The following is a 51,523-nucleotide window of genomic DNA, read 5'->3' on the forward strand; positions in this document are numbered from 1 at the left end:
TGGTCGTGCCACTTTCAGCACCCAGTGTCCCATTGCCGGAAACAGCCAGCGTGCCGCTCGTCACGGTTGTGCCACCGGTATGTGTGTTTTTACCCGTAAGAATAACTGTGCCGTCTCCGCCCGAGGAACTGTCAGCAAACGTTATTTTGCCGGCTTGCGCTGAATTGGCATCCGAGAATTCGCCCGTAAAGGTGTTATTGTTACCATTTGCGTCGAGCGTGTTGGTTGCTGAAGAATCAAGCGTAAAGTCATTTGAGTATGTCTTATCATTCTCGTTTGCAACTAACGTCCCGCCAGTAAAAACAGGATTTACACTGTCTCCCAATTTACTGGCATCATATTCCGTTCCCGCACCCGCAATATCTGTTGCTGTTCCTGGAACGATAATCCCGCCATCAGCTGTTATAGTGAACTTTCCCTGGCTGATCGCAGACCCTGCCGGCGTCCAGTTCGCAGAAAGACCAGAGGTCGATGCGTATCCAAATGTGTAAGTTCCTGGTTGAAGATCGAGGAATTCGGCATACTGAAAATTATAAACGCCGCTCGGATGCGGTGTATCTGTCAAGGTCTGTCCATCAGAACTTGCGTAAAAATAATTCTGCCCGAGGATAAGGCCTTCCGGCATGTTACCGTTGGTATAAGGTCCGGGGTACATCACAAAATTCTGGGTTCCGACTTCACTTTCATCTTTGGAAAGTTTCGCAGCTCCTTCTGCCGCGATTGTACCGGTGTGCCAACTGCCATAGACAATTCGGGCAGTATAGAGACCATCTGAGCTACCGGGGGAAAGTATATATCCCAGAGAATCGGTGTGTGCATGCGCGGCCATTGGCGCAGCCATTAAACCCAGAGTTACCAATCCAACCTTGTTGAAATACCTGTATTGCTGATTAAAACTTGCAACAGAGGCGAGAATATTGATTGAAACAGAGGCGAGCAAACTCGTCCTGCGTCGTTTCGCTCCACTCAGGTCCTCGCCACAAGCGATTGCATCCCGACCAATCAGGAAATTTTCGATATTTGAAGACATTTTTTCCCCACCGCCGCACAGAAGAATGCTAGCTAAAAATTACTGTAACTTCTCGTGTAGCGGGCTGTTACCAAGGGAACAATACTTGCGAATGTAACGAAAGTTGCTCAATGTAACGAAATGCAACGAATAGTGTAGGATTCTGGTTACACGTCACTTAGAATCTAACTATTTAGCCTTCGTGGGATAAGCATTCGAATTTGAGTTCCGTGAGATGGAGCGCTTTCTGACTCGATGGTCCCGCGATGTATGGCCACAATTTTGGACACAAGGTATAACCCCAAGCCAGAACCTTCAACTGTATCCGCGTTACTGCCTCTGGTAAATTTGTTAAATATATCGGGCAGTTCATCAGTAAGAATACCTTTTCCCTCATCTGAAACTTCGATCACCACGTCCTGTTCTCGTGAGAACACTGATAGCTGGATCACTGGCACTTCACCCGTGACGCTATATTTAACAGAATTATCGACTAAATTGGTCAAAGCGAGGTCAAGCATGCCTGGGTCTGCTTTAATTTCAGCATCCCCAAGTTCTTCGCTTATAATCAAATGGATCTCCGCACCGTGCATATCAGCAACGCGTCGATGAGATTTTCGAATAAACTCGCCAACGTGAATAATTCTCATTTTTGGCTTGTAAGATGGTCCCTGAATCCGACTCCGAACTAAATTTGCTTCTAGTAAGTCGATCAGTCTGACAATTGAGCGTCGAATGCGGGATATGCGTGTGCGGTTCTCCACGTCGTTTACTGGCAATGCCAATTCAATACTGTCTACGCTTGAACGAATTGCGGCGAGCGGTGTTCTGTATTGATGTGAAACCACTTCCAAAAATCTTATCTGAGATGTTTGAGACTGAATTTCGGCGCGCAATGCATTCTCCGCAGTGGTTCGCGCTTCCACAAGCTCTTTCGTTCTTTCCTCGACAAGCATCCCGGCCAAGCGCTCTGCTGATCTCGCCTGCCTCAGGGCGTCTTTGTGCATTTTGTGGTTCTTAATTTCCAAATCACGCAATCTGACGGCGAGTGAACCCGTGAGCAAAAGTGTCTGGACAAGGATGGCCGCTCCATAGGCATGTAAAGTCCAGTTTGGAAGCCCTTGTATACCGAGCCTTTGAAGCATTGTGAGAGTAGCACCAACTCCCATGCTGCAGAACGCAGCGGTTCGCAATTTACTAGCAGTTCCCTCTTTATTAACTAAATATAAACTGCACAAAACAGTTACAAATACACCGCTAATACTCAAAATCGATCCGAAGGGACCAAACACAACAGTATTGCCGGTTAGAGCAAAGCCAACACCAACAAGGCCACAAAAAGCGGTAAACAAGTAGAAAAAGCGTACTTTCGGTGCGTAACGCCTGAGGTTAAGTATTTTCATATATGCGAGAGCGCTTGCTGCTAGTCCCGCCCACGCACTAAACCCTATAAATGCATCATTGCCTGCACCCCATCGACTGAATAAATATATATGACTTAAACCGAGATTACCGAAGTAAATCATTATGACGCCCAGAGTGCTAAGCGCGAGCAGTGGATATTCCGACTTACGTGAAAAGAAATAAAAAACAAGCTGCGTAAGCAGCAAGATAAACATTCCTCCAAACCATGTCCCATATAAAAGTCCCCGTGTCGCAGAATACTGACTACTTTTCTCTAGAAGTCCCAGATTCAGGCTTAACTGAGTGGCAGAGTTCAGATTAACGACATGAACATAAACGGTAGTGATTTTTCCCGGAGCATGCGATACTGCAACGGCAGGATCAATGCCGGATATGCCATTATTCAGCAAGGGGCGATGATCACCTGTTTCAAATTTAACAAAGTCGGAAACGTCTTGGTCAAACCCAGGCCTCCCCACATAAACATCGACAAAATCGAGGTAATTCGGCGAAATCGATAAAACGCCCTCGCCCTGCGTTACGCTCGGAATAGACAATTTTAGCCATAGCGCAGCTTCTAAGAAGCCACTGTTAAACGTCGATCCGGCAATCGGCATGAACTCGCCGGCGAATTCGCCTCGAAGAATATCCTCGAATTGCACATTAAAACTTCTGTCAATCAGAACAGAAACACTACCAGGTAGTTGAGGCTCTTTGTCCATTTCTTGTGCAGCGAGCTTGCTTGTACCAGTAAAGTGCACTAGCAATAAAAGGAGAATAGAACCTAAAAGACTCCTAAGAGAAGCAACCGGCATCATAATTTTGGTCTTATTAACGTTCAGTTGTTGATCTCTAATGCTCCCCATTGCCTTGCCCATCGAAGCTCCCGAACTTTCATCTGAAAAAATTAAATCGTCAAACTGATACACGCGAATGAACCTATCCGCACCAGATAAACCACCCCTTCAAATTATTCTCGTAGAGGATGACTTCGATTTGAGGCAAAGTCTCGCAGATTATCTGAGGCTACGGGAAATGATCGTGACAGAAGCAGCCTCGGGACTGGAGTTTTACAAAGAACTAAACAAAGGAACCTTTGATGTGGCGGTTGTCGACATTAATCTTCCCGACACCACCGGATACGAAATAGTCCGAGAGCTTTCATCGCTCAATTCCATTGGAATCATTATGTTGACAGCCCGTACCGCACGCCAGGATCGAGTGGATGGGTATAGTACGGGCGCTGACTTGTACATGACTAAGCCCGTCGATGGCGAGGAACTAGGACTGGCTATTACTAATCTGGCAAAGAGAACTCGCGCAAACAAAAAGATTGTTAGCACAAATAAAGACGATACACTCCGGTTTAATCGTCATGAGCGAGCTGTTTACAATTCGGACAACCAAAAGGTACTACTTTCAGTCAGAGAATCGTTGATCTTTGATTATCTAACATTGAACTCCGAGAGGACGGTTAAAAGAGATGAGATCAGTAAACTATTATTCGATGACACTATAAAGCCGGAGAGCAGAAGCCTCGATGCAGCATTAGCACGTCTACGTTTTAAATTTAAGAATTCAGGAATTCGCTTTCCCATTCAAATTGTACATGGTTTGGGAATAAAGATAGACAAAACTGTCATTTTTTAGATCAGGACTATTATTCAATTTGCTCCTCTCGACGTGCTCCCGTTAATTAGGCCATTCAGAACTGGAATTTCCAGTTATGTTCCCTTATCTGCGAGAAGGAAACTCCCGTGAAAGCATCGAAGTTTTGAGGTGCGCAGATTGGCATTACGGTCACCATACTTAGATGGCCTGAAATCGTTAATTTGGCAGCTCGGTGCAATCCAGCTTGGTTTTGGTCACGTGGACAACTGAAATAAGGCGCTTCCAATGAAACTGGAGCGCACGGACGGAAAGATGGAGGCTTAGCCGAGAATGCAAGCTTGAGGTGGAGACTTGGGGCCGCCGCGATTCCGAAGGACCCGATCTGTAGTTCGCGTCCATTGCGAAGCACCTGTCAATCGGCGTTTAAAGGGACCCTTATTGGTGTCCCAAAAGGTGTCCGTCTCCTACTTGATGATTTCGCGGTCGAAACTGACGCGGTTATCGGACAGGAATCAGCTCATGGAGACCAAGTGAACCAAGTTTCGTCCGTCGTTCCTGATCCCGGCCGGACTGATTGCTTAACGTCCGGACGAGGAAAACGTGATTATCATTTTTTCCGAGCTGAATGCCGCGGATCGACGTTTCTGCCCTTTTATGCAACCGAACGTCAGATCCTGCTCATCGCGGCTACGTTCGGATAGTTGCTGCTTTGCCTTGCAGCGGCACCAAAGTCCAACTGGGAATATCAGCAAGGCGCTTTATCTGTGAAATGACACTTTTTCGTCGACGGATATTCGTCGAAAGGTTTGGAGAGCTTATCATTCCGGAGCGCAGCCATTGGAGCTGACGCTGTATGAACCGTTTTGAAGCCTAATATGTATTTCTCTTCCACTTGATGAGCCTATGATCATGCGGTCAGCAACATGGCAACCGCAACAATGGACGCAAGCGAGATCACACCCCAATAATATTCCCTGCGGAGTACCCCAACAGTCACCAGGCAAAGGCGGTATTATTGCTTCGTCAGTGCTTCAAAAGAACCGCAACGGTCTGCAACTGTCATTCCAGTTCCCTGTGCGATGGCTTCCATCGAAACGCTAGAGCTGCCGTCAAAGCTGTTTCCCTTTGCACCCTCCGCTTCGTACTCGTCCCCTTCCGTGGTGCTAGCAGATGTGGGCAAAATGCTTACGATATTCTGATAAGTCTTGATAGTATCGTCGTTCAGGTGGCCCTGCTCAACACAATACTTGATCAGGCCGAGCTGGTTTCTCGAATTGTTGTACAATTGTTGGGTTTCATCCGCAGAAGCAACCGATGCCACGATCATGAGCGATACAGTTGCTGCCGAGTAAAGTGCTAGGTGACAGTTTTTCATCGTATTTCCATTCTATGGCGATTATTCGCCGGCCTTGTTTTTCGCCATCATGCGGCCAAGCGTTACTTGCGATTTGTACTGCTCACAAACTGCTTTCACATCGACATCGTTTGCCGCAGCAAGGTCTTCGAGGGACTGCTCGTCACCCTGAAGATAGGAAATGCCTTCACGACCCTTTTGGACATGAAGCTCGGCTTCAGGCGAAGGGGCAACTTCGCCAAAAATTGCGACTGTTCCAACGTGGAAAAACTCTTCGGAATCGGACTCAAGAAACCCGTGTGCGATGCAATATGCGACAATGCCCTGATCATTTTGGCGTTCCAAATAGGCTTCGTCGGCGCTGGTTTGAGATAAGGCCGATATGGAAGATAACAATAGAATTGTTAAAGTAGAAATTGCACGAGATAGGGTTGTACGCGCCAATTCAGATCACCTAAGATTGATTTATATTTATATTACCGGCTCAATTACACTTAATAGTGCCAAGTCACGAGCCTCAACATCATCGACATTGGTATAAGGCTTCCAATTTATAGTCAAAACACCAGCATTCATGTTTACACCATCTTTGTAATTGCTCGATGGTGCGCTCGTTTCATCATAGTGGATGACGATCGTTTTAAGTCCGTCTTTGAGCGCGGCTCTCCCAATTTCAGTTGCTGTGATTGCTCCAATTGCCTGAAGTATCGGGTCAATTATTGGCTTACGCAGATAGTCATCGTCTGCATATGAATCTGCAAGGCCAGGTAAGGCTAAGCTTTTGCTATCGAGATTGATGGTAACCGGAAATCCGGCAAGATCCTGAATTTCTAACTCGTATTTCGGCCAGATATCCGTTGAATAGGCCGCAATGGCGCGACGCTCAGCAAGACCTAAGTTTTGGGCAAGCGCTGCAACAGGTGCAGACGAACAGAAAATGCCAACCAATGCCACACAAAACAGTTTCTTCAAGATATACTCTTTTCGCGGTTTATTCGTAAGTTTTGGATATTTTCGGCCAAATAATGCGCGAGTTGTTATCATTCTGGGGTTTGTTTGGAACCATCCAATTGCAGTTAGTGGCTCAGACCAATTCTTCTCCTAAAACTCGTTTAAGGCAGTCAGAATTTTGCGATTCCGTGAGGTGTTGCTTATAAAAAATTGCGATAATTGTAAAATTGGTCTGGTATGATCGGCTTTATTGGAGGGAAACTATCCATCCAATATTGGCTAAAGGCTTCGTCAACCCGTGGATAAATTTCTGCGCGAATAAGGGAGACTTGCCAATGACCAAACCAACATTCAACGATAGTGATGTGCGATTTTCGGAGGAAATTAAAGTCCGTGCTGTGGGACCAGCGGATAAAACACACTGGAAAAAACTCTATCGAGCCTATGCCGCTTTCTACAAGGTACCCATGAATGACGATATACTTGATCGCACATGGGCCTGGTTGCAAGACGCATCGCATCCAGTGGAAGGGCTGGTGGCTCAAGCAGGCGAAAGCATTATCGGTTTTGCCCACTACTGGCCTCAACCAAGGCCTTTGCAAGGCCAATATGCTGGGTTTCTTGATGACCTTTTTGTCGATCCATCTCACCGCAGTCGCGGTGTTGGGCGTATGCTTATTGGGGCGCTCAGCGATATTGCAAGCATGCGCGGCTGGACGATGCTGAGTTGGGTGACTGCGCAGGACAATGTAACTGCGCGTCGTCTTTATGACGACATTGCAAAAGCAGCCAACTGGGTCACTTACGAGCGTTCATTTTGATGATTTTCCAGCCTGCGGCGTTAATACGCTGCAGGCTTTTACACGTAGCTAAAACTTTTTGGGTTTAACTACATTTTAATGACGGAACGACCTTAAGTGTGTGGAATATCTTTTCAAGTTTCCTGACCGCGATCTCGAGTTCGATCGGCGTATAAGCTGCGAAACCGAGCAGAAACCCAGCTTCGCCTTCACCTGTGGCATGGAGTGCTGATAGCCCTAACAGCTCAATTTGAGAACGACGAGCGGCTTCCAAAACCATTTGCTCGGAGATGTCGCATGTCAATAGGCACGGCATTTGCAAGCCCCCCACCGGAACGCGCGGCTCGACAAATCCCGCAAGATGTTTGCGAACCAAACTGCTCAATATTTCAAGGCGCTGGGCATAGATACCGCGCATGGTGCGAATATAGGCTCCGAAATGTCCGCCTTCTATAAAGCGGGCAAGCGTATATTGTGAAAGGGACGCGGTATGGCCATCGAGAAGCGTGCGGGCCGTGGTCATCGGTTTGACCAGCTGTTCCGGCAAAACTACATAGCCTATTCGTAGCCCCGGAAAGAGCGACTTTGTAAAAGTGCCGATATATATGGTTCTTTGATGCTGATCGAGGCCTTGCATACAGGCGGTAGGCCGACCTGCATAATGAAACTCACTGTCGTAATCATCCTCTATTATCCATCCCCGATGACGTTTTGCCCATTCAATCAATGTAAGCCGACGGTCCAGGGCCAAGGTCGATCCCGTCGGGAATTGGTGTGAGGGCGTGAGGAACACAGCGCGTGCCGGATGGGGGTCATTAAGGATTGGCTCGACGTTTACTCCTTGCTGATCCACCGCAACGGGCACGCAATTCAACCCAGCAGCATCAAATGCCTTGCGGGCTCCATAATAGGCAGGATCTTCGATATAGATGCGCTCACCCGGATCAAACAAAACATTCGCACAGAGCGTCAGGGCCTGTTGCGACGATGTGAGGATTAGCACGCAATCCGCAGTGGCACGCGCGCCACGCTCGAGATTGATGTAATCAGCTATCGCTTGCCGCAAGGCTTGAACACCTTGCGGATCTCCATGCAAAAGCATTTGCTGTCCGATCTCTTTGAGAACTTGTCTTTGCAAACGCTCCCAAAGCGCGAGCGGAAAATTTCGTGTTTCGGGTATGCCAGGAGCAAAAGCACGCGGGGCCAAGCTCTCGCGCACGCCACCGCTGTGAATCATCGCATTGCCACGCTTGCTGAGTTCAGGCGACTGATCTTTCAGCTCTGTATTATATCGTGCGCGCCGATGACCAAGTGAAAGTTCTGGAATCTGTGCCACGAAGCTACCGCTGCCGACGCGACGGTCGATGAAGCCTTCTGCATGAAGCTGCGCATAAGCTGCTTCAACCGTATCGCGTGAGACACCGAGTGACTTCGAGAGCACGCGCGACGCCGGCAATGGTTTTCCGCGGCTGAGTGTTCCGTCCACGATGAGTTGTCGGATCGCACGTTGAATGCGCGCATGGAGTGGCATCGCCGTATGCGCTGGGTGATTGAGCCATGCTTTTACAGATTCGAGTTGCGAGTGCTTGAACAAATGGACGGTATCTCTTGCTGTAATCGAGGGGCATATCAGGCAACTGTGCGTGTAAAAGTCAAGCCGTTCTATTGACCTCTCGGAGAAGCCTTCCGCACGCACCGCTACAGCTGCTCGGATAGATGATATATTACACCCTGTTGTTGCGTAATTGATCACAGTTATCGTCAATTATGGCGGCACGCTTATTCTCTTTTTCAGGCTGCCGCGTAGCCAATCTTAAGCCAGATTTGACAGCATCTGGGTCTGGTCGATTTCGATTGGTGTCGGGCTTTCTGGTTTGCTGCTGAGCTGATGTTATCCTGAACCAATCATAACGGCATAATCCACGCCAGCCGCACCTTTCCTCATCACTGCGCGTCACAACATCTCGCCTGGCCTTATTGGATGCTTTGAAGAAGCTATCCGGTTGATACCACCTGGCATAACTTCACGATTGCTTGCAGGTATATCATTGCAATTCGGGATAGGTGCATTCAAAAGTATGAGCGTCGATCCCGTTTTGGTTAGAACTCCGCTCGCTTCCTATGTCGTTTTAAAGCGCGTTTCCGCACTATACGCAGTCTTTGGTGTTATGAAGATTGGGCTTTTTCTCTTTCTGATGCAGGGGCATGTTGACCTGTCTAACCTGCAGTTGAAATTGGCTGCTCCAGTTTTTTAGCATGCAGGATTTTAGCCTAAAAGCCACGCTCAGTGTCGCACTGCTGCGGTCAATACATCCCCGGTATGTTGGCGCTGCGAAATGATCGGTCTCAGACACGTTCTAATCCTATCGTGACCGGCATAGGTTCGCTTATTATGGAACCATTTCGCATTTACCTCTTCAACATTGCAGCAATTACCGCAGTCATTGCCACAGAATGACAAGCGCATGAAGATCCGTCAGAATGCTGGATGCCGGTATAGCTGCAGGTTGCTTTCATATCTGGTGGGGGTTTTTGGTGTAACACTCCCGGCAGTATCTAGGGGCTTCCTTGCGAACCCTTGCGGGGCTTACATCGTCGCGATGCAATCGGGCTGTTTGACAACGAATGGCAGCAATTGCTGTCGTCTTATTTTCCTGAGCAACCCAAGTCATATTGTAATGTTGCTAGAATGGACGCCCCTCAGACGGCCGTGATGTTGCAGATTCGATGCGCTGAGTACTATTCAGGAGGATGGGCCACAACCCTGCCGCCTGGATAGCGGCGACATCACGGCGAATTCCTTGCCCAGAGTATCTGGCTCGTTGCCCCTGGCCTCTCTGCCCTCACTGATCTGGCGCCGCTACGGCATTGCATCTGAGAATGGCGAACAGAAGACGTGCTAATTCCCCAACAACCTGGACCGTTGGTGCACACCTGGACAGATAAGAAGGAAGCTCAGAGTCCGGCTGTCGAGTTGACCTGATTTCTCACCCAAAAGCCACGCACACGAACGACGAGAAGGCGGGCAGGTCGGCTTCCACATATTCTCTTTCGAGCCTTGCTCACGATTCACTCGCGTTACGGCCCATTGGATTGCTCAACCGCCCAGTCCACCTTATTCACGTGGCTTCAGCGCGTCCAGTGACCCGACAAAGCCGCTCATCCGCTACCAAATCTATCAACGACTATCTGGTCAGCCCCCTCTCCCCCTGAGGGCACGCTGGTTGGTCTAGTCTAGCTTCCGTTTCTACCTCACTATCTGATGCGGGTTCCACGGTTCAGATAGAAGCAAGCTAGAGATTGCGACACGTCCTTTACGATTGAACACGTCTTAACAAGTTTGTTACTTTAGCAATCTGTATATCCAGAATGGCTCTCCCTGCTCGACCAACTCTTTGAGTTTAGCGGGTGGCAGGCCGGTAACCCGCCGAACCTCCCTCCCAAGATGGGATTGATCGGAAAATCCGCTCTCTGCCGCGACAGCTGCAAAGTTGCAGCGTTCCCCATTTGGCAACTTGCCGCCATGTGAGAACGCAGTTTCAGCGCGGGCGTAGAGTTGAAGGTCTCTTAGACTCTGCCCTGTCCAGTATTTGACGAAACGCTGTGCCGACCTTCGCCCGGTTATCCCGGCAACCTATGCACTCCGCGTGGCCAGCCGTGCCAGCCAGCTTCGGATATCGGAATGTTGCTGCGCGGGTTCTTCATCCCAAAGGCAGTTCAGCAAATCCCGAACTTGTGCGAACGGGTCCCGGCCCAATTGGACGGTCGCCAGATGACCCAATCTACCCACGGATATCACTTTTTCTAGCGGAAGAACGGTGCCGACGTATTGTTCGATCTTCGACCCGAGCAGACGGGCCAAAGCTTCTGGATAAAAGCTTATGGTCAGCACGCGAATTTCCCCGGGAGACCAACTCACCGAGGGTTTTCTTGTCGGACCCGATAAAATGGCGTTGGGAAGCGGGTTTCCAAGGGTTGAAACATCCTTTGCAGAACTTTCGACCATGTGCAATTGGCCGTCCAGTATCCAGGTCATGGAAGGGAATGGCGTAGCCGGAAAATAGTTGAACCGGTCCGCATCGCTCAAATGAACACCGCGCGTATCGCGCTCCACTGCGAGAAAAACGCAATTACCGAGACGGTGCCCGGGGCTATGCAGTGTGGCGTATTCAACTCGTCTCATCAATCGTGTCGTTTCGGTTCTATACGTCTCTACCTCTTCTGCTCCATACGGATTGAATAACCGGACTATTAACGAGGCAGTCAATGACGCTCAAGCAACAATTGTTTCAACGCTTCCCTCTCGACGGCTCCGTTTTCGTTGCTGGCGAGAAGTTAACAACTCCATATCACATTTACGACGGAACGATGCTATCGCTTGGAGGTACCGTAGACGGCGAGGTCGCTACCAGATTTCTGAAAGCTGAAGATCTTAAGCCTGTGCTGGACACAAACGGTCGTGCAATAGCCGCCATATGGATTTGCGATTTCATCAAAGCCAATCTTGATACTCATCACGAGCTGCAAATCTCTCTTTTCGCGACTCGTTGCCAAGTGAAACCGGTGCGAGCGAATGAGTTCTCCTTCTATAGCGCTCTTAAAGACATCCCGGGTCTCGTGATGGTCTGTCATGGTTTGTGGAACAACACGGAACGCGTCGTTCGATACAACCAAGAACATCTGTTGCTCAACGCACGCCTCACGAAGAGCAAGTTGGATTTCTCAGGCGACAACTGGACCTTTGAGTTCCGGGATGTGGATGGCGGGTTGATTGCAGACGGGTCGGTACCGGCCATACGACGCCAGCCAGCGCGTGTGAGGTGGAAAATCGAGAGGCAGATGGGCGTTCGCGGACTGCTAAATTACCTGAGAACACCTTTTTTCAGGGTGACCGTTATGAACACAAGACGCCAGAATGAAGGCCGCAATCATGTTTGCGCGACATATACAACTTGCAAAACCCCCCTTATAAGGTATTCCACCAATCAAGACCTGGTCTTTATCAAAGAGCCCCGCTACGCAGAACTCGGCTTCAGGATCAGCTTCGTGCAAGTGCTGAACGATATTGGGTTTATCTTCATGCGACCAACGTCGTTTTGAGAAGTCAGGTTACCCCAGCCGAGCGAAACACCGAAGTGAGGATTACAAAACCTTGTCCAGCAGAATGAATTACTATCGCGTGGCACCAGAAGCGATGAACGCGATGATAGCTCTCGAGGAGGCTACCCAAAGCCTCTCAATTCCGCAGTCCATACGTGAAATCGTGAAAATGCGTGTGTCACAGATCAACGGTTGCGCATATTGTCTCAACCTTCATGCTACGGAAGCGCGCACCGCAGGAATATCGCAGCAAAAGCTCGACGTATTGGCTGCGTGGAGGGAAAGCCCCGCTTTCGATGAAAAAGAGCGTGCTGCACTTGCTTGGGCCGAAGCGCTGACACGCCTGGATACATCAGGCGCATCGGATCCCGATTACAGCAAATTGGCCGCAGCTTTCAGCGAGCGTGAAATGGTGGAACTTACCCTTGTCATCACAACAATTAGTGCATGGAACCGCTTTGCTGTTGGTTTCCGGTCACAACATCCTGTTGATCAGCCATGACACCTTATGCGTCTAAGAGATACTATAACGTCCTCATCGCGGATCCTGCCCAAGCGGTAGCAGTTGATCATACGAATCCCCCATTCCCCAAGGGTTTCGCATTCATCCACGCCCTGATCTTATTTGCGATCTTCCACAATTTGGGAATTTGGAAGGTAATTTGATTGTCTTTGAGTGGTAATGTGGAAGAAGCCAATGTCACGACGCTTGTTCAACGCAAGAGCCTTTTATTACGTCATTATCAAAAACAACAGTCGGCACTCACGACTATTATGAAAAAAAACAATGACACCTTTGCTGCACTGACCTATCACGCGCGCGCAACTTTATCTTTGATCGTCGTTCTAAGTTAAAGGGGTTTAGAGCTTTTAAGGATGGAATGGAGCAAGAGGCTGGCTTTGCGATCCATTCGCCTCATGGTAAAAGGTGCTGTTGCAAACTTCAACAAGCGCATTTGACCTTATTTGCCCAGCTACACTTCGCTGACGCTGGTCAACCAAATGCGTGTTACTGCCCTTGTCCATGATCTCAGCGCAACCCCATCCAAGTGCCTTGGATTTAAAAAAACGTTGGAGTATTCGCCTCCCTTTTGCGCGACGCAGCATGATCAGATACTATACATTGGAAAGACGCCCCTGGACCAGCTTTCCAAGCCGACGACGAATTATCCAGTCGAATGACTGGATAGCCCATAAGCCAGTTTGGGATTAAATTCAGACCACGAGCCTAGCCCCATTGTCGTAACATTCGATACAGCGCTCAACCCTGTTGCAATGAGAAAATCAGTGTAACGTCCAAAAGTAGCTCTTGTATCGGATCGAATAAAATGACCGCTTAATCCTTTCATGAGAGAACCGGTTAGCGAAATTGCATCGTCATCAGTGAAAGCTATTACGGGACCGATTAAATACCCTCTGCCAAACTGTCTCCGCATAGAGAAACCGACTATTTTTCCTCCACGATCAACAACACGAACTTCAGATATACCAGCAAGATAACGCAGAAGATGTCCTCGATCAGCAGCATAAGCCTCCGCATCGCAATTGCAGATTCCTTTAAGATCGTTCTTATCTGCAAGACGGCACGTCACTTTAAAATCTGGCAGATCGATGATGTATCCTTGATACTGAAAAACATAACTGGCTTTGCTGGCACCTATAGATTGATAGGAGTTAATTGAATTATTACAAGCATTGAGGAACGTGGGCTTTCCACCTGTTTTTTTGACAATATGTCGAATTAACCGCCCTTCTAGTCCTGAGTTTTCAAGTTTCGGATGCGCGATAGTCATACCTATGGAAAACTTTTCGTCACCAAAAGCGAAGTACATTGCGGAGCCGTGAATTCTATCAATCTGATCGATAGCTACAACACCGTTTCCTAGGGCCAAATTAGTAGCCCAGTCTCGCTTTCTCTGTGGCCAGCCGACACTTGCCGAAAGAGCTTGCAGTCCATAAAGGTGTTGCGGTTCTATGCATACAAGTGAAAGTTCATAGCTATCGAGGCTCTTTTTTTGAGAATAATTGGCCATGAAATCTACCTGAACTGCGAAATGCTCCGTGGGTAGCAAGATTTTAACCCACGCCTTTTTAGGAGGCAATCGAATTTATGTATGCGACTTGGCTTCGAAACACGTCGGTTAGAGAAATTGGGACAACGACGCCTGCGGAGCCGATGACCTGCTACCGTGAAGCACCCATTGAGGGCTCGGATCGGCGGCCAAATGCGGTGAGCAAAGCCGCACCAATCAAGCCTGATGTCAGTGAAGCTAGCAGAATGCCGATTTTCACGTGATCTTGCACGTATGGATCGTCGAATGCCAGCGACCCGATAAACAGAGACATGGTGAAACCCATCCCGCACAAGAGTGCTACGCCGGTCATCTGTCCCCAGCTCGCTTGTGCAGGAAGCTTGGCGAGTTTGAATTTTACCAGACTGCAACCGTGCCAAGGACGCCGACCAGTTTTCCGAGCAACAGCCCGGCGGCGACACCCACGGCCAGCGGCTCGGTAACGACCGACATGGATACCCCGGCAAACGAGACGCCCGCATTGGCAAACCCGAAGATCGGCACGATGACAAACGCCACTGGTTTGTGAAGATGGTGCTCCAGTTTATGGAGAGGAGATTCTGCATGAGTGGCTTCCGGAGTGCCCGGCGTGAATTTCAGCGGAACCGTCAGCGCCAGTACGACACCCGCAAGCATAGCATGGACTCAAAATGAGAATACCAGAACCCAGAGCACTGCACCCAGTACGATGTAGGGCCACAATGCATTCACGCCCAAGCGGTTAAAGATTATCAAGTTGCCGACGACAATAGCCACCCCCGCTAGTGCCAGAAGGTTGAGGTCGGCGGTATAGAACAGAGCAATGACGATGACTGCGCCTAGATCATCGATGATAGCCAGCGCGGCAAGAAATATTTTCAGCGATGACGGAACTCGTTTCCCGAGCAGCGACAGAACGCCGCGCGCAAACGCGATGTCGGTCGCCGTCGGAACCGCCCATCCCCTGAGCGCGGACTAATCGTTGCAGTTAAAGTAGATATAGAACACCGCTGGAAACACCATCCCTCCGGCGGCGGCGGTTCCCGGAAGGATACGTCTGCTCCAGCTCGAGGGCCGCGATAAAGTGTGGCAATGGAAACAATTTGATGTTGAAACCGGCTGCGCCGAGCTGAAACGCAAATGCGCGATGATAATTGCCGGTTGCTTCAAATGCGACACGGACGGGGCGCTGAAAACTACGCAGCAGTTTGATCAGGCGCTCAAACTCATCAAGAGTGTTCAGCACGCTAACCCGACGACAACGCTTTTTGTCCGGTACTTCGATAAGCACCTCATGGCGTCCTTTCGATATATCAATCGCTACCAGTAATGGGGTAGACGCTGTGATATTGCACTCGATCATAGCGTGCGGTGCACCCGTTGCAGTGTGGCTTTGCAGAAACACTGTGAGACCTGAGGCTGGCTGTGGCCAACCTGCTCACGCAATTTGAAAGGCGTCACAAATGGCCCTAGCCTAAAAACTGACGTTATTCCGGAGATGTTACGGCCCGGAATATGACAGTGGCAAGGTGATGGAATGGGCTGAGAAGCAGGGGATTGCTTTTAGCTACATCCAGCCAGACAAGCCCAGCAGAATGCTTATTTCGAACGATACAACTGCACGGTTCGGCATGAATGGTTAGACCAGCACATCGTCGAAACCATTGAGGACCCCCGAGAGTTTTCCACGCAGTGGTTATGGACGTAAAACAACGAACGGCCCAATATTGGCATCGGCATCACACCCGCACAGAAACTAAAAATGGCTGCTTAAATTCTACTGTCGCACCCCGTTAAAAATGGCTATGCGATTCACACAATTCCCGCCGATATTCGTGCACCGTATTTCATCTCATAGTAACGCCTGAGGCCACGTGCGAGCGTTGCAGGACCGGGCTTGCCGTAGTAGCCGGTCCAGGCACCAAGCCTTGCGATGACCCAGGTAGCAAAAGCCAAGGTGTTCGGCGGATGAGGATTTTTCTGGCGCGTGGTTGGAGCCTCGCCTTCGTAGTCCTTGCAGATGGCGAGAAGCAAACGCCTGTCATCGGGATCAAAGGCATCAGCGAGTGTCTGACCGGAAGGATTGTCACGGGCGCGCAGCATCTGGGTGACCGTGACTGCTGCAATGGCTGCAAGGGCAGTGAAGTTCATGAAGGCTTTCGGATCGCTCATCCTGGCATCTTCTATCTTGAACCCTGCTGACTTCAGTGTGCGGAAGTATTCTTCAATGATCCAGCGTTTACGGTAAAAATCCAGCATAAGGTGCGCGGCACCGAAGTCTTCAATTTCATGGCTGGTGAGCAAGCGCCAGTGGATGGGCTCCACGCCTCTCGCAGCATCAACTTCACAGATATCAACCAGATGAAGCTCGACCGTCTCAGGCAGACGCTTGAGGTCAGGACTTGGCATGCCGCGTTGCGGTCGCTTAATCCTCACAGGACCAAACCGCAACACCAGGTGCGCCTGGCGGGCGGGCCTGCCCGGACTGGCCGGGATCGTGACGCTTATACGTCCGGCCTCCGGTAAGCTGGCAGCATAGTCAAACAGTTTCTGGCCATTACCAAGGTTGCGGTTGGAGCTGGCCCGGATCAGAACATGCACATTCTCGGGTTTAAGAGCAAAATTCTCATAGAGATCGCTTTCACGGTCTGAAACAACCGTGATGCGCGAAGCCTTGGCCAATACTTCGCTGACCCGTCTTGCGCCATGGAGCCATTTCCGGGATTCTTTTTGGTCCAGAGGCCTGCGGGCATGATGTAAATCACTGCGCTTGCTGCGGTTCCAAACCGCAATGTCAGCAAGGCCAATCAACTCACCACTCATTGCATCGACCGCCAGCACAGGATGCAGCAGAACCCCGCCCAGAAAGCCGCCACGACCGACCGGTCCAAAGCCTGCCTTGCGCAGCTTCGGCCCGCCCAGCACAATCTCGCTGGTGTCTTGGATAGCCAGAATATCGCGGCCTGCGACACGCTCCCCAGTTCTATTGCCTTCCGCTTCGCTCAACGCAGCAACTGTCACCGAGGGATTGCGTAAAAAGCGCCCAAAGCCGACCTCACCGCGCCGATGACCTTTGGCAAGCTCATGAATACAGGAACCGGGCCGGGCCACCAACGCCTCATGGCACCAGGCCCCCTTTTTTCCAAGCGCAGATCGCCAAATCTACCGACTGAAAATCGCTCCAATTCAATACCGTTGATCACCATCTCAACCTCCTGAACAAATCAGCACTCAGTGAATCAGTCTCTTACAAGAAATGATAGTTGGTCAGAGATGTGTGCATTAGATAGGCTAAGAACGGGGGGATTACACTGGATCTGAGCTTCGGTAATGACGCCATACCATTTGTCGACGCAACCGTGACTGTCGAAATGAGGTTTTGCGCGGCTGACCATCCACTGAAACTCATCCCGTCTAAGTCGCAGTCGGAACTGCGTTTCAAATGGCATCTGGGACGGTAGCCAATCCAGCCATTCCTGCCTCACTCTAACGTGATCGTCCGGATGCATTCTCGACATCCAATCGCTAATTCGGTCAGTAACTGAAATTTTGGTCACATCGGGTGTCGGCCCCATGAAATAAACATTCCCTTGCGGATCGCTTGCCCATGGAATGTTGGGACTCGAATCAATTGTCCACCGGGCATGATCTTCAGTCTGCGTCAAAACGTCTTCAACGCGAAGATGGGCCGTTACGTCAATCGAAGTAACGGATACTCCTATTGGCTTGCCGTCGCCATCAATGACTCGTTGGTTGACAACGAGGAAAGACTGATCCGAACGCGGAGGCTTGTAGGCCTCCCTTATGATCGTCTCACCTGTAAGCACGCGTCTAAGGTCTTGTGTAACACTTTCTGCGTCGGTAGCGGGCATAAACGAGTGAACCGTACGACCGATCATGTCCTCTGGAGAAAGAGCGAACATCTTTGCAAAGCGCATATTGACACTCGTATGTACGAACGTCGTATCAAGAAAGCATAGACCGATCGGAGCAGCATGATAAAGCGCTTCCAACTGGTGAACCCGCTGGAATGAAGGGGCAGTGGTTTTGTGCCCCGTCAACGGTTTTTGGAGGTGGTGGTCGAGCAGGCTTGCGGTTTGCGCTGCATTAAGAGGTTTCCCGAACAGCCAGCCCTGGCCTAAATCGCAGCCTAGCAAACGGAGCATATCGGCCTGTTGTCGGGTCTCAACGCCCTCGGCAACGACAGCCATCCCGAGGCTTTGGCCAAGGCCTATAACAGACTCCACGATCTTCCTGCTTCCACTGTCAGTTACGATGTTGGTTACAAAACTCTTGTCGATCTTTAATTTGTCAAATGGAAAGGCATGAAGTTGAGTAAGGCTGGCAAAGCCTGTGCCGAAATCATCCAAAGCGACGCCCATACCCGCAGCTTTAAAGGCCGAAATATTCGACTGCACCGTCTCATTATTCTCCAACAATAACCCTTCAGTAATTTCGATGTGGATACGTGTTGGTGGGAATGAGGTTGAATTCACTATCATCCGAATTGTTTGAAAGAGATCAGAATCCCGAAACTGGCCCGGCGAAAGGTTAAATGCGAGAATAAACTCTCCCTGCCATCGGCTTGCCTCAGAGCAGGCCCTGCGCACCAAGTTATCTGTCAAAGAATCAATCAGCCCGGACTTTTCTGCCAGCGGAATAAACTCCGTTGGTGAGAATGCACCGTGCGTTGTATCCTTCCACCTTGCAAGCACTTCAAAGCCAACTATTGCTTCGGTACCTAATTCCACAATAGGTTGGAAGGATGGCCAGATGTCACCGCATCGGATCGCTTCATCCAGTTTAAGCGCCGCTATTCTCACGGTATCAGAAGTAAACTGGTCGAAGTCCACCACGACTGACTCCTGCGGATAATGCACTGCGAATTTGCATGATAGGTCAGCTTAACTGCTTAGGAAAGTGTAACACTTTAAAACGAGAAACAACAAAGAAAACCGTTTAAGACATGATTCTATTAAAAGTGTATTCGCTCACTTTACTGGAAGGGATTACGCCGCCCGGACAGTCGGAGAACGCCTAAATATGCTCGACAAGTTGCTTTCTGATGTTGCATCAGGCACCACCTGCCGTCCTGCAATTTCATCCCTTCGTCCTAATGGGCGACGAACAGGGCATCCTGAGTTGGGCAAATGTTGAATCGCGGCTTCGTGTTGCGTGCTTTATCATCAGTCAGTGTCAGATTGTACAGCCGATGTATCTCCGACCAAGATAGGTAAAGAGTGTATCGGCCGCACATTGCCTGCACCTCCACTTAGCTAAGCGGTTTCACTTGATTTGTTGACTATAGCGCGAACGGCACGCGTTGAAATCTTGTATTTCTTGGCAATTTCAGAGATAGGTGTTTTTCTCATAAACGCGCTTTCTATTGCTTTTCTCTCATTGATTTTCACCTTTCGCGGGCGTCCGATATGCTTTCCCTTCAATCGGGCTGCTTCCATACCAGCTCTGGTTCGTTCACTAATCAGAGAACGCTCAAACTCGGCTAAGGCCGCCATAATGTGAAATATAAGCCGACCTCCAGACGACCTCGTATCGATACTCTCCGTTAATGACTGAAATTCGACACCTTGCATCCCAAGATTATTAACAAGTTCAACGAGGTTAACGAGAGACCTACCGAGTCGGTCAAGTCGCCAAACTACTAACGTATCTCCATTGGAAAGGTGATCCAGTGCAGCCTGAAGTCCTGGTCGGTTAGATACTTTCCCAGAAACGCCTTGATCTGTATATATTTTGCTACAACCTCCTAAGCGAAGCGCATTTAGCTGCAAATCAAGGTGTTGGTCGTCTGTGGAAACCCTCGCATAACCAATGCGTTCTATTTCTTTTTTTGGTTTTACGGTATCGGCGTTCTTCTTATCTGTTCGTGGGCGCATAGTAAATATTCTGAAGTTTGCCATTTATCTTAACGCCATTCTTGTTCTCGCGAACCCCCTTAGCGTTGACATAAAGGGAACCGTTCGCGTCACCTTTTGGGGCGCATTGGCGATGGCAATCACGGCTGGTATTGGGGCCCTGGTCGGCACAGCGGTCTGACCGTCGATCTGAGTTTTTAGGGAATACATATGTAAAGAAAAATTAAAGTAGTCGGTGAGAGGCATGGCTCTAGAATTTGCTCATTCTATAGCTCGGGGAGACTGAAGATGCGGTTCTCGGTTGAAGATCGATCAAAAACAATCCTGCTGATTTTTGCCTTGTGCGGACTTGTGATGGGGCTCGGCCTGCACTTTTCCGGCTATTCATCGGGAGCACGGATAATCTGGGCAATTGCCACTTTGCCTGTGCTGGCAACTTTGTTTGTCGAGATTTTCAGGAGTTTATGGCGAACAGAGTTCGGGTTGGATATCGTCGCGGCGTTGTCAATGTCGGCCGCACTGGCATTTGGGGAAATGCTGGCGGCTTCGATTGTCGCCCTCATGTACACCGGCGGAGCCTTCCTTGAAAGCTTCGCCGAAGGACGAGCACGTCGTGAGATTCACGCTTTGCTGTCCCGTGCACCGCGAACAACAATGCGTTATATCGACGACAATCTCGAAGAGATTGCCGTTGATACTGTTCGTCCGGGTGACCGCCTGCTAATTCGTCAGGGGGATGTCATCCCTGTCGACGGAAGTATTGCGTCTGCAAAGGCCTTTGTGAACACGTCTGCGCTGACGGGAGAATCCCTTCCGGTCTCGCTTGCGGCCGGAGCCGATGTATTGAGCGGATCAATGAATGCTGGTAATGCATTCGATATCGTTGCCAGACACGAAGCGAAAGACAGTACCTACGCTGGCATTGTTCGCCTCGTTGAAGAGGCCCAGCATTCGAAGGCTCCAATGTCGAGACTGGCGGATCGGTGGTCTGTCGGTTTTTTGATCGTGACAGTCGTGATTGCCTTCGGTGCATGGTGGTTCACGGCAGACCCGATAAGGTCGGTTGCCGTCCTCGTCGTGGCGACGCCATGTCCTCTCATCCTGGCGGTACCTGTCGCTCTTGTTGCCGGTCTATCGCGCACCGCCCATTTCGGCGTGCTGGTGAAGGGTGCTGGTCCCTTGGAAAACATGGCTCGTATCAACACGTTGGTGCTGGACAAGACTGGAACACTGACAGATGGTCGCCCACAAATTACTTCGATCCACCCGCAGCCTGGATTGAGCGAAAATGATCTACTGCGTTTCGCCGCCTCCCTTGACCAGGTGTCCAAACATCCGATGGCGCAGGCTCTTGTACTAGCCGCTCAGCGGCGCGGTATAAATCTTGTATTGCCGACCGATGTGAGCGAACTGGCAGGAGATGGCGTGGCGGGCTGGGTCGATGGCAAAAGCGTCGTTGTCGGCGGACACAGCTTCGTTGAGAGGCAGGTCAACGCAATACTGAGTGAAATCCCCCATACAGAAGCTGGAGCGGCCCTGGTTGCAGTCGCGATAGACGGTAGCATCACGGGTTATATCATTATGGCCGATCCCTTGCGCGGCGAAGTGGTCGATACGTTACGGGGCTTACGCAAAGATGGCGTCAAGCGAATAGTGCTGGCGACAGGTGATCGTGCTGCAGTGGCCAAACGCATCACTAAGGGTTTGGGATTTGATGCCATCTACTCCGAACTTTCACCCGATCAAAAGGTGCTGACCGTGCTCAGCGAGCGTAAGAACGGCCCCGTGATGATGGTCGGAGATGGGGTCAACGACGCGCCCGCACTTGCAGCGGCTGATGTTGGCGTTGCCATGGGTGCGAGGGGAGCGGCGGCTTCGGCAGAGGCGGCCGATGTCGTTCTTCTCGTAGATAGAATAGACAGACTTCGCACCGGGATAGAAATTGCCAAGCGATCAAGACGCATTGCTGTCGAAAGTGTTGTGGTTGGGATTGGTCTTTCAGTTATCGCCATGATCGCAGCAGCGTTGGGTTATCTGTTGCCTGTCCAGGGCGCATTGCTCCAGGAAGCGATTGATGTCACCGTCATTGTTAATGCGCTGCGAGTGTTGAGAATCTCACCAACCGCCAGCTGATGGTCGCGGTGGTTTTGTTGCGCCACAGCTCACCCTTTGACGCGTACAGTTTTCTATCGCCAAAACGCGATTTTCGGTCGGTTCCGCCGCTTCAAAAGCCACTGAATGAAATGATTGTCAGTCAGGTTTTTGAAGCCGCTCTCTGTTTCTTTTTCCGCAGCCTAAGTGCTGGTGTTTATCGGCGATTATGAGGGCACCACCCGTCACCACTACCTGGGCCTTCAGCACTAGGCATCGTGACGCTCAACAGGCCGGTGTGTTTGTAACCCGGCAGCTAAGTTAGCAGATAGTAGTTTTAGTGTGCCAGTCAGAGACATTGGTTCCTTTAAAGCGGGCATGAACTGGTAGCACGAACTGATCCGTTATGTGTGTTTTCCGGAAGATTTTTACGTAGAGTCAAGAACACCCGGTGTGTCTCGGGCGGTTTTGGCCTGTTGTGTGCTTTTGTTCGAAGTCGCGCGTCATGATCGTTAGAGTGAGCAAACCGAATCGTGTTGATATCGGCATCATTTGGTGATACTTATGACGCTTCAGCTAGGAGTCAAATTATGCGCTCAACCATCAATCTTGATGACAATCTTTTAGAAAAAGCCAGATTGTTGACCGGAACGAAAGAGACAGCCGCTTTAGTCCGACAAGCGCTAGAAACACTTGTGCGACTAGAGACTGGTAAACGCCTTATCGCCCTTGGAGGCACGATGCCGAACGTTGAAGCAGCTCCTCGCCGCCGGAGCTCAGTGAAGAAGTGATATTGGCAGACACTTCAATTTGGATTGACCATTTCCGCAGCGGCGATAATGAGCTCATTAAAATTATCGCTGATGATCTTTTGCTTTGCCATCCAGCGATTATAGGCGAACTTGCGTTGGGCAGTCTCCGAGACAGGACGAGTGTATTGGCTTTTTTGAATGTGCAGCGTGAAGCTCAAGTCGCAACACATGACGAAGTCATGACCATGGTTGAAATGCACTGCATTTTTAGCATGGGCATTGGCTATACTGATGCCCAATTGCTGGCATCAGTTCTTCTCGACCGGCGAGCTTCACTGTGGACCCGAGACAAGCGCTTAAAGGTTACGGCTGAAAAAGCCGGTGCACGGCTTTACGAGCCGCTGCACAATTAATTATTAAATGACATTATCCATTTCACGGTTTGTTTTGAGAAAAAGATATTGCGATCAACATTTCAAATGATCAATCCAATCATCTGATTGCCAGTCAAGAACGCATCAAGCGCACAACCGCGAACATCGCTGTTGTGCGCTTTCGCCATTAGTCATCGAGCGTGCTGGCAAAAAGCGAAAGCGGCGGGTGTACTTCAGGATCCGTGATTACTTCAATCAATGTAGAACGAGAGCCGGACTCGGCATTTCGTAGTGCTAGAGGAAGATCCGCCTGATCATCCACCCTTAAACCTTCACATCCACACGCACGGGCAATAGCGGCGTGATCGACTACTGAAAAATGGCAAGTGTGGTGTATCGGTTGAACTTGACCGTCTCAGCGTCTTTCTGGAAACCTAGGATACCGTCGTTTAAGACTATAACAGTCACGGGGATTTCCACTCGGACCATGGTTTCAAGCTCCGCCGAGGAAAGAGCGAAGCCTCGGTCACCTTTATGGTCTTCAACTTTAACGGTGGAACTGCCCATCAACGTGGCTGAAATCATGGCTTGAGAGCGCGGAACAGCTCCAGCAACCCAGCTTTCAATCCAGCGACATCATCGTCTTCCGCGCGCAATGCTATCTCGTTCATTGCCCCGTTGAGCAGCACAGCCAATGCTGTGGGGCCAGACGAGAAGCGGATGGCACCTTCGCTGATGGCCTCCTCCACGCCGATCCTTAGAAGATCAAAAGAAAGCTCGCGATCGAGCGCTTCCCACTGCTCTCGTCCGAGTACACCTGGTGCATCGACAACGAGTATACGGCGGTTTTCGGGTTTAACCATAAAATCGATCCAAGCCGTCGAGCCCTTTTCCAACGCCTCAATAGAAGTGACCACATCCCTCGTTGCGATTTGGATCGCCTCTGCCGCCCCGGAGGCAAGGTCGCGGCATACAGCTTCAAACAAGTCTGCTTTATCGCGATAATGATGATAGAGTGCGCCGCGTGTTACTCCCGCCTCGTCTATGATCGCATCCGTGCTGGTCATGGCATAGCCATTGCGGGCAAATAATGTCCGCGCAGCTGCAACCAATCGCCCTCTTGTTTGGATGGTACGCAGTTCGTTTTTGCTCATAATCGCCCTTCTATAAGATATTGACAGACAGTCTGTATGTTTATATGATCATAAACATACCGATAATCTGTTTGTTTAAATCTGGCAAGGAGTCCTATCATCCGATTTTTCGATCGCTACCCGATAATCGTCACCGATAAAAAAGACGAAGCGCGCGACTTCTGGCTTAAGTATTTGCAGTTCGATGTGACTTTCGATAGTCAATGGTTCTGCCTGCTGACTGCAGAAAACAGTACTGCTTCGATTGCTTTCATGACGCCAGATCATCCGTCGTCACCGCCCGGCCCCGAAACCTTCGCCGGAATTGGCCTGTGCTTCGAGATGGAGGTTGGCGATGCTAAGGCCGCTCACGACGAACTGATAGAAAGGGGATTACCCGTTACTTACCCGCTGACTGATGAGCCGTTCGGCCAACGCCGTTTTGGATTTAAAGACCCTTCGGGCCTATGGATTGATATTGTCGAGCAAATCGAACCGCGAGACGACTTCTGGGGCAAATACATGATGTGATCGATGTGCCACCACATTACTTCTATATTGTTGGATCTGTTGCAAAAATGTGGGTGGGGCAAAGCGTGGCTGACCGCTGGACGCAATTATGCTGCAAGTACTGTGAATTGTTGTTTGAGTGAAAGCGGTGCGGTTGACCCGAAATTACCTTGCAGCTTTCGCATCATGTGAACGAGCTCAATACCAGCCAGAGTGATGCTGGCGGCGGCTTCGGACTTGAAGCCGAGCATGCATCGTATCCGTCGTTTGACCCGGCGATGATCTTGCTCGATGGCGTTGTTCATGTATTTACTGGAGCGGATGGTGATGGGCTGTCCACCCTGTCGCAACCGGTTTTCAGCATCGCATTGCATAATGGCCGTCCGATTGGCCTGACTGCCGTCAATAGTTATCTTCTCTGGCCTGCCATGTAGAGCCAGTGCTTTGCGCATAAAGCGTTTGGCAGCTTTCAGGTCGCGGTCTCTGCTGAACAGAAATTCTACGGTATTGCCGTTGCTGTCGATGGCACGGTACAGATAAAGCCACTCACCTTTGACCTTTACATACGTCTCATCCAGATTCCATTTGCGTGTGACTGGACGCTTCTTCCAATTGAAACGCTGAAGCAACAAAGGGCTGAAATGCAGAACCCAGCGGTGCACTGTGGTATGGTCCATCGTTATGCCGCGCTCGGCCATCATTTCTTTCAGATTGCGTAAGCTCAGATTATAAGTCAGGTACCATCGAACACACAGAAGGATGACAGACTTGTCGAAATGGCGGCCTTTGAACATCTAAAATACTCGGCTGATTAAAAGTCAGGATACTATCAGCTCATCCATTGACGAAAAGTTTGCAACAAAACCACTGAGGCACATGCATTTCCAGATTGCTGGTCAGAATCGGGTCGATGGTTCCTCACCCTTAGTAATATAGCTCATTGGGCACCTTGAGTTGATCTGAACCCATGAACCCGACATTGAGCAACCTCACAGTGCCGACCCAAAATGCAGCTCGAGTTCAATTATGTCCACCCCCTCTCCGCAGAGTTGGATGGACAAGAACTGCAAAACTACCCCCACGGTATATCCTCATCACGAGCTTGATGCACTTCAGATATGTTTTCCAATCGGAGACTATGAATGATGGTTATAGGTCTCGCGCACGAATTACTAAACAGGGCTTGTACTGCGGTTATAAATGCTTGCGACTGCCGTTGTGACTCTTGTCGGAGGTAAAGGTGGATAGCTCCTTGTCCCGATAATCTACAGAATTTACCTGCGGGGTATTTTGGGTGCTCGCCATTCGCGTCAGAATGATCTTGGTGAGTATCAATGCCGGCGAAGCGAAAACGAAAAGCAAGGCAACCGTGAGAAATGCCGTATCGAAAGCGATTACCGTAGATTGGACTGCGACAGCCTTGCCCAAAAAAAACCTGGACGCCTGATCTGCAGCCACAGTAGTCATCCCGCGAGCCTCAAGAACTGCCGCACTAGTTCCCAATCGTTCACCTACAGCAGAATATCCAGCTGTAATATGGCTGCCGAGCACCGATACATTGCCTGCAATATGCCGCGTCATTAGAGACTGAAGACAAGCTACACCTAGGAGACCGCCGAACTGGCGACCAGTGTTGAAGATTCCAATCGCAGCAGGGAGGCTGCACGCGCTCACCGTACTGAATGCGATCAAGGTAATGGAAAGAAATAGAAAGCCGAGGCTCAAGCCCCGCAGGAGAACGGCGTTTCTCATGTCGCCTATTCCGCTATCGATCGCTGAGCCTGACAAGAGCCACATAGAAGTCATAAGCATGACAATTCCGAAAGGTACGGTGGCAATTGGAGAGACACCGAGGCCCTGGATGAAAAAGGCAGATAAGAGAAGCGAAAATACAAAAAAAATGCTACTGGCAAGCAAAAGAACACCGGTATCCGTTGGCGTGAAAGCCAAAACGGAGACTGCGAAATTCGGAATCAAATAGCTGCTTCCAAATAGCGCTGCACCAGCTACAAAACTTACTATGAATGCGAACGTAAAATTGACTGATCTGAAAACGCTCAGTTCGAGCAGTCCGTCATCCTCAGGCCGGCTCGCTTGTTGACCGACAAACATGCAAAGTGTCACAACACCTATTCCGGTCAGCCACCGGATGCGACGTTCATCGAACCAGTTCCAACGGTCGCCTTGGCTGAGCACATAGACGAGGCAGAAAAGCGTGATCGATGCGAGTAGAAAGCCACTCCAATCAAAGCGCCTATAGGGAATATGGTTATCGATGGGTTCTTCTGATAGGAGCACAAGCCCGGCAGCCAGCAGTCCGATAGGAACTACTGAGAGAAAAATCCATGTCCATGAATAGTTGTCCAATAGCCATCCCTGGAGGGCCGGTATGATAGTTGCTGGTGCAACGACAGCCCCTATTGCAAACAAGGCTTGCAGCAATGGTTGGCGAGAAGCGCGAAAATCTCGGAAAATTACTGTTTGTCCGATAACCAGTAAAATTCCTCCCGAAAACCCCTGACATGCGCGCATAACAATCAGCAAGTCCAGTCGGATCGTCAGAGCTGTGACTGCACTTGCCACTGTTATTGTCAAGGTTGCTACAACAACGATAACGCGCATATTGACAGTCCTCGCTATCCAGGACGCTGTCAGGAACCCAATCATTTTCGAAGTCGTATACCCGACATCGAGCCATGCAAATTCATCTGGAGTTGCATATAGGTCACCGATCATGTCACCTTTGGCAAGTGTCAAAGCTGTACCCGCAATCGCGTCAGTCAAAGTGGCAATCACAATGCCAGCGAGGAGGAGGCATCCTGTATTCTGCCTGGTCTGGATCGAGACGTTTCGGCGAGAGATCATCAGCCCTCGCTCCCCATAATGATCTGAACCCGGGCAGAAAGTCCGGGAACCAGGCGACCAGGAATTGGGTTCTGAACAAGTTTGATCTTGACTGGAACACGTTGCACGACACGGACAAAATTGCCGGTTGCGTTATCAGCAGGAAGAAGACTGAATGTGGATCCGCTACCCGGCGCAAAACTATCAACTTTTCCGTCGATAATTATTCCTGGGTAGGCGTCGAGCGTTACTTGAGCTGACTGGCCGGGTTGAATGTTCTCGATCTGTGTCTCTTTGAAATTTGCGACAATCCATACGTCCTTGATTGGCACCAGATCGATCAAGGAGGCTCCAGGGGATACGAGGCGTCCGACGCGGACCTGACGGTTACCAATAACACCCTCAAAGGGAGCGCGAACGACTGTATTGTCGAGATCAATTTGGGCCAGATCACGCGCAGCCTTGGCCAGCAGCACAGCAGCCAGGACAGCTTCCTTTTGTGTTGTGAGAACTTTTATGCGTGCTTCTTGTGCCTCGAACGCGGCCTCTACACCTAGCAAAGCGGCTTCTGCTTTTGATCTGGCAGCATCGCTTTCGTCGACCTGCGCCCTGCTGACCGAATGTGTTCGAACGAGTTCACGCTGTCGCTGGGACGCTTTGACAGCAAGAGCAAGATCTGCTTGTGCCGCCTGCTTCTGCGCCATCGCCTGCTTGACCAAAATATGCTGCAGCTGGATCTCAGCTTCTACATTTTCGATATGAGCCTGTGCGGCCTGCAAATTTGCTTCAGCTTGCGACAGACGGGCGCGGAAATCTAAGTCATCGATTCTGAACAAGACGTCATTAGCTCGCACCGTCTGATTATCGGCCACTTCTACGACGGTGACATATCCGGTTACCTTGGGTGCTATAGAGGTTGTATTGGCACGAACGTAGGCATTGTCAGTCGTCGCTCGCTCAGTCGAGCGCGTCCACATCCAGCCTCCTGCAGCGGTTGCAATCGCAATGAGACAAAATACCAGGCCAACGATTTTCTTCTTACTGGTCGACATGTTTGCACCAATTGGTAATTGCCATTACCGTTGACAGATACGGTAATGCCAATTACCAGTCAAGCAGCAATATTGAAAAGGCAGATATAAGTGACCGCCACGAAAAGCGAACGGACACAACTTCGACGGCAGGCTATACTTCGTGCCGCAGCTCAGCTTTTTTTCGAGCAAGGCTACGCCACCACCAGTATCGATGCGATCATTGAGCGTACAGGTGGATCAAAGCGAACAATCTACAGCGAGTTTGGGAACAAGGAAGGATTGTTTCTGGCTCTGGTCGCCGACAGTGCTGATCGCGCAATCTCAGCACTCTCTCTAGACTACAATACCCAAAATGACTTGCCCAACACGCTGACAGTTTTTGGAACTCACTTACTTGCGGTTTACATGAGCCCTCCAGTCCTGGGTATTTATCGTATCATTATCACTGAAGCTGGTCGAATTCCCGATCTTGCGCGCGAGTTTTATGAGAAGGGCCCGGGCCGCACCACGGCTCATCTCGCTAAAGTTCTCCAGGCTGCAGCCGACCGCAAAGAAATTCAGATAGACGATCCTTTGCTTGTTGCCGGGCATTTCGTTGGAATGATCCGGGACAATCTTCATTTGCAGGTTGTGCTCGGATTACGACCTCCCCCCACGGAAGGGGAGGCGCAGGCCACTGTCGCCTCTGCTGTAGCGCTGTTTCTTAATGGTGTGCGGCCTCGGTGAGGTTGTTACGCTCAGGCCGAAGCAGAACGCACACATTGGAGAAATCAAGCCTTGGCTGCCACCGGAAGCCGGAACGGCGCGCCGAGGCGATTGAACGCGTTCATCGCGGCGATCGTGATAGTCAAATCGACGAGGTCCTTCGGTTCGAAGGCGGCTGAGGCCGCGGCATAAGCCTCGTCGGAGGCATGGGTCTGGCTGACATTTGTCACTTCCTCGGCCCAAGCGAGAGCGGCCCGTTCCTGATCGTTGAACAGATAAGGCACCTCGTCCCAGACCGGCAGTAGAGTGATCTTGTCCACTGACATCGTTTTGCGCAGATCACGGCTGTGCATGTCAATGCAGTGGGCGCAACCATTAATCTGCGACACGCGCAGAAAGACGAGGTGTATCAGCTCTTCCGGCAGGTTCGTCTTAGCTGTGACGTAATGGTGAACACCATACAGCGCCTTGGCACCTTCGGGTGCGACTTGGGACCAGTTCATTCGGGACATGTTGTTTTCCTTTCTTGAGGCGCGACTCTTCATAAGCCGGAGAGCCGCCCTTGCTCGGTCAAAAATTAAGAAGGTTCAGGAACCGTGTCGTCTGACTACGGTTTGCGCGGGGTCGTCAGGGCGGTATCGTCTGTATCGACGACGAAGACAGCGAGCAGTTTCGCCGGCTCTGTCTTACTGGCGTTGGCGGATACATCGTGCAGGTCGCCCGGCAGCTCGGTGAAGTTCTGACCGGCGGTAAAGGTCTTCGTCTCGCCACCGTTCACGGCGCTCTGGATCGCGCCTTCTAGGACCGTGGCATAGATCAGCGCGGACTTCGCATGCGTGTGGGCGGAGCTGTAGCCGCCGGGGCCGTACTCGACGAGGACGCCCTTGACGCTCTTGCCTGGAACGTCAGGAAGAAGCTGTTCGTAGACCAGGGTGACCTTGGCGTCCTTCGTATCGTATGCGAGCGCAGGCTTCGTGACGTCGTGAGCCTGAGCTGTGACCAAAGAGGCCGCGAGCACAGCGGCAACATAGATGAACTTCTTCATGATTTTTCTCCTAATTTGCTGTGGGCTAAGCGTTAAGCCATTCGGCGATCGTGATCCGGCCTTTAATGCAGTCTCCGCCTGGGACAAGCGATCCATTGACGACTGGGGCGCCGAAGTACTCGACTTCAGAGTCCGCTTCTACGACAGGAGCGTCCTCCTTCGCATCGAGATACATCCGGACGATGGATTCGAACGATGCCCGTTCCGGCCCAGCAAGATCGATATTTCCGTTCTTCGGTTCGCCTAGCGCAGTCTCCACCAGAGTGGCGGCGACGTCGTCGGCTGCTATCGGCTGTAAGTCGATATCCGGTACCTTCACGCTACCGTCGGCTGAATAGGCGCCGACCAGGGTCTCGATGAACTCATGAAACTGCGTTGCCCGGATGATTGTATAACCTTGGCCCGAGGTTGCGACAGTCTCCTCCTGCACCACTTTGCCCGCCATGTAGGGATTGGCGGCAAGACCGTCCGCGTTGACGACCGATAGGACGACGTGATGGCGCACGCCAGCGGCCTTTTCCGCGCTCGTCAGGTTCCTGCTTGACGTCCCAAAGAAGTCGACGAGTGCTTCCTTGCCAAAGGACATTATGTTCGACACATCAATGACGGCGTCTGCGTCTGCGAGGGCTTCGGCCAACCCTTCTCCCGTATAGACGTTGATACCGTTGCGAGAGCTTGCGACGACGGCTTCGTGGCCGGCGTCTTCCAGCAGCTTCACTGCCTTTGAGCCGATAAGGCCCGTGCCGCCGATCACAACGACCTTCTTCATCTTGGTCATGGTGCTTTCTCCTATGACGAGGCGCGCTTGCCCGTCTTGCGTTCGTGGAGTTCGAGGAAGGCGCATCCGCGGGCGGCGATACCGCCGTCGTCGTCAGCACCGAGATCAGCCAGAAGGTCCGCAACGGACACCTTGGCGAGTTCTGCGCGATAGGCCTTCTCGGCCTTCAGCATTGCAGCGTTGATCTGACAGGGCTTGGTAAAGTAGCGCTGCGGCAGAGGGTTTGGCCCCCGCTGGCGGATCTCGGCGCACCGGAAGGCGGGTGCCGGTCCTTCGACCGCAAGGACGATGTCGAGTAGGCTGATATCCTTCGGGGCCTTGGCCAAGCGGTAGCCGCCCCTCGGTCCCGGCGTCGTCGCGACTATCCCGGCGCCCGAGAGCGCCTGCAGGTGCTTCAATAGATAGCTCGTCGATACGCCGTGGAGTTCGGCTAGTGCTGCTGCCGACAGGACGCCGTCGTCGGACAGTCCGGCCAGGAATGCCGTGCAGTGGATAGCCTGCTCAACGCCTTCGCTCAGTTTCATAATGAATCTCCTAATCGTAGATATAATTTATCTATGATTAGGTTCATTGTCAATACCTGTTTAGATCGAACGTATTGATCATGGAATTGCCCGCCTTTCGGATAGTAGCGAGTATGATGATCGGTGCCCCCAACGTATAAGCAACCTTCTAAAAATGAAGCTGTCCGCCGTATTTCCAATAGATTCTGACGTTGTGGTGAAGGTTCCAGGAAATGCGTCGGTCATCCGGGTAGCCTTGACTGCATCTTGTAAAAACGCCCCAAACGCAAAACCTCCGACCCTCCGATCATTTCGCACAAGACGAGAAGGGCAGCACGGGGTGAGATATCGAGCTTGCGGCGATGATGCTGGCTGAAACCAATGGCCTCGCCAGCACCTGTTCAATGAACCCGGCAGTTTTGACGAGGCGCGACGGCCGGTAAACCGCCGCCCTAACATCTGGCGCGCTAGCAACAACTGGTCATCTTCTTCGAAACCGAGGTCGACCCCGGTGAGCAACACGAATAGTTCTCAGGCAGCCCATATTGAACGACAGCACATGTGTTTGGCTTGTCATCCCATCGCGGGCAATGGTCAGGGCGTGATCGGTTGAGCGAATATCGCGCACCACCTTCTGCAACATCAAGTCCTCATTGAACCACAGCGATGAAAGGTCTCGACAAACCAGAACTCTTCGATGTTCCCTCTCTCCACTGGCGACTGCTCAAGTCCCTCTCCGAGACGCGCAAGAGCGACACCCACGTCAAAAGACGGTCGCATAAGTTTATTGGGCGGAATATTTGTTAGCGGCTCATTTGTTTTTGACGTAGAGTCAAGAATATAGGAGCGGCTTTTAACCCGCCACCTAAGTCAAAGCTTTGTTCAGATCGCTAGTCAAGATCTCTGTTCCACTTCACCTCGGTACAAACATGACGCCATTCATGTAGAAAAGGAACACCGAGGTTGCGCTTCGGCATGAACTCACATCACAAAAAGCGATATAGCATTTTCGCATTGAACGAAATCGAACCGCTGACCCGTTGTTACTACGCGCCAATAGGAGACATGGCTCCCCCATCGCCGCAACGATAGGACCGATGATTGTCTTAGTGAGGCGTCAGTGTCCCCCCCCTTTGCGTTGGAGGTACGTGCACCTGGCGTAAATCCGCGCACCCGTCCGGACCAAACGATCAGAAGGGCGATGACGAGCAGAACGGTCAGCGCCCAGGGAAACGCCGTGGGTCCATACGCATCCAAAAGAATACCGCCCATGATCCCGCCACCTGCGATGGCGCCATTCCAGGCGACGACGTTCATCGACAGTGCAACGTCTGCACCATCACCCGCGGTGTCAGCCAGGGCGGTTTGCAAGAGCGTTGCGGCGCCGCCGAATGTTAGGCCCCAAATGGCAACGCCACCATATATCACCCAAGGCGAGATCGAAACGATTCCGAAAAGCAGGGATACCAGCCCGAAGGCGGCCAAACTGGTCAGCACGGTTGCTCGCAAGAGACGGTCGACCAGCTTTCCCGCCATCCAGATACCGACGAGCGCAGCCAATCCAAAGACCAGGAGAACAAGGTCGACCCGATCCTGCATCCCGGCCGACTCAACGAAGGGCGCGATGTAGGTGTAGAGAATGTTGTGAGCGAGCATCCATGCAATGACAACGGAAAGGACTGGTCGAACACCGGGGGTTGAAAATACCCGAAGCAGTGGCAGTCGATCGCCCTTCTTCTGGCCTGGATAGTCAGGCACTTTCATTACGACCCAGCCGATCAGGACCAATGTCAATATCGACATAATCCAAAAGGCGGTTCGCCAGCCGATCCGCGCACCAAGCCATGTCCCCATCGGCACGCCGAGCGACAGCGCGATCGGCGTGCCTACCATAGCGATCGCCATTGCCTTCCCCTGTTGGTATGAGGGGACCATGCGTCTTGCATAGCCTGCCAAAAGGCTCCAGGCCAAACCAGCGGCAACGCCGGCAAAGAAACGTGCGACCAAGGTAAGCGTATAGTTGGACGAAATCGCTGTAACCGAGTTGAAGATCAGAAACCCAATGATGGTGGACAGCAGGACTGTCCTGCGCCGCCAACTGCTTGTGGCAATGGTCAAAGGAATCGCCGCTAGCAGCGAACCGAGGGCGTAGACGGTCACCATCTGGCCAGCGAGGGATGGAGAAACGCCCAAACCGTCAGTGATTTGCGGCAGTAGCCCCGCGGGGAGCGTCTCTGTGAGAATGCAAATAAAGCCAGTCATCGCCAGTGCGAGTAAGCCAGCAATGGGCAATCGTTCGGTATCGTTGTCAGATTCGGTAGCTTTCATCGACTATATGCGCCTTGATATATGGATCGAATGATCCAGATATCTATATCACAACCACTTGGCAAGATATTCTGGATCGAATAGTACAGAATAAATTTACGGAGGTATATTATGGCTCGAACGGGGCGGCCAAGAGCGTTTGACAGGGAGAAGGCACTGGATGCCGCGATGATCCTATTCTGGGAGCAAGGCTATGAGCCGACCTCTCTCAATCAACTGAAAGCTGCGATGGGAGACATTTCTCCGGCAAGTTTTTATGCGGCCTTTGGGTCTAAGGAAGCCCTCTTCGACGAGGTCGTTCTGCGCTATCAGTCCTCCTACGGGCGCGTAACCGCGAGCCTGAAGGATGAGACACTACCACCGCGCGAAGCTATCGAGACCGCTCTGAGGCTTTCAGCAAAGATGCAAACCGATAAGACGCACCCGCCAGGATGCTTGATGATCCTCGGTGCCAGCAACTGTGCGCCCGAAAATCGTCACGTAGATGATGTGCTCGCAGCCGACCGGATGCGAAATCGTGGAGGCATCGAAACCTGCATCAGGCGTGCGGTCGATGCGGGAGAGCTTGTCAGCACCACGAATATTCGGGGGCTAGCGAACCTATTTCATACCTTCCTGATGGGAATTGCATTTGAAGCGCGGGACGGTGCTGATGGCGGCGATATCAACGAAGCTGTGACAGCACTGATGCAGATATGGGATCGGCACATGGCGACGTGAGAGTGGCCTGGTCAAAGGGGCGGTACTGGATGACTGCTTCGGGGCCACTGCAAACCAACTGTGTTTAGCTAAGCTCTTGAAGGGGTTCGAACTGGCCACCCACTGTTCCTCACTTCCTGTGGCTGAGGAGTATTATCCCAGAATTCGCAAAGTCAAAAATCCGAGCGTAATTCCATGGACGTAACAAGGAAAAGAGTTTTTGCAGCACTTCCTGCTCGAAGAGGAACAGTCCCATCCAACTTTAAGCCTTTCTGAGCTTTCCGCCACGTCTGCCAGCAGCAGAGTGGTCGCATACTCCATATTGGAACGTGCCAGAACGATTGACGACATGACGGAACGCCACGCAGCCACCGCGCTAAAGATCTCATCCGCCAAAACGCATCGCTCCGTTCTTGAACGAAAGAAATTCCGGCGATACGGGATCGCCAGAACTCCTATAAACACGAGATTATTATCCATGGGAGGGTAGAAACACACCACGGAACCGCATTTTGCCGGAAGAAAGCCGATCATAAGCCTCCGTTGCCTGGTCCAGCGAGAAGGTTTCGACAATTGGCTTGACCTTCCCCTTCGCGGCAAGGTCAAGAATTTCGGCTAGATAGTGCTGTCCCCCATGCGTGGAACCAATCACCCGTTGACGCATCATGTGGAACGGCTTGCCGTCGGACGGGATAGAGAACGGCTTACTGAAGTCTAGTCCGCAAAGGACGATGCGCCCGTCGGGCCTTACTCCCCCGATCGCCTTTTCGGCGGTGTCGAAGTCATTTGTCGTAACCAGAAGAACGTCCGCACCTCCGGCATCCAGCAGCTCCTTGCCATCGGCGACGACGATGTCAGCGCCGAGATCGGTGGCCAGCTTGTGCTTGTCCGGTGAATGCGTGATCGCGATGGTCTCGAATCCCAATGCTTTGGAGAATTGTAGTGCGACGTGGCCCAACCCGCCGATGCCCAGCACCGCGATCCTGTCACCGGGCTTCGGCTCCGCATCGCGCAGACCGCTCCAGGTGGTATAGCCCGCGCACATCATAGGCGCGGCATCCGTATAGTCGAGCCCATCGGGCAACAACACAGTACCTTCGGCCGAGATCGCGATGTACTCTGCGTGCCCGCCTTGCGTCGCGAAACCGGTCGTTCTGGGTGAATCGCAGTTCATGGCCGTCTGGCCGGTCAATGGTCGGTTCTGGCGGCAGTACGAGCATCGGCCGCAAGAGGACTGCACCCAGGTGGTGCCGACCCGGTCTCCCACCTTGCGTGTATGAACGCCCGCACCGACCTCAACAATCTCGCCGACCACCTCGTGACCGGGGGTTTGCGGATAGATGTCACCGCCTGCGCCCTGGGTCGCCCAGACGTCCGTATAGCACATGCCGGATGCGTGAACTTTCACAAGGACTAGTCCTGGCTCTGCCTTGGGTACGGGAACCTCTTGAACTTCCCAGGGGCGGTTCGCCCCGGTCATCACAACAGCTTTCATCTTCATTAATTTCTCCTCTCTTCGCGGGCCACTGGTGGGGTTGGCGGCCTGGCCCTTGCGAGAAACCATCCGGTAACCCGCCCCGTCCCACTTTATGACGCGTTGACTACCGAAACAATCTGAGCAATTCTTGCCGTGATGATGAAAGCAATTCACCAATCTAAGGGCAACGATCTGGCGGCCTTCGCCGCATTCCTAGCGGTCGCGACCCATCGCAGTTTTCGGAGCGCCGCTCAGGAACTCAACATGACGCCTTCGGCGATCAGCCATTCGATCAAGGTTCTCGAAGAGCGGTTGAACGTCCGCCTGTTCAACCGAACGACTCGCAGCGTCTCGTTGACGGAGGCAGGAGAGCGCTTTGCCGCAAAACTGCGCCCTGCGGTGGCTTCAATTGAGGAAGCCGTTAAGGATCTGGAGGGAAATGATCCGGTCCCGAGTGGAACCGTACGGATCAATGCCAGCGAAGGGGCTATCCGGATGGTATTGCGGCCGGTGCTCGCACGCTTCCTGCGAGAGTATCCTCAGGTCCATCTCGACATAGTCAGCGATGGTAGGCTCAGCGATATCGTCGCCGATGGCTTCGATGCCGGGATCCGATTGGCGGAGGCAGTGCCGAAAGACATGGTGGCCATCCCGATAATGGGAGAGGTGCGCTTTGCGGCTGTTGCATCCCCAGAGTACTTCGAGCGTCGAGGACATCCAGTCTTACCGCGGGATTTATACCGCCACGATTGCATCCGCTTCCGGTTTGAAAGTGGAGCAATTTTCCGATGGGAATTTGAACATTTGGGCGCTGTCGAACGGATCAACGTTTCCGGTCCTCTCACATTGAGTGACCAACCGCTAATGGTTGAAGCCGCAATCGACGGGATCGGCATCGCGTTCGTGCCCGATCACCTTGCGGCAGATGCGCTGGAAGACGGTCGCCTAAAGCGGGTTCTGGAAGACTGGTGCCCCGCATTTCCGGGACTGTGCCTGTATCACTCGGGGCGTCGCCACGTATCGTCAGGTCTGAGAGCACTGATCAATACACTCACTGAACCACTGGCAAATATCGAAGTATGAACGAGGTCAGGGTCGTCGCCCGCACAGTACTGAGCTAAATCGCTGGCGAACGGCCTCACGACGTCCACGCGTGTTGAATAGCCAGCCGCTTTAAGCATAAGGTGCAGCGGACAATCGAACGATCACGGAGCCTTGAAATGGACGCGTACGGACATCTGCGGATATTGGTGAGCCTCATTCTCGGCCTTTCCATCACTCGCGTCCTTTCCGGCCTTTCCAGAAGACTCCAAGAGCCGGTGAGAACCGATCGCATGCATGCGCAGATTGTCTGGTCGATTGCCTTGCTGCTTGGGGCTATTCATTTCTGGTGGTGGGAGTTTGCACTTCGCGAGATCCAGAACTGGCATTTCTGGATATACATTTTTGTTCTGATCTACACATCATTGTTCTTTTTGATGTCAACGCTGCTTTATCCCGACCACATTCAGGAATTGTCAGAACGGGAAAGTTTCTTTTTGCGCAGGCGACATGCTTTCTTTGCGCTGTTTGCCGCTTCCTTCGTGTTCGATCTGATGGACACCTATATCAAAGGTAGAGAACACTTCGAGCAGCTTGGACCGTGGTATCTGGCACGGATTGCCGCAGGACTACTCATCGCGCTTGTGGCTATGAGAACCGATAACAGCCGTACAATCATGTGGTTGGGTGTGTTATGGCTCTTGCTTGACGCGATCTGGATAACAGCAATCTACAGTGACTTACTGTAGCCAAAACTTTTTAGACGCAAATACGCCAACAAGACTCGGAATCCGCACCTTACAGTCCGCAGACGCGATCGCGAGCTATCGGTTACTTAATCGGAAGCGCACAACTCAACGCACCTCAGACCGGACCGGATCAAAGCATCAGTTACTCATCACGACGTGCGAAAAGCAAGACGAGATTTCCTTGTTGGCCCCCAATTTACGCGCCCATTTAATCAAAACAGGCCCATCTCCGTCATCAGGCATACCACCCCAAACGTCCTTGAACACTGGTGCCCCGGAGGAACTGTCGAAGAAAAAATAGCCTGGGTCAGCAATAGGCGTCGATGCGTATATGACGGTCCAGGTTCCAGAACGAAGAGCCGTATCAATTTCAATGCTCGTGGGCTTCACCTTCTTATCCAGGCTCTTGGCGATAAGTGTAGCATACTGCGCCTTGTTCTCTTTGGTGAGGCTTTGATCGACACCCGCACATGGATCAGCAGCAGCAGCAAGTTGGCTCCAGCCAAAAAATCCAAAGAGAAAAGCTCCGACAGTATATGTTGGCGTTCTAAACATATTCAGGTCTCCTCGCTAATCAATGATAGCAAAGTTGTTTCATTGGGGGCAAGCTCATAGTGATCGCGCCTCGCTATTTCGCTGGAAAGCAAAGCCGTCTTTGGAAGGGGCTTGAAGCTTGAACTCGATTGCGTTGTCGCGCAAAGATTTCAAGGAAGTGCGACCCCGTGTCGAACACTGCTCAGCTCCACTCGGTATCGAGCTCAGCGAGACAACGTCCGTGGCAACTGGGCACGTCGATCGCATTGGCTGCCTGCCAACGCCAGCCGCAACCGACGAGCCCTACGTATAAGCGCGGTAAAGCTTCTTATCCTAACTATAAATCCTTTAGTTGAATGTTGCCGAGTCCTGCTACTTCCGGCTGACGAGAACATCCGGATTAAACGTCACACAGCGCAAGGCAGACAACCCTTGCTAGTACCGTGAAAGGATAAGAACATTTGAGCCCTGCCAGTGGGCGATGCGCTGATAGCCAGTCAGGAACGATGCGGCAAGAACTGAGCCTGCTATCAGTCCAGCGTTTAACGTTTATACCAATTAGTGGCCGGCTCCTTCGAGGCTCACAGTCTCGCTCAATCAAGTTTAGTTTGTGCAGTTAGGATCGCCAACTCGCTTGATGTAAGGATGACGGTATATCGATAATGGGATGAACCACGCTCTCGACCATGAATGGCGCATGCTACGAAACTGATCTGCAGGCCTCCATCAGATGTAGCTTCTGTATGAGATACTCTGAGTGCTTCGTTATAGATTGTGGCTGTATCTGCCCATTCGCGCCTTGCGGCTCCAACGTTTACAATCATTACATTCCCTTTCTTATCGTCTGCCGGAGCAATTGATGGTGAGCTGAAGTCCTCCCGGGCGTTTCTATGAGGCTGTCAGGTTTAATAGAAGAACCATAAACGATGGTGTTCTCATCCTGTTTGAGGATGGCAGATAAAAAGGAGCCGCTTGGTTCGATTGGCAGTCGGCACACGTTTTTTATTCGAATACTGGCCACCAACCAACACTCCGCATTTTTGGGTTGGCAATGTGCTCTGTTCGACGAAACTGGGCTCTGCGTTCTTGGAGTGGAGCCTTTAATTGACTATCCGTTTATGTCGCCGAATAGCCCGGTTCAAGCGTCGTGTGCGGAGCGCGATAAGCAAGTCCAAGATTTAAGCGCGATAATGCTTCCAGCAGTGATTGAAAGGCGATAGTAGTTGCCTTCGAATTTTTCTTAGATTCCAATGAGCCAACGAAGATTATCTTGTTGCTTTGTATTCCTGCATTTTCTCAATTTCACGAATGAATTGCTCTGCATATTGAGCTGTGTCAAAATAGTCCTGCTCATTTACTCCAAGATTATGATGACGGGTAAACACTGCCTTCAATCGATCCAGAAACTTGGGCTCAGTCTCAGCCAGATGGCCGATAAGGACCTGAAGTATCTGTTCGTGAGCCAGAACCTTCCGTTCGAGTGCGGTTGTATCATTTCTCATCGGGTTTACCACCTCTCGGTCCATGACGTCCCGTGCGCGAGCGGGAAAATCCACCGCACGCACGTCGCAAGATGTTTGCAAGCCTGGTCCAATCCCGGGAGTGTTCACTCATCTGCCGATGAGCATTTCTAAGGTCGCCTTTACTGGCAGCCTGATCCTCTTCATGGCGCGGACGTACAGGTTGATTGTGTTCAGACGATGTGGATGAACGCTCCTTTTTCATTTCAGCCTCCTGTTAATGCACGCTTGCATTCGCGCTAAAGCGCTTTAGCAAGCGCATTGCTACATGCTGTGGCGAGCGCAGCATTCGGTTGTTCCGCTCCCAACGGCGTGGCCCAGCCGGATTTTTCGATAAGCGTGCGGCGCGAATAGGCCGGTGCGGCTTTGTATTCGGCCATCACCTTTACGGCCTCGGGATCTTTCTTCGATTTTTCCAGGCAGTATGGTGTAAGCGCGAGTGCCACACCGTCAGACATATTGGACGCGATAAGACGTTCTGACGTCCCTCCCGTGACCCAGCCGCCGAAGGTAAAGCCAACAGCCATTGTTGCAATCGCACCAACTATCGCTCCGCCAAAAGCGGAATTTATCCATTGGGCATTTTTCATGATGAAATCCGATCTTCAACGATCGAACGCGCCTTATTGCGCGTTGAAATGGATTATACCACTCTTATCTGAATAGCTTGCACGAATTCTACCTACCTGGGAACTCTTGCTTCCGCGAGTTCGTTCGGCGGCGCTTCGAAGGGATCGCGGATCAGTTCAGGAGGTGCGATCCCCCCGTTCGACCAATAGGGCATCGCCGTTTTCCGGGTCAGTGGAAACTGTTGGCAAAAATGTGAAGATATCCTTGCTTGGGCCGCCCCCGAATGTCTACTTGCGCTTTAGGTCGAAAAGGCGCACTGTTTTTTATGCACAGCAGTTGAAACGGGCGCTGTCGTTGGGAGAGAATAATCTCCTGCCCCAAAATGAAGGAGGACACGCGATGTCTTCCGCTTCACGTCTATCCTACTTTGGCCCAGAAGATTTCCCTTCGCTTCGTGCTTTCCTGCAACGTTCCGGATATTCGCTGGAGGGTTGCGAAAAACCAGAGACTCGCCTGGAAGCTGCCAAACACCTTTGTGAAATTTTCAGCGACGGAAGCCAAGATCCTGTGCAGATGCTGGACATACTTTTGGCAATCCGCGCCCAACGGCTATCACAATCCAATCAAAGAGAACTGGAAGCCTGGGAGAATGAGGGTGGCTATACGGCCCCGCAAGTCACTGCAAAATCCTTGGTCTTACGATGGCCTCCTCGAAAGCGGCTCCGATTGAGGTTGGCCCATGGCTGATAATCCGCGTTTCCTGACGTTGAGCTGAATATGGCGACTTCGATTAAGGATCGAGAGGCCTGTTTCACGAGGAGCTTACCGGGCTGGCATCGTCTCAATGACACGTGATCAATCTGGCGAGGATAGAATGTCAGCCCAAAAATCTTTGGATCGTAAATTGAGTGTGTATCTGATCGCGTTTCTCATCATATGCATCGACATCGGATTGGTCGCGTGGGTGCTCGGTTCCTACGTCTATTAAGTACTGGTATGCAACGTCCTAAAACGTCTGCTTTCCAACTATAATGAAGTCAGCATTTCCATGTGTGCCGACGTTCTTTACGTCCACGTTCAGCAAACCGTTGCCTTTTTCCGATGATAATTGAACAAGATCTCCTAGATAAGCCTACCGGAGTATATCCATGCTTGCCCACAAGACGCCCTTTGTAAACGTCTTCTCGCCTTCCGTGAGTATGGAAATACTGTAGCTAACAGAACCGAGGTTCTTTCCTTCGCAATACAAATTGCCTATTGAACTAAATTTAGATGTTGGCATGATTAAATCCTGATACAGGTTGTGTCTCCTCACCAAGCAAAGTGGGAGACACAGCTATAACTAATGCCGTTTGGTTTTGATCAAGTCATTGGCAGGAGTATTAAAGCGACCTGCAACAACATCTGTTGACGCATTTTTCTCATTGACCTTATCTTTCTTTGGCTTTCTTATTTCTCGGTTACTTCTTTTCTGACCACGGGGCATTTTGAAAACTTCCTGTTTTTGAGGAATTAACTAATTCTTTTACGGGACCAGTCCAGTGATGGTTCAAATCACCGCTGGAGATACTTCCACATTCTTACGGGCATCTTGCCGAGAAACCTGCGGTATCCCTCACGATGATGAGCGTCCAGATTGAAATTCCTGAATGAGTAGCCTTGCTGCGAATATGTGAGCGGCACGGTTTTCTGCGGTATCGTAAAGCCGATAGCCGGCGCGTCGCAGTATTTCACGCATCATTCGAAAGTCGGTAGGTCCAAAGTAGGGCTTGATAATTTTGGAAGACATTTCGTCCTCCTTGTATTGGGGCTGGAGTATGCACTCGCAACCGACAGCGCCCGTTTCAAAAGCTGTCGAGACATGCACCATGCGCTTTAAATTTGAGCAAAGCAACTGAGGCTGAATTGCGACGGCAGACCGGCTCAATCGTTGCCTAAAAAGCTAATTCATGTCCTCCACGGTGATGCGATAGGAAGTTTGCCGAGCCTGTGAATAGACCTCGCGAGCAGCATCGTAGATCAGTTTCCGTGAGGCGTCGAAGGCAGCAAGAAGCGATGATTCCGTCGCTGCAATGGCGCCATTCTTCTCCAGGGCGGGCTTATCGATTAGAAATGGGACGGAGGTCATTCCATCGTAGCCGACAAATCGCACGCCCACCTCAAGATCATCGAAACTTCTGCTGGGGTTTGGAAATGAAAGGGCCATTACTTTTCGCTTTTTACTGCGTCGCCTTCGTCATCGCAACGATCGACGGCATTTGCCATTCTTCGATGTTTTTTGATAAATTGTGTCAGGGCGATCTGTAGCCGGCCTTCGTCACGTGTTCCCTCCTGAAATCGACGCGCCAGATAACGTGCAGCATCAGTGCGCAAATCTTGTGTGTCGCCGGGTTTGCGAGCCTCCCTTAGAAGTCGCGAAATCATAGTGATGTTTCTGGAATTCAACGCGATGGAAGACATTTCGTCCTCCTTTGTTGCGGGTCAGGCATTTGAAGCTCAAATGACAGCACCCGTTTCAATTACTGTCGTTATAATCATCATGCGCTTTATGTAAGGAGAAAGCAAATAAGGCTCCAATTCCATTGCTGTAAACTCAGACTGGCTGCTTCGCTAAAAATGCTTCCTTGGTCATATAATCTGCGGTTCTCAACAGCGGTCCGCGGCTATCCATATCAACAATGCTGCCAATGTATGAATGCTGCTGTACCAACTATCAATTGTGAATTCCCCAGGTCTTGCGCAATACGCCTCCGGGCGACTTGGGAGCTAGGCAGCCGGACAATTTTACGAACTGGCGACAATGTGTCGAAACAGCTTTGCCTATTGACTGGCCTTTTATATCGATTATTCTAGATATATGGAAAATGAAGAAGCAATAATCGCTTTCGCTGCTCTGGCTCAACCGACACGACTGGATACATTCCGTCTGTTGGTGCAACACGAACCTGCAGGTATTCCTGCTGGTGAATTGGCACGCATGCTGGATGTGCCGCAGAATACGATGTCCGCGCATCTGGCGACATTATCTCGCGCTGGACTTGTGAAAGGCGAACGTCAGAGCCGTTCGATCATCTATCGCGCCGACCTCGACCGTTTTCGCGATCTGACCCTTTTCATGATCAAGGACTGCTGTGGCGGCAGTGCTGAGCTCTGCGCACCTCTTATAAAAAGCCTGACACCCTGTTGCGAACCGAAGACGGTCGCCCAGTAACCCATGGCCGATGAATTCTGCCATCCATAAACGGACTGATAAAATGACGGATCGGATCTACAACGTGCTCTTCTTGTGCACGGGCAATTCCGCACGCTCAATTTTGGGCGAAGCAATTCTGAACAAGGACGGCGAAGGTCGTTTTCACGCCTATTCGGCGGGTAGTCAGCTAAAAGGCAACGTAAATCCTCTCGCAATCACGGAGCTGGACGCCCTGGGCTATTCCACCGAGAATCTGAGCTCAAAAAGCTGGGACGTGTTTTCAGGTACCGACGCCCCTCGGATGGATTTCATTTTCACGGTTTGTGATAACGCTGCCGGAGAAGCCTGTCCTGTCTGGATTGGTCATCCGATGACAGCCCACTGGAGCATTGAGGATCCTGCCGCTGTTGAAGGAAATGACGCAGAAAAGCAACTCGCCTTTGCGCAGGCGGCCCGCTTTCTGAAGAACCGGATATCAGCATTCCTGAGCCTTCCCCACACCACTATAGACCGCATTGCGATTCAAAATCATCTGAAAGAAATCGGCACCATGGAAGGTAGCACACAGACAAATGTGGAGAATAACTGATGTCCACATTCGAACGTTATCTGACTGTTTGGGTGGCTCTTTGCATTGTCGCTGGCGTAGCTCTGGGCCATTTCTTTCCGACACTATTTCATGCAATCGGATCTGCTGAAGTCGCCAGGGTCAACATTCCAGTCGCTATTCTCATCTGGCTCATGATCATTCCGATGTTGCTCAAGATTGATTTCAGCGCCTTGAGACAGGTCACTGAGCACTGGCGTGGCATCGGCGTCACGCTCTTTATCAATTGGGCCGTCAAACCATTCTCTATGGCGCTTCTCGGTTGGCTATTTATCGGCTGGCTGTTTCGCCCTTATCTACCTGCAGACCAGATCGACTCCTACATTGCTGGGCTGATTATTCTGGCGGCCGCCCCCTGCACGGCAATGGTGTTTGTCTGGTCCAACCTGACCAACGGCGAGCCGCATTTCACGCTGTCGCAGGTCGCACTGAACGATGCTATCATGGTTGTGGCATTTGCCCCAATCGTGGGGCTACTGCTCGGACTGTCGGCAATTACTGTCCCGTGGGACACGCTCGTTCTGTCGGTTGTCCTCTATATCGTCATTCCGGTGATTATCGCGCAAATCCTGCGCAGAAGCATTCTCGCCAGCGGTGGACAACGAGCCTTCGATGCAATGCTCAAAACGCTACAGCCGCTGTCCCTGATTGCGCTTTTGGCGACACTTGTTCTGCTATTCGGATTTCAAGGAGAGCAGATCATCGCACAGCCCATGATCATTGCGATGCTGGCCGTCCCTATTCTCATCCAGGTTTATTTCAACTCCGGCCTCGCTTATCTGTTGAATCGCATTTCAGGCGAGCAACATTGCGTCGCCGGTCCCTCGGCTTTGATTGGTGCTTCAAACTTCTTCGAGCTGGCAGTAGCAGCAGCAATCAGCCTTTTCGGCTTCTCATCTGGCGCAGCACTCGCAACAGTGGTTGGCGTTCTTGTTGAAGTTCCCGTCATGCTCTCGGTCGTCTGGATCGTGAACCGCTCCAAGGGCTGGTACGAACGCGGTGCCAATCAAAAGCCAGTCACGGAAACAGGAAAACTCTGATGTCAGTTACGATCTATCACAATCCGAACTGTGGCACCTCTCGCAACACATTGGCCTTGATCCGTGCCAGCGGCGAAGAGCCTGTCGTCATTGAATATGTACAAAATCCGCCTTCGCGACAACGACTGGTCGAATTGCTTCAAGCAATGCAGATGACGCCTCGCGAACTCCTTCGCGAGAAAGGCACACCATATGCCGAGTTGGGATTGTCCGATCCCAAATGGACCGATGATGAACTGGTCGACTTCATGATGGCGCATCCTATCCTGATCAATCGTCCAATCGTGGAAATGCCACTTGGCACCAGACTGTGCCGTCCGTCAGAACTGGTTCTCGACATTCTGGAAAACCCGGTGTCGTCATTCACCAAAGAGGACGGAGAAGTCATCACCTATCAAAGAAAGTCCCGCTGATATGGACCTGCCGAACCTCGATCAGAATTCCTTCGCATTGCCTGACCTGGATGCATTACGCGCCGACTTTCCAAAGCATAAGCCTCGTATCCTTTTGCTCTATGGCTCACTTCGTGACCGTTCCTATAGTCGGTTTCTGACGCTGGAAGCGCAGCGTCTGCTCGATGCGATGGGTGCTGAAACGCGTGTCTTTCATGCCAATGGTCTTCCTTTGCCAGACGATGGTTCAGCAGAGCATTCGAAGGTTCAGGAATTGCGTGAGGCAATGCTTTGGTCTGAAGGCCAAGTCTGGACCAGTCCCGAACGTCATGGAGCCATGAGCGCTGTCATGAAATCGCAGATCGACTGGATTCCTTTGCCGGGTGGAGCAATTCGTCCGACGCAAGGCCGAACTTTGGCATTGATGCAAGTTTCAGGCGGATCGCAGAGCTTCAACGCCGTCAATCAGATGCGCATTCTGGGGCGCTGGATGCGAATGATCACCATTCCAAACCAGTCATCCGTCGCAAAGGCATGGCAGGAATTTGACGACGCTGGACGGATGAAACCCTCGTCGTTCTATGATCGCGTGGTCGATGTGATGGAAGAACTAATGAAGTTTACACTTCTGACGCGTGGCATCTCGGATGATCTCACAGACCGTTATAGCGAGCGCAAGGAAGAAGCTGCCAAACTCGAAAAGCGTGTTTCGTTGAAATCAATATGAGCGCTGAACGGCTTCCCATTGCGGCCATTGCCGGTCTCGGACTGACCCAGAATATCGGTTACGGCACCTTATATTATTCTTTCAGCATTCTCGCGCCAACCATGGCGCGGGACTTCTCCGTTTCCAACGAATGGATTTTCGGAGCGCTGTCGGTTGCTCTGCTAGCCGGGGGCTTTCTGGCTCCCTGGTTAGGCAAATGGATTGATCGTTACGGCGCAGGTCGCATGATGACGATAGGCTCGATACTGGCCGCCGTCTCTCTCATACTGTGTTCGCTTTCTCCAAATGCTTTGATGTTTGCAGGTGCGCTAACGATCATCGAAATCGCCGCAAACCTCGTCCAATATGGAACAGCCTTTGCATTATTGGTGCAATTAGCTCCAAATGTTGCCCAGCGTAGCATCACCTACCTGACATTGATTGCAGGCTTTGCCTCGACAATTTTCTGGCCCATTACAACAACCCTTCAACATTGGCTTACCTGGCAACAGACCTATTTGCTGTTCGCTTGCCTCCATTTGTTTCTCTGCGTGCCGGTACACCTTTTGCTCGCGCGTTCTATTGCAAAGAGTGGTCGGAAACGATCAACGAATGAAACAGTCACAACCGCCTTTTCAGGTGATCTGCCTGCCCATCAACGGCGCAAAGGTTTCGTACTTATTCTCGTGGCATTCTCGACGCAGGCTCTCGTTGCAGCGGCCATTCTGGTCCATATGGTGCCGATGTTGAGCGCGCTCGGTCTTGCAGGTTCTGCAGCATTTATTGGCGCGATATTCGGACCTTCTCAGGTGGCCAGCCGCCTGATCAACATGCTCGGTGGCAAAAACCTCGCTCCGATCAGTCTGGCAGTAATCTCTGCCTCCTTGATGGGGCTAGCCCTCATTGTTCTGCTATTCGGAGCTCCATCCATTATTGCGACCATGATGTTTGCCTGTCTTTTTGGCTTTGGAAACGGCCTCTTCAGTATTGTCTCAGGAACCTTGCCTTTGTCACTGTTCGGCAGTGATGGTTACGGTTCCATGCAGGGCAAAATCATATCAGCCAGATTAATCGTGTCCGCCACTGCACCGTTAGCGATGGCTTCCAGTATAACGCAATTTGGTGCGAGCTGGAGCCTCACTATTTTGGCTCTTTCTGCCGCGCTAAGCGTCACGATGCTCACAGGACTGAAGTTGCTTCGCTAATGCCAGCTTTCAATCAGAAGCAATTGGGAGCGAGATGACGGCAATAAAGCGCAAAGCGGTCATGTGCGGATCTGATTGCCAGTCAAGAGTTATACAAATCGCCTTTTCAATGCAGTTTATAGTGGCTAGTGGCTCGGACGGCTTCGACGCGTCATATTCCCCCATACCAGTCATATCCATGATCCTCCCAGTATCCACCTTTTCCACCCTGAATGTTTGCGAAGCTAGAGACAAGTTCAATCGACTTGATGTATTTGTTCATCTTGTATCCAAGTTGTCTCTCGACGCGTAAGCGAAGCGGAGCTCCGTTCTCCACCGGGAGGGCCTGATTGTTGAGACCGTAGGCCAATATAGTCTGCGGATGGCGAGCGTCGATGAGATCTATGCTGCCATAAAATGACGCTGCCCCTTTCGCGCCGTCTACCCTATCGAAGCAGTGGAAGACGACAAAGTGCGCGGATGACGTGGGGCGTGCCACATCGAGAATCTGGCTCAAGGGAACACCTGTCCATTTGGCGATTGTACTCCAGCCTTCCACGCAGTCGTGGCGGGTGATCTGGGTGCGCCCTGGCATTTTGCGCAGTTGCTCCAGCGAAAAACTTACCGGTTTTTCCACGAGACCAGTTACCTGCAAAACATAGTTTGAGAAATTGGCAGCGCGAAGTGCTTCATATTCTTCTGTTGCAGGATTGGTTTCACCATTCGGTTTTTGACCCTGACGCAGCTCGCTTTCCCCATACTCCCTTGCAAGTGCATTATGTCCCTGCAGTTGCCGTTGAATGAGGTAGGTCAGATCGTTCGCCTTTTCGAGGACATGCCGCGTAGCGCTTTCGTTGTCGCCGACAAAATCGAAAGCATCACAACCGCTCAATATAATGGACGAGGCTGCGGCTCCGGAAAAAGTTAGCAACTGTCGTCGGGAAATATTCAGCTTGCTCATGGGTACCTGTCCTCGTCTCTTTTCGGAAGATCAGCGCGATACCACCCGGAAATCATCGATCGCATTTCGTTGAACGGACCTGCCGCAAGCACCATCACGATATGAATGACGACGAATGCGCAAAGCAGGAAAACGGCTACAAAATGAAGAGTGCGGGCTGTCTGGCGTCCGCCGAGCCATTCCGCTAGCGGTAGTACGGCATCCATGCCGGGAGACATGGCCAGCCCCGTAATTATAACCATCGGGAAAAGCCCGAAAAACACCATGCAGTAGGTCAGTTTCTGCATAGGATTATATGTTTTCCGATGCTGGAAGCGAAACTTGAGATGGTTCAGAATATCGCCGGGCAGGCTCTTTATATCCAATGCAGATGGCAGTAACTCGTTCCTCAGATGCCCGTTCAAAACGCTGCCGACCAACCATAGCGTGAGTGTGCCCACCAGAACCCATGCGAAGAAAAAGTGAACCACACGTCCGGTTGCCAGATCGCGATAAGACGGAATGGTCAACGCAGGGGGAAATGCCTGATAGGCGGGAGCACTTGTGGCGCCCGATACGCCGAGAAAACCGGTTGTCTGGAAGCTTTTGCCCAAGATATCGACACGACCTTCAGGGCCGCTTTCCCCATCGACGGCATAAATTGCCAGTACGACATTATCATAGTCGAAACCGGATTCGTTACCGAGATAGAGCGTGGGGTGTGCGTTGAATATCTGTAGCCCTGACAGCAGCAGAAAGAAGAGGCTTACCGCCCAAATCCAGTGTGTGAGCCGCGTCAGCAGACGCTGGCGATAGACGAGCTGTTTCATGATGTTGTGCTCCGGTAACTTGCCCGCCAATCGTGAGGGAAGACTGGCGGGCCAGAACAATTACTGAGGCTTTTTCATGGAGTCGGACTGCATCGCGTCCTGTTTCATGGCATCGCTCTTCATCGCTTTGTCGTCATGTTTCTTCATTTTCTTTTTTGTATCGCTATGCATGGCGTCGCCTTTCATGGCGTCATGCTTGCCCATAGAATCCTTCTTCATAGTGTCAGACTTCATGGTGTCGGTTTTCATCGCGTCTTGCGCGAAAGAAACCGGCGTGAAAGATATAGCGGCAAGCAGGGCGAGCGCCGGAAGGACGATGATGTTTTGTTTGATGGTCATGACGATACTCCTGTTCATCTGGGCGCCAGCGGCGCGTAACAGGAGGAGTTTCGACAGACAGAGGCAAATGGTTACACCGATCACGGCGATGTGATCATCTCTTCGGAAGATGTAACCTTTTCCGCTTCTTTCACGAATATGCCGGTGATTGGGAGTTGTAACCTGACCTATTCGAACGAAGAGAGGTTGAAAAAACTGATGATATTGGCGCTCGACGGAGACAAGGCAGCCTATCGGACCTTGCTTGAGGATTTGTCGCGCCGACTGAAACCTTATTTTCTACGGCGTCTTTTCGGCGATAAATCGCAAGCAGAAGACCTTATTCAGGAGACTTTGCTGGCGATCCATACCCGACGCATAACCTATGATCGAGGCATGGCGTTTCTACCCTGGGTAAATGGAATTGCGCATCACAAGCTCGTCGATCATCTACGCCGTCACGGGCGTGAGCCTGCTACACCTCTGGAAGAAGATGTTCCTGTGTCCGATGAAGCCGAAGCCACCGACGCGCGGATGGACGTGGACAGGATGTTGAGCGGTGTTTCCGAACGCACGGCAGGTTTGATCCGCAAAGTAAAAATCGAGGGACAATCCATAGATGAAGCTGCACGTGACACCGGCTTGAGCCAGAGTGCGGTCAAAGTCGCCATCCACCGCGGTCTTGCAACAATAGCGCAAAGATTTGGAGGCAAAGCGCGTGACCGATGATCTGATCGACAAGCTGACAGCAGATATCAAACCAGTTGGTCCTCATGCAATGCGCCAGCTTTTCATGCGTTATGCGACGGGAGGCATTGCAGGCGGGCTTGCGATTATGCTGGTTTTCCTTGGCGCGCGTCACGATTTGCTGTTGGCGATGACCACGGCCGCTTATTGGATGAAATTCGGCTATGCAGTCCTGCTTTTATTGATACTGATCCCCACATTATTCACCTTGTCGCGGCCCGTTCGCACGGGATTGCACTGGTTGCCGCTTGCCATACTGCTGGCTTGTCTTGCGGGCGCGGCATCAATCCAGTTGCTCAATGCTGAGCCCGGACAAGCAGAAGTGTTGATATGGGGGCGGACAGCGTTGGTCTGTCCGTGGTTGATTGTTCTCATAGCTCTTCCCATGCTTGGATTCCTGCTTGCTGCGATGCGACGGCTTGCTCCGGCAAATCCTGCTCTGACCGGTCTTGTCGCCGGTATCGTTGCTGGCGCCGTAGGAGTTCTCATCTACTCACTACACTGTCCAGAATCTGGAATGCCGTTTATTGCAATCTGGTATACGCTCGGCATCGCAATCACGGGGCTTCTTGGAATGATTGGTGGGCGCATCCTACTGCATTGGTAAAAGAGGTTGAATTGCCAGCCAACTATAAGACGCTTCAGTCAGGGTCGCAGCTAATATGATTGCCAGTCAGGAACGATGCGGCAAGAACTGAGCCTGCTATCAGTCCAGCGTTTAAC

The 51,523-nt window shown here is 51.4% G+C and carries 52 protein-coding genes and 5 pseudogenes; 23 read left to right on the forward strand and 34 right to left on the reverse strand.

From position 1 onward, the window contains the following. Positions 1 to 1,030 (reverse strand): autotransporter-associated beta strand repeat-containing protein (locus RT142_RS11475; protein ID WP_313028685.1); only part of this gene is annotated, 1,030 nt, incomplete at its 3' end. A 164-nt stretch (positions 1,031 to 1,194) separates the two neighbouring features. Then, positions 1,195 to 3,342 (reverse strand): ATP-binding protein, encoded by a 2,148-nt coding sequence (locus tag RT142_RS11480; RefSeq protein WP_313028686.1) that lies wholly within the window; start codon positions 3,340 to 3,342, stop codon positions 1,195 to 1,197. Positions 3,343 to 3,346: 4 nt separating this feature from the next. Here RT142_RS11480 and RT142_RS11485 point away from each other — a divergent pair, with 4 nt between their 5' ends. After that, positions 3,347 to 4,063, forward strand: coding sequence for a response regulator transcription factor (locus tag RT142_RS11485; RefSeq protein ID WP_171380411.1), 717 nt, complete (start codon positions 3,347 to 3,349; stop codon positions 4,061 to 4,063). 973 nt (positions 4,064 to 5,036) lie between these two features. Here RT142_RS11485 and RT142_RS11490 read toward each other — a convergent pair. The 3 genes from RT142_RS11490 to RT142_RS11500 are packed head-to-tail and all read right to left on the reverse strand — an operon-like array spanning position 5,037 to position 6,350. Further along, complete coding sequence (locus RT142_RS11490; protein WP_171380410.1) at positions 5,037 to 5,399, reverse strand: hypothetical protein; 363 nt, start codon at positions 5,397 to 5,399, stop codon at positions 5,037 to 5,039. A gap of 21 nt (positions 5,400 to 5,420) precedes the next feature. Further along, positions 5,421 to 5,822: a hypothetical protein gene (locus RT142_RS11495; protein WP_235819070.1), complete on the reverse strand. Its 402-nt coding sequence runs from the start codon at positions 5,820 to 5,822 to the stop codon at positions 5,421 to 5,423. Between the two features lie 27 nt (positions 5,823 to 5,849). Next, the gene (locus tag RT142_RS11500) at positions 5,850 to 6,350 is read right to left on the reverse strand and encodes a hypothetical protein (RefSeq protein WP_235972542.1); all 501 of its coding nucleotides are present in this window, start codon (positions 6,348 to 6,350) and stop codon (positions 5,850 to 5,852) included. Between the two features lie 314 nt (positions 6,351 to 6,664). Here RT142_RS11500 and RT142_RS11505 point away from each other — a divergent pair, with 314 nt between their 5' ends. After that, a complete protein-coding gene (locus RT142_RS11505; RefSeq protein ID WP_007881841.1) occupies positions 6,665 to 7,150 on the forward strand; it encodes a GNAT family N-acetyltransferase in 486 nt (161 codons plus the stop codon). 64 nt (positions 7,151 to 7,214) lie between these two features. On the opposite strand, the gene RT142_RS11510 is transcribed toward RT142_RS11505, so the two are convergent. Next, positions 7,215 to 8,723 (reverse strand): PLP-dependent aminotransferase family protein, encoded by a 1,509-nt coding sequence (locus tag RT142_RS11510; protein WP_171380409.1) that lies wholly within the window; start codon positions 8,721 to 8,723, stop codon positions 7,215 to 7,217. 349 nt (positions 8,724 to 9,072) lie between these two features. Here RT142_RS11510 and RT142_RS11515 point away from each other — a divergent pair, with 349 nt between their 5' ends. After that, positions 9,073 to 9,384 (forward strand): benzoate/H(+) symporter BenE family transporter, encoded by a 312-nt coding sequence (locus tag RT142_RS11515; RefSeq protein ID WP_313028714.1) that lies wholly within the window; start codon positions 9,073 to 9,075, stop codon positions 9,382 to 9,384. Positions 9,385 to 10,763: 1,379 nt separating this feature from the next. Here RT142_RS11515 and RT142_RS11520 read toward each other — a convergent pair. Next, positions 10,764 to 11,312, reverse strand: a complete 549-nt coding sequence (locus RT142_RS11520; RefSeq protein ID WP_171380408.1) for a hypothetical protein — start codon at positions 11,310 to 11,312, stop codon at positions 10,764 to 10,766. Between the two features lie 83 nt (positions 11,313 to 11,395). Here RT142_RS11520 and RT142_RS11525 point away from each other — a divergent pair, with 83 nt between their 5' ends. After that, on the forward strand, positions 11,396 to 12,229 hold the full coding sequence (locus RT142_RS11525) for a hypothetical protein (RefSeq protein WP_313028690.1): 834 nt from the start codon (positions 11,396 to 11,398) through the stop codon (positions 12,227 to 12,229). A gap of 52 nt (positions 12,230 to 12,281) precedes the next feature. Further along, positions 12,282 to 12,731, forward strand: coding sequence for a carboxymuconolactone decarboxylase family protein (locus RT142_RS11530; RefSeq protein ID WP_171380406.1), 450 nt, complete (start codon positions 12,282 to 12,284; stop codon positions 12,729 to 12,731). Positions 12,732 to 13,395: 664 nt separating this feature from the next. Here the strand turns inward: RT142_RS11530 and RT142_RS11535 are convergent. From RT142_RS11535 to RT142_RS11545, 3 genes and pseudogenes are all read right to left on the reverse strand, one after another. Next, entirely contained in the window at positions 13,396 to 14,262 is an 867-nt protein-coding gene (locus tag RT142_RS11535; RefSeq protein ID WP_171380405.1) for a hypothetical protein, read from the reverse strand. Positions 14,263 to 14,413: 151 nt separating this feature from the next. After that, positions 14,414 to 15,351, reverse strand: a pseudogene (gene nhaA, locus RT142_RS11540) (Na+/H+ antiporter NhaA); the annotation flags it as partial. Between the two features lie 28 nt (positions 15,352 to 15,379). Beyond that, positions 15,380 to 15,643: pseudogene (locus RT142_RS11545) on the reverse strand (transposase); the annotation flags it as partial. A 142-nt stretch (positions 15,644 to 15,785) separates the two neighbouring features. On the opposite strand from RT142_RS11545, the pseudogene RT142_RS11550 reads away from it, so the two are divergent. Next, positions 15,786 to 16,054, forward strand: a pseudogene (locus RT142_RS11550) (integrase core domain-containing protein); the annotation flags it as partial. Positions 16,055 to 16,092: 38 nt separating this feature from the next. On the opposite strand, the gene RT142_RS11555 reads toward RT142_RS11550, so the two are convergent. The 4 genes from RT142_RS11555 to RT142_RS11565 all read right to left on the reverse strand — a co-directional run bounded on the left by RT142_RS11555 (position 16,093) and on the right by RT142_RS11565 (position 20,201). Next, positions 16,093 to 17,391 (reverse strand): IS4 family transposase, encoded by a 1,299-nt coding sequence (locus RT142_RS11555; protein ID WP_235972541.1) that lies wholly within the window; start codon positions 17,389 to 17,391, stop codon positions 16,093 to 16,095. Positions 17,392 to 17,519: 128 nt separating this feature from the next. Next, positions 17,520 to 19,136, reverse strand: a complete 1,617-nt coding sequence (locus RT142_RS11560; RefSeq protein WP_171380404.1) for an EAL domain-containing protein — start codon at positions 19,134 to 19,136, stop codon at positions 17,520 to 17,522. A gap of 257 nt (positions 19,137 to 19,393) precedes the next feature. Further along, positions 19,394 to 19,537, reverse strand: a complete 144-nt coding sequence (locus RT142_RS24390; RefSeq protein ID WP_353368084.1) for an SOS response-associated peptidase family protein — start codon at positions 19,535 to 19,537, stop codon at positions 19,394 to 19,396. 19 nt (positions 19,538 to 19,556) lie between these two features. Beyond that, entirely contained in the window at positions 19,557 to 20,201 is a 645-nt protein-coding gene (locus RT142_RS11565; protein WP_408912965.1) for a recombinase family protein, read from the reverse strand. On the opposite strand from RT142_RS11565, the pseudogene RT142_RS11570 reads away from it, so the two are divergent. From RT142_RS11570 to RT142_RS11585, 4 genes and pseudogenes are all read left to right on the forward strand, one after another. Beyond that, a pseudogene (locus RT142_RS11570) lies at positions 20,188 to 20,337 on the forward strand (VIT family protein); the annotation flags it as partial. The gene RT142_RS11565 and the pseudogene RT142_RS11570 overlap by 14 nt on opposite strands. A gap of 107 nt (positions 20,338 to 20,444) precedes the next feature. Then, the gene (locus RT142_RS11575; RefSeq protein ID WP_171380403.1) at positions 20,445 to 22,289 is read left to right on the forward strand and encodes a heavy metal translocating P-type ATPase; all 1,845 of its coding nucleotides are present in this window, start codon (positions 20,445 to 20,447) and stop codon (positions 22,287 to 22,289) included. 548 nt (positions 22,290 to 22,837) lie between these two features. Further along, positions 22,838 to 23,038 carry a type II toxin-antitoxin system VapB family antitoxin gene (locus RT142_RS11580; protein WP_171380402.1) on the forward strand — a complete coding sequence of 67 codons (201 nt, stop codon included), beginning with the start codon at positions 22,838 to 22,840 and terminating at the stop codon, positions 23,036 to 23,038. Next, positions 23,035 to 23,412: a type II toxin-antitoxin system VapC family toxin gene (locus tag RT142_RS11585; RefSeq protein WP_171380401.1), complete on the forward strand. Its 378-nt coding sequence runs from the start codon at positions 23,035 to 23,037 to the stop codon at positions 23,410 to 23,412. The genes RT142_RS11580 and RT142_RS11585 overlap by 4 nt, the downstream gene beginning before the upstream one ends. A gap of 148 nt (positions 23,413 to 23,560) precedes the next feature. Here the strand turns inward: RT142_RS11585 and RT142_RS11590 are convergent. After that, positions 23,561 to 23,943, reverse strand: a pseudogene (locus tag RT142_RS11590) (thiamine pyrophosphate-dependent enzyme). Between the two features lie 11 nt (positions 23,944 to 23,954). Further along, positions 23,955 to 24,527 (reverse strand): TetR/AcrR family transcriptional regulator, encoded by a 573-nt coding sequence (locus RT142_RS11595; protein ID WP_171380400.1) that lies wholly within the window; start codon positions 24,525 to 24,527, stop codon positions 23,955 to 23,957. A gap of 126 nt (positions 24,528 to 24,653) precedes the next feature. Between RT142_RS11595 and RT142_RS11600 the strand changes: the two genes are divergently transcribed. Beyond that, the gene (locus RT142_RS11600) at positions 24,654 to 25,037 is read left to right on the forward strand and encodes a VOC family protein (protein ID WP_313028717.1); all 384 of its coding nucleotides are present in this window, start codon (positions 24,654 to 24,656) and stop codon (positions 25,035 to 25,037) included. A gap of 86 nt (positions 25,038 to 25,123) precedes the next feature. Here RT142_RS11600 and RT142_RS11605 read toward each other — a convergent pair whose 3' ends face one another. From RT142_RS11605 to RT142_RS11615, 3 genes are all read right to left on the reverse strand, one after another. Next, a complete protein-coding gene (locus tag RT142_RS11605) occupies positions 25,124 to 25,810 on the reverse strand; it encodes an IS6 family transposase (protein WP_171380399.1) in 687 nt (228 codons plus the stop codon). 400 nt (positions 25,811 to 26,210) lie between these two features. After that, positions 26,211 to 27,881, reverse strand: a complete 1,671-nt coding sequence (locus RT142_RS11610; protein WP_171380398.1) for a DHA2 family efflux MFS transporter permease subunit — start codon at positions 27,879 to 27,881, stop codon at positions 26,211 to 26,213. After that, positions 27,881 to 28,912, reverse strand: coding sequence for an HlyD family secretion protein (locus RT142_RS11615; RefSeq protein WP_171380397.1), 1,032 nt, complete (start codon positions 28,910 to 28,912; stop codon positions 27,881 to 27,883). The genes RT142_RS11610 and RT142_RS11615 overlap by 1 nt, the downstream gene beginning before the upstream one ends. Positions 28,913 to 29,002: 90 nt before the next feature. On the opposite strand from RT142_RS11615, the gene RT142_RS11620 reads away from it, so the two are divergent. Beyond that, positions 29,003 to 29,620, forward strand: coding sequence for a TetR/AcrR family transcriptional regulator (locus tag RT142_RS11620; protein ID WP_171380396.1), 618 nt, complete (start codon positions 29,003 to 29,005; stop codon positions 29,618 to 29,620). 44 nt (positions 29,621 to 29,664) lie between these two features. Here the strand turns inward: RT142_RS11620 and RT142_RS11625 are convergent, their stop codons facing one another. The 5 genes from RT142_RS11625 to RT142_RS11645 form a co-directional block, all read right to left on the reverse strand. Continuing rightward, complete coding sequence (locus tag RT142_RS11625; protein ID WP_171380395.1) at positions 29,665 to 30,111, reverse strand: carboxymuconolactone decarboxylase family protein; 447 nt, start codon at positions 30,109 to 30,111, stop codon at positions 29,665 to 29,667. Between the two features lie 95 nt (positions 30,112 to 30,206). Beyond that, a complete protein-coding gene (locus tag RT142_RS11630; protein WP_171380394.1) occupies positions 30,207 to 30,644 on the reverse strand; it encodes a cupin domain-containing protein in 438 nt (145 codons plus the stop codon). 25 nt (positions 30,645 to 30,669) lie between these two features. Next, positions 30,670 to 31,422, reverse strand: coding sequence for an SDR family oxidoreductase (locus RT142_RS11635; protein WP_171380393.1), 753 nt, complete (start codon positions 31,420 to 31,422; stop codon positions 30,670 to 30,672). 11 nt (positions 31,423 to 31,433) lie between these two features. Beyond that, a complete protein-coding gene (locus RT142_RS11640) occupies positions 31,434 to 31,946 on the reverse strand; it encodes an RrF2 family transcriptional regulator (RefSeq protein ID WP_171380392.1) in 513 nt (170 codons plus the stop codon). A gap of 960 nt (positions 31,947 to 32,906) precedes the next feature. Continuing rightward, positions 32,907 to 34,253: an MFS transporter gene (locus tag RT142_RS11645; protein WP_313028697.1), complete on the reverse strand. Its 1,347-nt coding sequence runs from the start codon at positions 34,251 to 34,253 to the stop codon at positions 32,907 to 32,909. Positions 34,254 to 34,364: 111 nt separating this feature from the next. Here RT142_RS11645 and RT142_RS11650 point away from each other — a divergent pair, with 111 nt between their 5' ends. Next, positions 34,365 to 34,973 (forward strand): TetR/AcrR family transcriptional regulator, encoded by a 609-nt coding sequence (locus RT142_RS11650; protein WP_171380391.1) that lies wholly within the window; start codon positions 34,365 to 34,367, stop codon positions 34,971 to 34,973. 451 nt (positions 34,974 to 35,424) lie between these two features. Here RT142_RS11650 and RT142_RS11655 read toward each other — a convergent pair whose 3' ends face one another. Continuing rightward, complete coding sequence (locus RT142_RS11655) at positions 35,425 to 36,453, reverse strand: alcohol dehydrogenase catalytic domain-containing protein (protein ID WP_235972539.1); 1,029 nt, start codon at positions 36,451 to 36,453, stop codon at positions 35,425 to 35,427. A gap of 132 nt (positions 36,454 to 36,585) precedes the next feature. On the opposite strand from RT142_RS11655, the gene RT142_RS11660 reads away from it, so the two are divergent. Both RT142_RS11660 and RT142_RS11665 read left to right on the forward strand, forming a co-directional pair. Continuing rightward, the gene (locus tag RT142_RS11660) at positions 36,586 to 37,512 is read left to right on the forward strand and encodes a LysR family transcriptional regulator (protein ID WP_007881816.1); all 927 of its coding nucleotides are present in this window, start codon (positions 36,586 to 36,588) and stop codon (positions 37,510 to 37,512) included. A gap of 167 nt (positions 37,513 to 37,679) precedes the next feature. Next, a complete protein-coding gene (locus RT142_RS11665) occupies positions 37,680 to 38,219 on the forward strand; it encodes a hypothetical protein (RefSeq protein ID WP_235819074.1) in 540 nt (179 codons plus the stop codon). Positions 38,220 to 38,357: 138 nt separating this feature from the next. Here the strand turns inward: RT142_RS11665 and RT142_RS11670 are convergent, their stop codons facing one another. The 6 genes from RT142_RS11670 to RT142_RS11695 form a co-directional block, all read right to left on the reverse strand. Beyond that, the gene (locus RT142_RS11670; RefSeq protein WP_112808309.1) at positions 38,358 to 38,774 is read right to left on the reverse strand and encodes a hypothetical protein; all 417 of its coding nucleotides are present in this window, start codon (positions 38,772 to 38,774) and stop codon (positions 38,358 to 38,360) included. A gap of 1,244 nt (positions 38,775 to 40,018) precedes the next feature. After that, entirely contained in the window at positions 40,019 to 40,255 is a 237-nt protein-coding gene (locus RT142_RS11675) for a hypothetical protein (RefSeq protein ID WP_094543862.1), read from the reverse strand. Positions 40,256 to 40,512: 257 nt separating this feature from the next. Then, positions 40,513 to 40,863 (reverse strand): hypothetical protein, encoded by a 351-nt coding sequence (locus tag RT142_RS11680; protein WP_007881804.1) that lies wholly within the window; start codon positions 40,861 to 40,863, stop codon positions 40,513 to 40,515. 1,595 nt (positions 40,864 to 42,458) lie between these two features. Next, a complete protein-coding gene (locus RT142_RS11685; protein WP_171380390.1) occupies positions 42,459 to 42,632 on the reverse strand; it encodes a hypothetical protein in 174 nt (57 codons plus the stop codon). A 153-nt stretch (positions 42,633 to 42,785) separates the two neighbouring features. Continuing rightward, a complete protein-coding gene (locus RT142_RS11690) occupies positions 42,786 to 43,049 on the reverse strand; it encodes a DUF1488 domain-containing protein (RefSeq protein ID WP_171380389.1) in 264 nt (87 codons plus the stop codon). Beyond that, positions 43,049 to 43,303: a hypothetical protein gene (locus RT142_RS11695; protein WP_122066533.1), complete on the reverse strand. Its 255-nt coding sequence runs from the start codon at positions 43,301 to 43,303 to the stop codon at positions 43,049 to 43,051. The genes RT142_RS11690 and RT142_RS11695 overlap by 1 nt, the downstream gene beginning before the upstream one ends. A gap of 397 nt (positions 43,304 to 43,700) precedes the next feature. Between RT142_RS11695 and RT142_RS11700 the strand changes: the two genes are divergently transcribed. Genes RT142_RS11700 through arsK form a run of 6 tightly spaced genes read left to right on the forward strand, consistent with a single transcriptional unit; the run spans position 43,701 to position 47,986 of the window. Continuing rightward, a complete protein-coding gene (locus RT142_RS11700) occupies positions 43,701 to 44,054 on the forward strand; it encodes an ArsR/SmtB family transcription factor (RefSeq protein ID WP_171380388.1) in 354 nt (117 codons plus the stop codon). A gap of 43 nt (positions 44,055 to 44,097) precedes the next feature. After that, a complete protein-coding gene (locus RT142_RS11705; protein WP_171380387.1) occupies positions 44,098 to 44,625 on the forward strand; it encodes an arsenate reductase ArsC in 528 nt (175 codons plus the stop codon). Next, complete coding sequence (gene arsB, locus RT142_RS11710; RefSeq protein ID WP_313028702.1) at positions 44,625 to 45,683, forward strand: ACR3 family arsenite efflux transporter; 1,059 nt, start codon at positions 44,625 to 44,627, stop codon at positions 45,681 to 45,683. Before RT142_RS11705 ends, arsB begins: the two co-directional genes overlap by 1 nt. Next, positions 45,683 to 46,096 carry an arsenate reductase (glutaredoxin) gene (arsC, locus tag RT142_RS11715; RefSeq protein WP_171380385.1) on the forward strand — a complete coding sequence of 138 codons (414 nt, stop codon included), beginning with the start codon at positions 45,683 to 45,685 and terminating at the stop codon, positions 46,094 to 46,096. The genes arsB and arsC overlap by 1 nt, the downstream gene beginning before the upstream one ends. Before the next feature lies 1 nt (position 46,097). Next, positions 46,098 to 46,802 (forward strand): arsenical resistance protein ArsH, encoded by a 705-nt coding sequence (gene arsH, locus RT142_RS11720; RefSeq protein WP_171380384.1) that lies wholly within the window; start codon positions 46,098 to 46,100, stop codon positions 46,800 to 46,802. Continuing rightward, positions 46,799 to 47,986: an arsenite efflux MFS transporter ArsK gene (gene arsK, locus RT142_RS11725; RefSeq protein ID WP_171380383.1), complete on the forward strand. Its 1,188-nt coding sequence runs from the start codon at positions 46,799 to 46,801 to the stop codon at positions 47,984 to 47,986. Before arsH ends, arsK begins: the two co-directional genes overlap by 4 nt. 151 nt (positions 47,987 to 48,137) lie before the next feature. Here arsK and RT142_RS11730 read toward each other — a convergent pair whose 3' ends face one another. The 3 genes from RT142_RS11730 to RT142_RS11740 are packed head-to-tail and all read right to left on the reverse strand — an operon-like array spanning position 48,138 to position 50,074. Next, complete coding sequence (locus RT142_RS11730) at positions 48,138 to 48,926, reverse strand: molybdopterin-binding protein (protein WP_313028705.1); 789 nt, start codon at positions 48,924 to 48,926, stop codon at positions 48,138 to 48,140. Then, entirely contained in the window at positions 48,923 to 49,735 is an 813-nt protein-coding gene (locus tag RT142_RS11735; protein WP_171380381.1) for a cytochrome b/b6 domain-containing protein, read from the reverse strand. Before RT142_RS11735 ends, RT142_RS11730 begins: the two co-directional genes overlap by 4 nt. A gap of 60 nt (positions 49,736 to 49,795) precedes the next feature. Next, positions 49,796 to 50,074: a pentapeptide MXKDX repeat protein gene (locus RT142_RS11740; RefSeq protein ID WP_029926454.1), complete on the reverse strand. Its 279-nt coding sequence runs from the start codon at positions 50,072 to 50,074 to the stop codon at positions 49,796 to 49,798. 198 nt (positions 50,075 to 50,272) lie between these two features. On the opposite strand from RT142_RS11740, the gene RT142_RS11745 reads away from it, so the two are divergent. Continuing rightward, the gene (locus RT142_RS11745; RefSeq protein WP_171380621.1) at positions 50,273 to 50,782 is read left to right on the forward strand and encodes a sigma-70 family RNA polymerase sigma factor; all 510 of its coding nucleotides are present in this window, start codon (positions 50,273 to 50,275) and stop codon (positions 50,780 to 50,782) included. Beyond that, positions 50,772 to 51,407 (forward strand): NrsF family protein, encoded by a 636-nt coding sequence (locus RT142_RS11750; RefSeq protein WP_171380380.1) that lies wholly within the window; start codon positions 50,772 to 50,774, stop codon positions 51,405 to 51,407. The genes RT142_RS11745 and RT142_RS11750 overlap by 11 nt, the downstream gene beginning before the upstream one ends. The last annotated feature ends 116 nt before the right edge of the window (positions 51,408 to 51,523 follow it).

It is taken from the genome of Brucella sp., assembly GCF_032066345.1.
Classification (GTDB): domain Bacteria; phylum Pseudomonadota; class Alphaproteobacteria; order Rhizobiales; family Rhizobiaceae; genus Brucella; species Brucella pseudogrignonensis.

What these genes read in the sequence shown, in the direction of transcription:
- RT142_RS11505 (WP_007881841.1), top strand. Translation starts at nt 6,665, where the DNA reads ATGACCAAACCAACATTCAACGATAGTGATGTGCGATTTTCGGAGGAA.
- RT142_RS11565 (WP_408912965.1), bottom strand. Translation starts at nt 20,201, where the DNA reads ATGGCAAACTTCAGAATATTTACTATGCGCCCACGAACAGATAAGAAG.
- RT142_RS11675 (WP_094543862.1), bottom strand. Translation starts at nt 40,255, where the DNA reads ATGAGAAATGATACAACCGCACTCGAACGGAAGGTTCTGGCTCACGAA.
- RT142_RS11670 (WP_112808309.1), bottom strand. Translation starts at nt 38,774, where the DNA reads ATGTTTAGAACGCCAACATATACTGTCGGAGCTTTTCTCTTTGGATTT.
- RT142_RS11485 (WP_171380411.1), top strand. Translation starts at nt 3,347, where the DNA reads ATGAACCTATCCGCACCAGATAAACCACCCCTTCAAATTATTCTCGTA.
- RT142_RS11680 (WP_007881804.1), bottom strand. Translation starts at nt 40,863, where the DNA reads ATGAAAAATGCCCAATGGATAAATTCCGCTTTTGGCGGAGCGATAGTT.
- RT142_RS11605 (WP_171380399.1), bottom strand. Translation starts at nt 25,810, where the DNA reads ATGTTCAAAGGCCGCCATTTCGACAAGTCTGTCATCCTTCTGTGTGTT.
- RT142_RS11745 (WP_171380621.1), top strand. Translation starts at nt 50,273, where the DNA reads ATGATATTGGCGCTCGACGGAGACAAGGCAGCCTATCGGACCTTGCTT.
- RT142_RS11575 (WP_171380403.1), top strand. Translation starts at nt 20,445, where the DNA reads ATGCGGTTCTCGGTTGAAGATCGATCAAAAACAATCCTGCTGATTTTT.
- RT142_RS11735 (WP_171380381.1), bottom strand. Translation starts at nt 49,735, where the DNA reads ATGAAACAGCTCGTCTATCGCCAGCGTCTGCTGACGCGGCTCACACAC.
- RT142_RS11685 (WP_171380390.1), bottom strand. Translation starts at nt 42,632, where the DNA reads ATGTCTTCCAAAATTATCAAGCCCTACTTTGGACCTACCGACTTTCGA.
- arsH (WP_171380384.1), top strand. Translation starts at nt 46,098, where the DNA reads ATGGACCTGCCGAACCTCGATCAGAATTCCTTCGCATTGCCTGACCTG.
- RT142_RS11630 (WP_171380394.1), bottom strand. Translation starts at nt 30,644, where the DNA reads ATGAAGAAGTTCATCTATGTTGCCGCTGTGCTCGCGGCCTCTTTGGTC.
- RT142_RS11580 (WP_171380402.1), top strand. Translation starts at nt 22,838, where the DNA reads ATGCGCTCAACCATCAATCTTGATGACAATCTTTTAGAAAAAGCCAGA.
- RT142_RS11595 (WP_171380400.1), bottom strand. Translation starts at nt 24,527, where the DNA reads ATGAGCAAAAACGAACTGCGTACCATCCAAACAAGAGGGCGATTGGTT.
- RT142_RS24390 (WP_353368084.1), bottom strand. Translation starts at nt 19,537, where the DNA reads ATGTGCGGCCGATACACTCTTTACCTATCTTGGTCGGAGATACATCGG.
- RT142_RS11525 (WP_313028690.1), top strand. Translation starts at nt 11,396, where the DNA reads ATGACGCTCAAGCAACAATTGTTTCAACGCTTCCCTCTCGACGGCTCC.
- RT142_RS11650 (WP_171380391.1), top strand. Translation starts at nt 34,365, where the DNA reads ATGGCTCGAACGGGGCGGCCAAGAGCGTTTGACAGGGAGAAGGCACTG.
- RT142_RS11490 (WP_171380410.1), bottom strand. Translation starts at nt 5,399, where the DNA reads ATGAAAAACTGTCACCTAGCACTTTACTCGGCAGCAACTGTATCGCTC.
- arsC (WP_171380385.1), top strand. Translation starts at nt 45,683, where the DNA reads ATGTCAGTTACGATCTATCACAATCCGAACTGTGGCACCTCTCGCAAC.
- RT142_RS11740 (WP_029926454.1), bottom strand. Translation starts at nt 50,074, where the DNA reads ATGACCATCAAACAAAACATCATCGTCCTTCCGGCGCTCGCCCTGCTT.
- RT142_RS11705 (WP_171380387.1), top strand. Translation starts at nt 44,098, where the DNA reads ATGACGGATCGGATCTACAACGTGCTCTTCTTGTGCACGGGCAATTCC.
- RT142_RS11610 (WP_171380398.1), bottom strand. Translation starts at nt 27,881, where the DNA reads ATGATCTCTCGCCGAAACGTCTCGATCCAGACCAGGCAGAATACAGGA.
- RT142_RS11660 (WP_007881816.1), top strand. Translation starts at nt 36,586, where the DNA reads ATGATGAAAGCAATTCACCAATCTAAGGGCAACGATCTGGCGGCCTTC.
- arsB (WP_313028702.1), top strand. Translation starts at nt 44,625, where the DNA reads ATGTCCACATTCGAACGTTATCTGACTGTTTGGGTGGCTCTTTGCATT.
- RT142_RS11615 (WP_171380397.1), bottom strand. Translation starts at nt 28,912, where the DNA reads ATGTCGACCAGTAAGAAGAAAATCGTTGGCCTGGTATTTTGTCTCATT.
- arsK (WP_171380383.1), top strand. Translation starts at nt 46,799, where the DNA reads ATGAGCGCTGAACGGCTTCCCATTGCGGCCATTGCCGGTCTCGGACTG.
- RT142_RS11520 (WP_171380408.1), bottom strand. Translation starts at nt 11,312, where the DNA reads ATGAGACGAGTTGAATACGCCACACTGCATAGCCCCGGGCACCGTCTC.
- RT142_RS11535 (WP_171380405.1), bottom strand. Translation starts at nt 14,262, where the DNA reads ATGGCCAATTATTCTCAAAAAAAGAGCCTCGATAGCTATGAACTTTCA.
- RT142_RS11695 (WP_122066533.1), bottom strand. Translation starts at nt 43,303, where the DNA reads ATGTCTTCCATCGCGTTGAATTCCAGAAACATCACTATGATTTCGCGA.
- RT142_RS11645 (WP_313028697.1), bottom strand. Translation starts at nt 34,253, where the DNA reads ATGAAAGCTACCGAATCTGACAACGATACCGAACGATTGCCCATTGCT.
- RT142_RS11655 (WP_235972539.1), bottom strand. Translation starts at nt 36,453, where the DNA reads ATGAAGATGAAAGCTGTTGTGATGACCGGGGCGAACCGCCCCTGGGAA.
- RT142_RS11635 (WP_171380393.1), bottom strand. Translation starts at nt 31,422, where the DNA reads ATGACCAAGATGAAGAAGGTCGTTGTGATCGGCGGCACGGGCCTTATC.
- RT142_RS11730 (WP_313028705.1), bottom strand. Translation starts at nt 48,926, where the DNA reads ATGAGCAAGCTGAATATTTCCCGACGACAGTTGCTAACTTTTTCCGGA.
- RT142_RS11700 (WP_171380388.1), top strand. Translation starts at nt 43,701, where the DNA reads ATGGAAAATGAAGAAGCAATAATCGCTTTCGCTGCTCTGGCTCAACCG.
- RT142_RS11690 (WP_171380389.1), bottom strand. Translation starts at nt 43,049, where the DNA reads ATGGCCCTTTCATTTCCAAACCCCAGCAGAAGTTTCGATGATCTTGAG.
- RT142_RS11640 (WP_171380392.1), bottom strand. Translation starts at nt 31,946, where the DNA reads ATGAAACTGAGCGAAGGCGTTGAGCAGGCTATCCACTGCACGGCATTC.
- RT142_RS11625 (WP_171380395.1), bottom strand. Translation starts at nt 30,111, where the DNA reads ATGTCCCGAATGAACTGGTCCCAAGTCGCACCCGAAGGTGCCAAGGCG.